The sequence below is a fragment of the Helcobacillus massiliensis genome (assembly GCF_014191425.1).
Taxonomy (GTDB): domain Bacteria; phylum Actinomycetota; class Actinomycetes; order Actinomycetales; family Dermabacteraceae; genus Helcobacillus; species Helcobacillus massiliensis.
The window spans coordinates 1-45,449 of the sequence record NZ_JACHWP010000011.1; the positions used below are offsets into that span (position 1 = coordinate 1).

The following is a 45,449-nucleotide window of genomic DNA, read 5'->3' on the forward strand; positions in this document are numbered from 1 at the left end:
AGCATGGACACAATCATGGTGACACCGAACACCGCGCCGCCGGATTCGGAGCTGGAGGCGCCGGCCGACACGGCGCCCGCGAGGCCCATCCCGAAGAGCAGGATGACGCCGCCGATGACCGGAATGATCGAATACACCAGGGACGGCACGATGAACGCCACCCAGTTGCGGCCGAAGGCATCCGCCATCCAGGAGAACGTGCGGCTGATCTTCGCACCGAGGTCATCGGAACTGCTCATCGGGGCGGTGCCGTAGCCCGAGGGGCCGGTTGAGGGGCCGGCGGCCGGCTGCGGCGCCGACTGCGGGGCGCTGAACGGAGCGGACGGGGCGGAGGAGCCGCCGCCGGCCGCCCAGGAGGGCGCAGCGCCCTGCTGCTGCGGGGCCGACGGGTACTGGCCCCACTCGGGGGCGCCGTTGGCGGAGGAGGTGGAGCGGGAGTCGTCGGTCGGCGACGTCATGCGTGTCCTTCTGTTCTGGGATGTGATGAGGGGCCGCGCGCACCCGCGTGGGCGCGCGCTCCACATGAGAAGTGTGGCACGGACCGGGCCGAAAGCCGCACCGACGGGTCCGGGTACCCTTCGGCCCCAGGGACCGAAGCGGCGGTCTTCTAGACTGGACGGCGCAGCGCGTCGACGCGCCTCCCCACCCCCTATGAAGGAGAAGTCGTCCATGGCCACTTTCGACCCGGCACCCGCGAACTCCGCCGATATCGGCGTCACCGGGATGGCGGTGATGGGCTCGAACCTCGCCCGCAACCTCGCCCGCAACGGCTTCAAGGTCGCCATCCACAACCGGTCCGTGGGGCGCACCGAGAAGGTCATCGAGAACCACAGCGAGGACGGCCAGTTCCTCCCCTCGGAGTCGATGGACGACTTCGTGGCCTCCCTGCAGAAGCCGCGCGTGGCGATCATCATGGTGCAGGCCGGCGCAGCCACCGACGCCGTCATCGAGGAGCTCGCCTCCCGCATGGACGAGGGCGACATCATCGTGGACTGCGGCAACGCCCTGTTCACCGACACCCGCCGCCGCGAAGCCGACCTCCGCGAGCGCGGCCTCCACTTCGTCGGCGCCGGCGTCTCCGGCGGTGAAGAGGGCGCCCTCAACGGCCCCTCGATCATGCCCGGCGGCCCCGTCGAGTCGTACAAGCGGGTGGGGCCGATGTTCGAGAAGATCGCCGCGCAGGTCGACGGCGACCCCTGCTGCACCCACGTGGGGGCCGACGGTGCCGGCCACTTCGTGAAGATGGTGCACAATGGCATCGAATACGCCGATATGCAGGTCATCTCCGAGGCGTACGACATGATGAACAAGGCCCTCGGCATGAGCGCCCCCGAGATCGGTGAGGTCTTCGAGGAGTGGAACAAGGGCGAACTGGAGTCCTTCCTCATCGAGATCACCGCTGAGGTGCTGAAGCACAAGGACAACGTCACCGGCAAGCCGTTCGTGGACATCGTGCAGGACCGCGCCGCCCAGAAGGGCACCGGCGCCTGGACTGTGCAGACCGCCCTGGACTTCGGCGTTCCGGTCACCGGCATTGCGGAGGCGACCTTCGCCCGCTCCACCTCCGGCTCCGTGAAGCAGCGCGAAGCCGCGATCGGTGTGCTGCCCGCCGAAACCCAGGACCAGACCGTGGAGGACCGCGACCGTCAGCAGTTCATCGAGGACCTGCAGAAGGCGCTGTACGCCGCGAAGCTCGTGTCCTACTCGCAGGGCTTCGATGAGATCGCGGCCGGTGCCGAGCACTACGAGTGGGACATCAACCTCGGCGACATGGCGAAGATCTGGCGCGGCGGCTGCATCATCCGCGCCCGCTTCCTCAATCACATCACCGAGGCGTACAAGCGCAACCCCGACCTCCACCTGCTGCTGGCGGACGAGTACTTCCGCGGTGAGATCGCCTCCTGCATCCCGGCGTGGCGCCGCGTCGTCGCGTACGCCGCAGCGAACGGCTTCTCGGTGCCGGTGTTCACCTCGACCCTGTCGTACTACGACGCGGTCCGCTCCGAACGCCTCCCGGCAGCGCTCGTGCAGGCGCAGCGCGACTTCTTCGGCGCGCACACCTACCGCCGCGTGGATGCCGACGGGTCCTTCCACGTGGAGTGGACCGGGGACCGCACGGAGACGAAGATCAGCGACTGACCCCGCCCGGTCAGCCGAGTGTGACGCGGTGGACGAGGACGGTGAACTCCGTTCCGTCCGCCGCGTCGCGTGCTGTCAGGCGGCCCGCGTTCAGGGACAGCGGACGGGCCCGCTTCTCGACGATGCCGCCGCGGCCGTCGACGATGCCGAGCCGCAGCTCGCCCCCGTCGGCGATCGCCGCCCGGATGCGGTCGGACACCCCGTGGCGGGAGGCCGACGGGTTCTCCTCCGCGGCCCGGATCCGCCGCACCGCCTCCGCGGGCTCCAGCCGCAGGGAGGGATCCGTCGGCCCCTGAGTCCCCTCCCCGGCGCTGATCAGCATGGCCGCGGGGACAGCGGGACGGCCCGCCGCCGGTGCTGAGGCGCGGCGCGCACTGCGCGGGTGCGGAGCGGACGCGTCCGTGTCACCGGTGGCGACCATGCCGGCGCGGCGCGCCAGATCCGCCGCGAGAGCGGGGCGAACGGTCGCGAGGGCAACAGTCGGCGCGAGGCGCACGAGCCCCAGCATGGATGCCTCATCGGAGGCGAACAGACGGTCCAGGTGCACCTCCTCACCGGTGAGGACGGACTGGGCGGAGCGCACCTCGATGCGGCCCACTTTTCGGGCTTCGTCGGTGATGAGGAACTCCAGGGCCTGCGGCACCGGGGTGATCGCACGGTCGCGCAGCGCGTGGAGCATGTGGTCGGCACTGGTGCCGGTGCGCAGAGCGGCGGCGATGGACGACGGCGTGAAGCGGCCCGTGGCGGCGGGCCCGCGACCGTCGCTCTCCGCCCACTCCAGCAGGCGCTGGACCGCGGCCGTGGGACGGCCCGGCACGGTGATCGTCAGATCGGAGTCGAGGATCACCTGATCCACCTGCGGCGGCAGCAGGGCCCGCAGCGCCTCCGCGGCCCGCTCTCCCGAGAGGACCGACTCGAGCAGCGCCGTCGGCACACCGTCGGCGAGCAGACCCCACGCCTCGGCTTCCGCGAGGGCGAACCGCGCTTCCTGCTGCACGCCCGGCGCCGGCACGAGCGGGAACAGCCAGGCGGCGAGGTGCATGACCGCGTCCGTCGATGCGCGCACGTCCCGCTCGCGCGCCTGGGCCGCAATGTGCTGCAGAAGCAGGCGCCTGCGCTCGCGGGCACCGGCGCGGCGCGTCTCATCCGACAGCGCCGCCTGCGGCCCGCCCGCCCGGGAACCGGACCCGGTGGGGGAGGGGTCCACCGGTTCGCCCGCGAGGGACGGGATGTGTGAACTCGAGAGCCACGCGTCCACCAGGAGCGCCCACTGGTCGGCGTCGTCCGCCTCGAGGTGCGCGGCGAGCTCCGCGGTTGCCTGCCAGTCCTCGCCGTCGTGCGCGAGGAGTCCCAGCGACCATGCCGCATGCATGGCGGTGGACCACACCTCGGGCGCTGCGCCGGCGTCAGCGGCGAACCGTCGGTGGTCCCGCTGCGCGACGCCACCGCGGCGCAGCACGCCCGGCAGGCCGTCCCATCGGGCGATTCCTGCCACCAGCGAGGTCATCTCCAGGGCGTGCTGCGCCGCCTGCGCCGCGCGGCCTCCGGGGAAGCGCTCAGCGGTCGCGTCCGGCAGGGGAGGCGGCTGCGGACAGAAGTCCGCCACGATCCGCTGCCCCCGCTGGGCTGCCTGCACCACGCCGGGTGCCAGACCGGACTTCTCCGGCAGGAGTTCCAGGACCGTGCGGATGGGGCGGAACCCGTTGGCCCCCTTGATGACGAGCGCACGCACCCGCAGTCCCTCCATCACCGGCCCCACCTCGCCGGCCGTACAGCCCAGCGCCCGCGCCGCGGCCTCCAGTGTGACCGGTGGCGGAAGAACAGCGAGGGTCTGCAGCAGCTGCAGGGCCGGGCGGTGCAGGCCGTCCAGGGCGCGCCGCACGCTCACCTTCGTGGAGGAGCGCGCCGCCAACTGGGACAGGGACTGCGGCAGCTGCGCCGTCAGGTCACCGCGGGAGGTGAACAGTTCGAGCAGGTCATCGTCGGTGAAGGACCGCAGGGCATCGGCGAGAGTGGGCAGCATGCGGCCAGGATACGGAACAGGGCACTCCTCCACCCCAGCGGCCATTCCCTTCCGTGCCGCAGTGTGGTCTGCTGAGGCCATGAACCCGAGCCCCACCCACACCGACCAACCCGGCGCCGCCGCCGGTCCGCTGCCGCGCGCCGCCGCCCGCGCTATCGATACCGCGATCCTCGCCGTGATCGGTGTCGGTGCGGCACTGCTGCTGGGGCTGGTGCTGATCGCACCTGGGCCGGCGATGGACGACCCGAGTTCCGGGCCCCGCACCTGGGTGGATCTTGTCCTGGCTGGGGTGGTCCTCGGTGCGCCCCTGACCGCCCTGTTCGCAGTGGTCATCCTGCCGATCCTCACCGCGCTGACCGGCACCACCGCTGGCAAGCGCATCGCCCGCCTCGAGGTCCGTGCAGCCGACGGTTCCCGCTGCCCCTGGTGGCGCTCAGTGCTGCGCGAAGCGCCGATGGTTCTGTTCGCCGTGGTGAGTTGGGCGATGATCCTCGCCGCCCTGATCCTCTACTACGCTGTGCGGCCCTCACCGTTCCTGCTGTTCGTGGCGCCGGCGCTGCTGCTGGGGCCCGCGCTCGCGGCCGCTCTGGCCGGCCTCGGTGTCGCTGCCCGGTCCCGCCGGCAGCTCGGGGACATCCTCGCCGGCACCGTGGTGGTACCGCGCGGGACCCCGGTGGCTGAGGCGCCTCCCGCCGTGGGACTGCCGACTCGGTGGGCGGCGACCACCCGCCCTGAATCCCGCGCGCTGCTGGGCCGCCGATTCCTCGCCCGCGTCATCGACATCGCGCTTCGACTCGTGCCGACCGCAGTCGCCGTGGTGATCATGGTCGGGGCCCTGTGGGTGCAGGCGGAGAATTCGCCCCCGCCGGACCCGAACGATCCGTGGGCGGGGTGGGACTCGCTCGTCGCCTTCCTCGTTATGTCCGCCGGGGTCCTGCTGCTCACCGCCGTCGTGTGGGCGCTGTACGACATCGTTCTGCACGCCGGGACCGGCCGCACTCCCGGCAAGCGCATCATGAAGCTGCAGGTGGTGAAGCGGGCCGACGGGGACGCGATCGGCCTCGTGCTGTCCTTCGCCCGCGCGATCCTGCCGGTGGCGGCGGCGACGCTGCTGATCCTCGCCGGGCTCGTCCTGTCGCTGGGGTTCCTGCTGCCGATCGTGATGCCGCCGCTGCTGCTGATCATCCCCATCACCGCGCTGTTCGACCCGGAGGGTCTGCAGCGCTCCGTCATCGACCGGGTGCTCGGCATCCGCGTGGTCCGTACCGACTGAGGGGGATGGCCGGCGTATCGCCGACATGCTCGCCGGCGCTCTGCTGCGCCGCCGGGTGGTCCGCGCAGTGACGAATGCGTCTCCGCGCGGCCGCTCCCACCTCCACAACAGCACGGGGCGCCCATAGGATGGCGGGGCCGCCGGCCCCCATAGCCCAACTGGCAGAGGCAGGAGACTTAAAATCTTCACAGTCTGGGTTCGAACCCCAGTGGGGGTACTCGTCACACGTGAAGGAGAGCCCCGTCATGAGCGAACTCGCCGACTCCATCGATCAGGTCCTCGACCGCATCGCCCAGGCCGCGCAGCGCGCCGGCCGCAGCGCCGAGGACATCGCCATCGTCCTGGCCACGAAGACCCGCACCGCTGATGAGATCCGCGCGGCTGTCGAGATCTTCTCCGAGCGCGGCGTGCGAGTGGGTGTGGGGGAGAACCGCGCCCAGGAGATCGCCAAGCACGTCGACCTCGAGGACCTCGGCCTCACCCGCCACTTCATCGGCCGCCTCCAGACCAACAAGGCGCGCGACGTCGTCCGCTTCGCCGACCTCATCCACTCCGTTGATCGCCCCGGCCTCATCGACGCACTCGAGCGCCGCGCCAACAACGACGGCGTCACCCAGCGCATCCTGCTGCAGGTCAACACTTCCGGTGAGGACACCAAGGCCGGCTTCGCGCCCGATGCCGCCGTGCTGAAGGACGCGATCGACCGCTGCCGCGATGGCGGCACCCTCACCGTGGAGGGCCTGATGACCATCGGCTCCCACACCGGTGACGAGGACGAAGTCCGCCGTTCCCTGCGGGACCTGCGGATCCTGCGCGAGGACCTCGCCGACGGCGCCGTGCGCGAGCTCTCCATGGGCATGACCCATGATCTCGAGCAGGCCGTCGAAGAGGGCGCCACCATCATCCGCGTGGGCTCCGCCGTGTTCGGCGAGCGCGACTACACGAAGTGACGGCGATGCCGCCGCGCTCCTACGCGACCCTCACCCCCGCCGGACGCCGCTTCGCGCTGTTCGCCATCGCCATCGGCGGGTTCGGCATCGGCACCAGTGAGTTCATCTCCATGGGCCTGCTGCCGGACATCGCCCGCAGCCTCCTGGCCCCCTTCTACGCCCAGAACCCCGACGCCGCCACCGCGAAGGCCGGCATCGCGGTCAGCGCCTACGCCGCCGGTGTGGTGATCGGCGCTCCGGTGCTGTCCCTGCTCAGCGTGACGATGTCCCGGCCGAAGCTCATCATCGGCCTCGGCATCGGCCTGCTCTTCGGCACCCTGCTGTCCGCGAGCATGCCCACGTTCGAACTGACCGTCATCGCGCGCTTCCTCGCCGGCCTGCCGCACGGCGCATTCTTCGGCGTCGCGGCCCTGCTCGCCGCCGATGTGATGGGACCCGGCAACCAGGGCAAGGGCATCGCGCTCGCCCTGTCCGGCCTGACGGTGGCGAACCTCGCTGGTGTTCCCCTGCTGACCGCGTTCGGTCAGTCCCTCGGCTGGCGTACCGCCTACCAGCTGGTCGCGGGCATCTTCGCCCTCACCGTGGTGCTGCTGCTGATCGCGCTGCCGCCGCAGCCCCCGCCGCGCGGCCGCAGCATCCGCGATGAGCTCTCCGCCTTCCGCTCCAAGCGTCTGTGGATGGTGCTGGTGATCGACTCCGTCGGCTTCCTGTCGATGTTCGCCGTGTTCGGCTACATCGCGGACATCTCCACCTCGGTCGCGGGCATGCAGCCGGCCCACGTCCCGCTCATCCTCGCCTGCGCGGGCCTCGGCATGACGATCGGCAACATCGTGGGCGGTCACCTCGCCGACTGGTCGTTCCGCCGCTCCCCGCTGCTGGTGTTCCCCTTCTTCGTGGCGTCCCTGTTCCTGCTGATCCCGCTGGCGTCCTTCCCGGTCGGGCTCGCAGTCGGCATCGTGGTACTGATGGGGCTGAACGCCTGCATCCACCCGAGCCTGCAGGCGTGGCTGATGGATTCCGCGGGGGAGTCGGTGACGCTGGGGGCGGCTCTGCACCACGGTGCGTTCAACATTGCGAACTCACTCGGAGTCGCCGCGGGCGGCATCGTGGTGGCGGCCGGGTTCGGCTTCCGCGCCCCGATCATCCTGGCGGCGGGGCTCGGCGTGTTCGGCTGGGCGATCACCGCGCTCGGCCTCACCCTCGACCGCCGACGGAGGCCGCATGGGGACGTGTCCCCCTCGCGGCCCATCAAACCGGCCGCAGCACCGACCGTAGTCTGACGCTCGAGTCGTCCCCCCTTCGATACACTCAGTCCATCATCCGTCCCACGTCAGATTGGATTCCCTCACCATGGCAGGTAAGAACATCCTGTTCGGCAAGGATCCCGCCTTCCGCGAAGGCGGCGGGCAGTACGCCCCCGCGCCCCAGTACAACCAGGCCTTCGGCCAGCCCCAGCAGGGCTCGCCGGAGCAGCTCAACCAGATGTTCATGCAGCCCGCCGCGACCGGACACGACACCGGCCGCGTCAGCTACCGCGACATCATGAACGCCCTGACCGCCACCCTCGGCACCATCATGCTGATCGCCGCCGTCGTGATGGCGATCCCGGCGGTCGTCGGCGCCGTCGCCGGGGAAGATGCCGAGATGGCTGTGCGCGGCCTGCTGTTCATCGCCACCATCATCGGCCTCATCGGCTCCCTGATCTTCGGCATCTGGGGCTCCTTCAAGCGCCGCGGCAGCGCCCCGCTCACCATGGCGTACGCCGTGTTCGAAGGCCTGCTGCTCGGCGGCATCAGCTCCACCTTCGAGATGATCTACCCCGGCATCGTCTTCCAGGCGGTCCTGGCCACCCTCGCCGTGGTCGCCTCCATCCTCGTGCTGTTCCGCATGGGCAAGCTGCGCTCCAGCCCGAAGCTCACGAAGATCTTCTTCGTGGCGTTGGGCGCGTACATGATCTTCAGCCTGGTGAACCTGGCTCTGATCATCTTCACCCAGACCAACCTGCGCTACGGTGACTTCTCGTGGCTCGGGCTCGCGGTCGGCGCGTTCGCCGTGCTGCTCGCCTCCTACAGCCTGGTGCTGGACCTGGAGGCCGCCCAGATCGCCGTCAACAACGGTGCAGAGCGCTCCATCGCGTGGCGCGTGGCCCTCGGCCTCGCCCTCACCGTGGTGTGGATGTACATGGAGATCCTCCGCCTTCTGTCGATCCTCAGGGACTGACCATCCCCCATTGGAGGCCGGCCGACGGGGTCCGATGCGCGCCAGTGCGTCGGGCCCCGTTCCCTGTCCTCATGAGCTGAGAGGCCCCGCGCCGTGAACGAACTGATCGCCGCCGTGAAGCCGGCCGTCACCTGGCTGATCGATGCGCTCCCGGTCATCCTGCTGATCATCGACGCCGCCCTGCGCGTCACCGCGCTGATCGTGGTTCCGCGCAACCGACGCCCCGGCTCCGCCATGGCCTGGCTGATGACCATCATGGTGTTCCCCATGCTGGGCTTCCCCCTCTTCCTGCTGCTGGGCCGCGCCCAGCTGCCGCGCAAGCGCCGCGCGAAGCAGAAGATCCTCAATCGCCTCGCCCGCGCACGCGCCGAGGACATCCCCGACGCCCACATCGACCCGGAGCAGCCGTCCTGGCTGCAGTCCGCCGTGGACCTCAACCGCGAACTCGGCGCGTTCCCCCTCACCAGCGGCAACGACGCCGACCTCGAGATCGACTACGAGGAGTCGATCCGCCGCATGACCGCGGACATCGACAGGGCCGAGGACACCGTGCACGTGCTCTTCTACATCATGGTGCTCGATCACGTCACCGAGGACTTCATCGCCGCCCTCGCCCGTGCCCGTGCCCGCGGCGTCCGCGTGCGCGCCCTCTACGACTTCTGGGGAACCGTCACTCACTTCACCCATTACCGGAGGATGAAGCGCTTCTTCCGGGACCACGACATCGAGAACTACTCGATGATGCCGATCCGTCCGTTCCGCGACGGCGCCCTGCAGCGCCCCGACCTGCGCAACCACCGCAAACTCGTGGTGGTGGACGGCCGCATCGGCTGGATGGGGTCGCAGAACATGATCGCCCGCCACTACAACAAGCGCGGCAACATCCGGCGCGGCCTCAAATGGCAGGAGACCATGGTGCGCTTCCGCGGACCGATCGTGGCGGAGATCAACATCCTGTTCGCCACCGACTGGTTCTACGAAGCCAGTGAGCAGATCACAGAGGCGGAGCTGATGCCCCCCGGCGGGATCGACGACGAATGCGGCACCTACGAATGCCAGGTGGTGCCGTCCGGTCCCGGCTATGTCGCCGAGAACAACCTGATGCTGTTCAACCACCTCTTCTACAACGCGGAGCGGAAGATCGTCGCTGTCTCCCCGTACTTCGTGCCGGACGAGACGATGCTGCAGGCCCTCATCGTGGCGGCGCGCCGCGGTGTCGAGATCGAACTGTTCGTCTCCGAGATCGGGGACCAGTTCCTCGTGTTCCACGCCCAGCGCTCCTACTATTCGGCGCTGCTGGAGGCGGGAGTGACGATCTGGATGTACCGCAAGCCGTACATCCTGCACGCCAAGCACGTGTCCGTGGACGAATCGGTCGCCGTGATCGGCTCCTCCAACATGGACATCCGCTCGTTCTCGCTGCAGATGGAGTCCTCCATGATGGTGGGGGACAACGGCTTCCTCACGAAGCTGCGCGCAGTGGAGGACGAGTACCGGCAGAACTCCCGTCAGCTCACCGTCGAGGAATGGGAGTCCCGCTCCTGGGCGGTCAAGGTCATCGACAACATCTGCCGCCTCGCATCCGCCGTGGTGTGAGCGTCACTTCGCCGTGAAGGTCTTCTGCGCCTGCTCCATGGCCGCCACCGAGTCCTTGTCCGCCGTGTTCGCCACGGTCAGCAGCGTGTAGCTCTTCTTCGATCCCTTCAGCACCGTGGACACCACCGTCAGCGTCACCGGATCGCCCGTGTCGGAGTCGGTGAGCTCAATGGTGGCGGTGGAGCGGAACCCGTCGGCCCCGTTGAGGCTGACCGGCTCCGTGGCGCGGTCCGTGACCGAGTGCCCGCGCGCATAGTCGTCCAGCGGCAGGGAGGAGGCGATCATGCAGTCCACCATGCGTTCCGCGGCCTGCTCATCACCGGGGTAGTCGATGCCGGGCTGCCAGGCGGTCTGCCCGAGCTGCACGAACGACGGCCACTGCTTGTGCTTGCCGTACCCGGCGCGGTAGCTGATGCTCCCCATGAACGGGCCGCGCGGGCGCATCAGACTCCTATCGAACGCGCCGCCCCAGTCGCTCGGCACGGTTGCGGTGCTGTCCTGGCTGGACAGCGTGCCGGACTGCGATACCTTCGGGTTCGAATCGTTGCGCAGGTAGCAGTACAGGGCGGTCACCTCGCCCGTCGTCGGCGGGGGAGCGCTCGAAGACGGCGATGCCGACGGGGAGGTGGGCGACGCCGTCGGCGACGGGTCGGGCCGGCCGGAGAAGCCGAGGATGAGGCCGCCGATGGTCAGGACGAGGACCGCGGCGATGGCGAAGGCGATACCGCCGACCAGCAGCGGTTGCGGGCGGGCGGTTGAGCTCATGGTGTCCCCTCATCGACGATCGGTTCGTCCTGATTCTGCCATGACAGCGGGGCCGGCGGGGCGGGCAGACCCACCCGTCGGAACACCCAGTCAACGGGCACCGCCCCGGGTAGTGTGGACGGAGCGCGGGCGAGCCGCGCCCGAGACCGCGTCCGCACCCCGTGAAAGGCACCGCAGCCCACCGCCATGCCCACCAGCCAGCACCTCGCCGCCCAGGACCTGTCAGCCCGCCTCGACCCGATGCGTCAGGCGGCCCCGCTCGTCCACTGCCTCACCAACACGGTCGTGCAGACCGTCACCGCGAACGCGCTGCTCGCTGCCGGAGCCGCTCCCGCCATGGTGGACCACCCGGAGGAGGCGGGAGTGTTCGCCGGCGTCGCTGGGGGCGTCCTCATCAACACCGGCACCATCGCCCCGCACCAGGTGCAGTCCATGCCGATCGCCGCCCGCGCCGCGAACGACGCCGGCGTGCCCTGGGTGCTCGACCCGGTCGCCGTCGGCTTCCTCCCCGTCCGCACCGGCCTCGCCGCCGACCTCCTGGAGCTCGGCCCCACCGCCATCCGCGGCAACGCCTCCGAGATCGCCGCGCTCGCCGGCATGGGAGAAGGCGGCCGCGGTGTCGACTCCGTGGACTCCAGTGAGGATGCGATCCCCGCCGCCGCTGAACTCGCCCGCCGCACGGGCGCCGTGGTCGCCGTCTCCGGCGCCCGCGACATCATCGTGTGGGTCGAGGAGGCCGACGGGGCCAGCAGCGGCGAGGTCCGCACCCTCGCCATCGACTCCGGCAGCGACCTGATGCCCCGCGTCATCGGCACCGGCTGCGCGCTCGGCGCCCTCGTCGCCGCCTACCTCGCCTCCGTCGCCGGCGAGGGGCCCAGCGCCCGCCTGCGGGCAGCGGCCGTCGGCGCCGCCCACGCCCACAGCTCCGCCGCCGGCCGCATCGCCGGCCGCACCCACCAGCAGCCCGGCTCCTTCGCCGTCGGCTGGATGGACGCCCTCTCCTCCCTGGACGCCGCCGCCCTCATCGACGAGGTGAGCGTCAGTGAGCTCTGAGCAGCGCCGCCCCTCCCGCGAGCGGGCCGCCAGTGCCGACTGGGCGCTCTACTTCATCACCGACACCGCCCTCGCCGGCGGCCCCGACCAGGTCGTGCAGCAGGTGCGCGACGCCATCGACGGCGGCGCGCACGTCATCCAGGTGCGCGACAAGCACCTCGACGACGCCGCCTTCCGCGACCTCGCCGCAGCTGTCGCCGCGGCCGCCCGTGAGAAGGGCGAGGAGGTGGGCCGCCGCATCGACGTGTTCGTCAACGACCGCGTCGGCATCGCCGCGGAGCTCGGCCTGCACGTGCACGTCGGCCAGGGCGATGAGGACCCCGCCGCGGTCCGTGAGGCCGTCGGCCCCGCCGCCATGATCGGCGTGTCCTGCTCCCGCCGCGAGCACCTGGAGGCGGCGATCGCCGCCGGCCACTGCGACGTGGTGGGCCTCGGCCCCGTCTGGGCGACCCCCACCAAGACCGACGCCGACGTTCCGCTCGGCACCGACGGCCTCGCCGCGCTCGCGGCCCGCGCCCACGAGGCCGGGCTGAAGGCCGTCGCGATCGGCGGGGTCACCGCCCGCACCGCCGCCGACGTCGCCGCCACCGGGGTGGACGGCGCCTGCGTGGTCTCCGCCATCGCCGGGTCCGACGACCCCGCCCTCGTCGCCACCTTCGTCCGCCGTGAATTCGTGATGAACCAACCCCTGGAGTGACACCTATGCGCCCGCCCATCGCCCTCACCATCGCCGGCAGCGACCCCTCCGGCGGTGCCGGCATCCAAGCCGACCTCAAGACCTTCTCCGCCCTCGGCGTGTACGGCACCGCGGTGATCACCGCGCTCACCGCCCAGAACACCGACGGCGTCACCGGCGTCCACGTCTCGCCCGCCGACTTCGTCAAGGAGCAGCTCACCACCCTCCTCGACGACGTCATCATCGACTCCACCAAGATCGGCATGCTCGCCAACGCCGATGTCGCCAGCGCCGTCGCCGACGTCATCGAAGCGCGCCGCGAGGACTTCGGCACGATCGTGCTGGACCCCGTCATGGTCGCCACCTCCGGCGACTTGCTGCTCGACGAGGAGGCCGCTCGCGTCCTCGCCACCCGCCTGCTGCCGCTCGCCGACGTGGTCACCCCCAACATCCCCGAAGCGGCGTTCCTGCTGGAGCAGAACCCGGCGACCTCCGCGGAGGAGATGCACACCCAGGGCGAGGCCCTGCGCGGCCTCGGAGCCCGCACCGCCCTCGTCAAGGGCGGCCACCTGCGCGGCTCCGAAGTGGTCGACGTGTTCGTCCACGAGCACGGCACCGAGCTGCTGCGCGGCGTCATGTTCGACACCCGCAACACCCACGGCACCGGCTGCACCCTCTCCAGTGCCATTGCCGCCCAGTTCGCTCGACTCGCCGCCACCGAGCACGGCGACGACCTGACCGTCATGGCCTCCGCCCGCGAATTCCTCGCCTCCGCCATCGAGCACGCCATCGACTGGGAGATCTCGAAGAAGCCCGAGACCGGGCACGGTCCCACCAACCACCTCATCACCGTCGGGAGCGATCGCCTGTGACCACCGAGACGACCGAGCATCTGCAGCCCGCCGGGGAGCACACGGCCCGCATGTGGGAGCAGACCGCGGACATCCGCGCCCGCATCGAACAGCTGCCGTTCCTCACCCAGCTGGCCGACGGGACCCTCGACCCCGAGAAGTTCGCGTACTACATCGGCCAGGACACCCACTACCTCGACGACTACCAGCGCGCCATGCTGCTGATCGCCGCCCGTGCTCCCATCGCCGAGGAGATGCGGTTCTGGGCGAAGTCCGCGGTCGGCGCCATCGCCGAGGAGAAGGAGATGCACAAGGCGCTCTCCACCGATCGGACGCTGCAGCAGTTCGACCTCACGAACGTCCAGAAGGCCCTGCCCACGTTCGCGTACGGCTCGTACCTGGTCGCCTCCGCCGCGACCGATCCATATCCGGTGGCGGCCACCTCGGTGCTTCCCTGCTACTGGATCTTCGCCGACGCCGGCCGCCGCCTCGCCGCCGCCGCCGTGGTGAAGGAATCCGGCGCCGACCACCCCTACGCAACCTGGGCGCACGCCTACGGCGACGAAGGGTTCCAGTCCATCACCGGGCAGGCCATCGCGATCGTGGAGCGCGCCCTCACCGACGCCACCGCCGCTGAACGCGACGACGCGATGGAGGCGTTCCGCCGCGCCACCCGCCTGGAGGAGCTGTTCTGGGAGGCGCCGATGGGCGGCGAGGACATCCGCCGTGTCGTCTGAGACCGTGCCGACGGGGACGCACTCCGTGGAGGCGACCGACGCCGGCCGCGACATCACCCGATTCGCCGATCACCGCACCGGCACCACCAAGGAGCAGCCATGACAGCCCCGAACCGCCCCGCCCTGCCCTCCGCCGACGGCACCGAGGATCCGCACCTGTGGCTCGAAGACGTCACCGGTGAGGACGCCCTCGCCTGGGTCACCGACCGCAGCCGCGCCACCGAAGCCGGGCTCGACCAGAACCCCCTCACCGCGCAGCTGCACGGCGAGATCCGCGACATCCTCGACGCCGCCGACCGCATCCCCGCCGTGGTGAAGCGCGGCGAGCACCTCTACAACTTCTGGACCGACGCCGACCACGAGCGCGGCCTGTGGCGGCGCACCACCCTCGAGCAGTTCCGCAGCGACGACCCCGAGTGGGAGGTCCTCCTCGATCTCGACGCCCTCAGCGCCGAGGAGGACCGCACCTGGGTGTTCCACGGCGCCCAGCTGCTGCGCCCCGCCGACGGTGAGCCGTGGCGCCGCGCCCTCATCTCCCTCTCCGACGGCGGCAGCGACGCCGACGAGACCCGCGAGTTCGACCTCGTCACCCGCGACTTCGTGCCTGCGGACCAGCAGCCGTTCCACCGTCCCGCAGCGAAGGGCTCCATGTCCTGGATCGACGAGGACACCGTCTGGGTCTCCACCGACTTCGGTGAGGACACCATGACCACCTCCGGCTACCCCCGCCAGGTGCGGCTCCTGCAGCGCGGCCAGGCGCTCGAGGACGCCGCGCTCGTGCACGAAGCCGACCCCACGGACATGGTCGTCGCCGCCGTCCACGACTCCACACCCGGCTACGAACGGGACTGGGCGGTCACCATGCACGCCTTCTACTCCAACACCACCTACGCGGTGGACCGCACCGAAGCGCCGCCACGCCTCAGCGCCATCGACAAACCGGACGATGCCACCTTCTCCGCCTGGCGCGACATCGCCGTGTTCGACCTCCGCTCCGACTGGGAAGTGGGCGATGAGGTGCACCCGTCGGGCTCCCTCCTGGTGGCTCCCGCCGATGACGTCCTGCGCGGCGACTTCACCCCCACCGCGCTGTTCACCCCGACCGCCACCTCCTCCCTGCAGGGCCTGACCATGACCCGCAGCTGCCTCATCCTCACCATCCTCGAAGACGTGCAGCACCGCCTCGAAGTGCTCCACCGCGACGAGGACGGCGCCTGGGTCCGCGAAGACCTCTTCAACGAGCTCAGCGGCACCATCAGCGTCGCCGCCGTCGACTCCGACGTCTCCGATGACATCTGGGTCACGGTCGAGGACTTCATCACCCCCACCACCCTCATGCTCGCCGACCTCGCCGGCGTGCCCACAGGGGAGGGGCCCGGCGACCTTGAAGTCATCAAGTCCACGCCTGCTCGCTTCGAGGCCGACGGGCTCCAGGTGACCCAGCACTTCGCCACCTCCGAGGACGGCACCCGCATCCCCTACTTCGAGGTCTCCGCCGCGGACGATGCGGACCCCGAGGACGGCGAGGCACCCGTCGGCCCCGCCCCGACGCCCACCCTGCTGTACGGCTACGGCGGCTTCGAGATCTCCATGACCCCCGGCTACGCCGCCGCCGTCGGCTGCGCCTGGCTGCAGCGCGGCGGCACGTACGTGGTCGCGAACATCCGCGGCGGCGGCGAATACGGGCCCGCCTGGCACCGCGCCGCCCTGCAGGAGAACCGCCACCGCGCCTACGAGGACTTCGCCGCGGTGGCCCGCGACCTCATCGACCGCGGCGTCACCACCAGTGACCAGCTCGCCGTCCGCGGCGGCTCCAACGGCGGCCTCCTCACCGGCAACATGCTCACCCAGTACCCCGAGCTCTTCGGCGCCGTCGTCATCCAGGTGCCGCTGCTGGACATGAAGCGCTACAGCCACCTGCTGGCCGGCGCATCCTGGATGGCCGAATACGGCGATCCCGACACCGACGACTGGGAGTTCATCCGCACCTTCTCCCCGTACCACCTGCTCTCCGAGGACGTGGACTACCCGGAGACGTTCGTGCTGACCTCCACCCGTGACGACCGCGTCCACCCGGGGCACGCCCGCAAGTTCACCGCCGCCCTCGAATCCCTCGGCGCCCCCGTGCGCTACTGGGAGAACGTGGAGGGCGGGCACGGCGGCGCCTCCACCTCCGACCAGACCGCCCGCATGAACGCCCTCATGTACACGTTCCTGTGGGAGACCATCGGGACCAGCAGGAAGAGCTGATGCCATGGACGCTCAGGACCGCGCCAGTGCCGACGAATGGCTCTCCAGCCGCAACCACGTGATGACGGTGTACCGCGACGCCGTCGACGACGACCGCGACCATCTGTTCCCCCTGCGGTACGTCCGCGCCGGCTACGAATCCGACTACCCGCCGATCATGATCCTGCCCGGCGGCCCGGGCGTCGCCTCCGTGTTCCCCTACGAACTGGTGCGCCGCCTCGGCGCCTCCAAGGGCATGGACATCCTCATGATGGAGCACCGCGGAGTCGGCATGTCCCGCTCCGACGCCCGCGGCACCGACCTCCCCCTGGACGCGATGCGGGTGAACGCCGTCCTCGAGGACATGCTCGCCGTGCTCGACCACGCCCGCATCGAGAAGGCCGTCCTGTACGGCACCAGCTACGGCGGCTACCTCGCGCAGCGCTTCGCCCTTGCCCACCCCGACCGGGTGCACTCCCTCGTGCTGGACTCCCCGTTCACCTCCGTGGCCGACGAAGCCGCCCAGCAGCACGCCCTGCGCTCCCTGTTCTGGTATGGCGAGAACGACCGCACCGAATCCGTCGCCCGCGTGATCCGCCGCCTCGTCGAGGACGGCACCATCCCGGTCGAGGAGTCCGGGCCCGTCATCGCCGCCGTCCACCAGTACGGCGGCCTCAGCTCCGTGCGCGACATCGTGGACCTCCTCGTGCTCGGCCGCGGCCGCCTCACCTGGACGTCCGTGTACCAGGCGCTCGCGGCGACCGAAGCGCTGCCGTCCACCCCGTTCGTGCTGGAGCGCGACCTCGTGGACCGCATCGCCTCCACCGAACTCGGCTTCGGCCACCTCGCCGACGGGCAGCCCCTGGACCCGCTGGCCCTCACCGCGCTGCGCGCGAAGGAGTACGAGCCGTTCGCGGGGGAGGCGTTCGACCTCGAACGGGAGCGCACCGCGATCACCGCCCCCACGCTCGTCATCACCGGGGAGCGGGACCTGATGATCCCCGCCTCCCGGTCCCGCCTCGCCGCCGAACAGATCCCCGGTGCCCGGTTCCTGTCCGTTCCGGGCCTCGGGCACAGCCTGCTGGACTCCCACGCCCAGCTCGCGCTGATGGCGGCGATGTGGACCGCCGCCGGCGCCATCGACCCGTTCCTCGAGAAGGACACCAGCAGCCTCAAGCGCATCCCCGTCAACGAGCTGATCGCCCGCGGCATCACCGCTGCGCTGCTGGCGGAGCGGCACTCACCGGTCAGACTGTGGGCGGGACGCAGGCGCGGGCCGCTCCCACCCCTGAGGAGCTGACTGCTGGCACCACACTGAGTAGCGGTCATTGCTGAACCGCTGCTCGAAGACGGTGTTCCAGCGGTCCTCCAGCCACACCTGCTGCTGGGCGGGGGACTGGTTCAGCACCCACTGGTCCACCAGGGCGCAGTACGGGGCGCGCTGGTTCGGGCCGTGCAGCCACTGCACCTGGTGGTCCACGGTCAGCGGCGCGAGCGTGGAGATGTCCGAGGCGACCTGTGTGCCCGGCGGCAGAGCCGCCATCGCTTCGCGCGCCTGCTGCGCCTGCTCACTGACGGACCACCGGTCGGGCTCCGCGAGCTGCAGCACCGGCATGGTGGGACCGGCTGCGCCCGTGATGACCGTGGCGAGGGCCGCGAGCCCCAGGGGGAACGCCGCCGCCCTGGGCTGCAGGACCCACCGGGGGATGCGATGCGCCCACGCGGGGGAGGAGGAGCGCAGGCGGTCCGCGAACCGCGCGATTTTCGGCAGCGCGTCCAGCAGGGCGGCGAACGCGATCGGCATCAGCACGGCGCTGTAGTGCCACGTCCAGCCCCAGTAGTGCTCCACGTTCCCGGTCATCCGCCACGCCAGGGTGGGCAGCGCCAGCAGCACCAGCGGGGAGCGCAGCCCCACCACCCCGGTGGCGAGGATCAGCAGGCCGACGGTGGCCCACTTGATCGGGGGCCCGAACACGTCCAGGGCGCTGCCGATGTTGTCGGTGTAGTCGAACTGCCCCTGCGGGTTCAGCGCCGGCAGGATCAGCAGCGTGGACAGCAGGAACCAGAAGACGCCCCACAGGGTCAGGCCGGCGCCGATGGTGAAGTCGCGGCGGGCGGCGATGTCCGCGTCCGAGCCGAAGCTGAGGGCGAGCTGCTTGACGGTGGTGGCGCGCCGGCCCGCTTCAGCGGACCGCTCCTGCAGCTCGCGTGCGTCCATGAGGGCTCGCACCGCGATGATGAGCCCGAGAACCGTGACGGTGAGGCCGAGGTCCTCCTTCACGAACACCAGCAGGCCCGCCCAGATCGCGGCGGTCATCATCCGGTGGCGGAGGTATGCGGTGAGGGAGAGGGCGAGCAGCGGCACCGCGAACGCGATCTCGTGGAACTGCACGATGTGCGCGGACTGCAGCCCGAAGGAGAACACGTACACGAAACCCGCCATCAGGCCGATCGTGCGGCCGAGCCGGTCGATCGCGAGGCGGGTGAGGGGGACGGCGCTGGCGGCCAGCAGCAGGGCCTGCAGAACCATCAGCGTGAGTGGTGAAGGGAACAGCGCCCACACCGGCCCGAGCAGCACGAGGATCGGGTGGAAGTGGTCGCCGAGGAGGTTGAAGTCATCACCCTTGATCGGCACGATCGGGGCGGACCCGCGGGCGTAGGCGGACGCGAGGGAGGAGAAGATGCCGAGGTCCCAGCTGGGGAAGTCGAATCGTCTCCACTGCTGGACCGACAGGGCCGTGTAGGCCAGGGCGGCGAGCAGAGCGGGGAGCATCGCCAGGAGGCGGTCCCAGGCGGCGGCCGGACGCACAGAGGACCTGTGAGAGTGCGGAGAGTCAACCATTTCGTGACATTCTGGCACGGGCTTCTCCGGGTGGATAGGGGGGCCTGTGGGCGAATCGTCGTTTCGGGATCGCAGCGGGACTTCTCGGGCCTTCCGAACATGCGAATGGGCCGCACCCCAGAGGATGCGGCCCATTGAGGCGCAGGGTCGGCTGCGCGGTTCAGATGCGGGCGGTCAGCCCTCCTTGCCGACCTTCGACAGCGCCACCCAGGTGTCCACCACGGTGTCCGGGTTCAGCGACATCGTCTCGATGCCCTGCTCCATCAGCCACTCGGCGAGATCCGGGTGGTCCGACGGGCCCTGGCCGCAGATGCCCACGTACTTGCCGGCGTCGCGGCAGGCGCGGATGGCGCGCTCCAGCATGAACTTCACGGCCGCGTTGCGCTCGTCGAACGCGTCGGCCACGAGACCGGAGTCGCGGTCGAGGCCGAGGGTCAGCTGCGTCATGTCGTTGGAGCCGATCGAGTAGCCGTCGAAGTGCTCGAGGAACAGTTCCGGCACCACAGCGTTCGAGGGGACCTCGCACATCATGATGACCTCGAGGCCGTTGTCGCCGCGCTTCAGGCCGTTCTCGGCGAGCAGGTCGGTGACTGCCTTCGCCTCCTCGGGGGTGCGGACGAACGGGATCATGACCTTGACGTTGGTCAGGCCCATCTCGTCGCGCACGTACTTGATGGCGTCGCACTCCATCTTGAAGCACTCCGCGAAGTCCTCCGACAGGTAGCGGGAGGCGCCGCGGTAGCCCAGCATCGGGTTCTCCTCGTGCGGCTCGTAGCGCGGGCCGGCGATGAGGTTCGCGTACTCGTTGGACTTGAAGTCGCTCATGCGCACGATCACGGGGTTCGGCGCGAACGCCGCCGCGATCGTGGAGACGCCCTCAGCGACGCGCTGCACGAAGAAGTCGCGCGGGGTGTCGTACGCCTCGATGAGGCCGCCCACCTGCTTCTTCAGGTCCGCGGGCAGGGAGTCGAACTCCAGCAGGGCGCGCGGGTGGATGCCGATCTGGCGGTTGATGATGAACTCCAGGCGGGCCAGGCCCACACCGGCGTTGGGGATGCGGGAGAAGGAGAACGCCTGCTCCGGGGTGCCCACGTTCATCATGATCTTCGTGGGGATCTCCGGCATGGCGTCCAGGGACGTCTCGGTGACGTCGAAGTCGAGCATGCCCTTGTACACGTAGCCGGTGTCGCCCTCGGCGGCGCTGACGGTGACCTCGTCGCCGACCTTCAGGTCGCTGGTGGCGGAGCCGGTGCCGACCACGGCGGGGATGCCGAGCTCACGGGCGATGATGGCCGCGTGGCAGGTGCGGCCGCCGCGGTTGGTGACGATCGCGGAGGCGCGCTTCATAATCGGCTCCCAGTCGGGGTCGGTCATGTCCGCCACGAGCACCTGGCCGGGCTCGAAGTCGTGCATCTCGTCGATGGAGTTGAGGATCGCGACCTTGCCGGCGCCGATCTTCTGGCCGATGGCGCGGCCCTCGATGAGCACCTCTCCGGAGTCCTTCAGCTTGAAGCGCTGGATGGCGCCGCCCTTGGCGCGGGACTGCACGGTCTCCGGGCGGGCCTGCAGCACGTAGAGGCCGCCGTCGGCCCCGTCCTTGCCCCACTCGATGTCCATCGGGCGCTTGTAGTGCTTCTCAATGGTGACGGCGTGGCGGGCGAGCTGCTCCACCTCGGCGTCGGTGAGGGACAGCTTCGGGCGCTCCGCCTTGTCGACGTCGACGAACTCGGTGGTCTTCCCGACCGTGGCGTCGTCGGTGTAGATCATCTTGGTCGCCTTCGCGCCGACGGAGCGCTTCAGCACCGCGGGGCGGCCCGCTTCGAGCGCCGGCTTGTAGACGTAGAACTCGTCGGGGTTCACAGCGCCCTGCACCACGCCCTCACCGAGGCCGTACGCGGAGGTGATGAACACGGCGTCGTCGAAGCCGGACTCCGTGTCCATGGTGAACATGACGCCGGAGGCGCCGATGTCGGAGCGGACCATCTTCTGCACACCAGCGGACAGGAGCACGTCGGTGTGCTCGAAGCCGTGGTGGACGCGGTAGGCGATGGCGCGGTCGTTGTAGAGGGAGGCGAACACCTCGCGGATGGCGGTGAGGACCGCGTCGATGCCGCGGACGTTGAGGAAGGTCTCCTGCTGGCCGGCGAAGGAGGCGTCGGGCAGGTCCTCAGCGGTGGCGGAGGAGCGCACCGCGAAGGACGCCTCCTCGCCGGAACCCGCGGCGAGCTCGTCGTAGGCGGTGCGGATGTCCTCTTCGAGGTCCTTCGGGAAGTCCTGGGTGATGATCGCGTCGCGGATCTTGGCGCCGCGTTCGGTGAGCTGGCGGGTGTTCTCGGTGTCGAGGCCGTCGAGGAGCTCGTCGATCTGGCCGGCCAGGCCGGTCTCTTCGAGGAAGCGGCGGTAGGCGTCCGCGGTGGTGGCGAAGCCGTTGGGCACGTTCACGCCGAGGTCGGCGAGGTTCTTCACCATTTCGCCGAGGGAGGCGTTCTTGCCGCCCACCTGGTCGACGTCCGACATGCCGAGTTCGCTGAACCAGCGCACGTTGGTGTTCGTCATAGAAATGACTCCTTCGTCTTTCTTGGTGCTCTCAGTGGTGGGTCCTGTGCGCAAGCCGCTGCAGGATGATGGCGGACATCTCCTCCACGGATTTTGCCGAGGAATCTACCACGGGGATGTTGTTCTTCTGGAACAGTCGCCGCGCGGAGGACAGCTCGAAGTTGACCTGCTGCAGCGAAGCATATCGGGAGCCCTGGCGGCGCTCTTCGCGCACGGCGGCGAGGCGCTCGGGGGAGGAGATGAGACCGAACAGCTTCGGGCCGAGGTCCTTCAGCGGACGCGGCAGGTGATCGGTCTCGAAGTCCTCATCGACCAGCGGATAGTTCGCGACGAACAGCCCGTGCTGGAGGGCGAGGAACATGGAGGTCGGGGTCTTGCCGCAGCGCGACGGGGCCACCAGGATGACGTCGGCCTTCTCCAGGGCGCGCAGGGACTGGCCGTCGTCGTGCTCGATCGCGAACTCGATCGCCTGCATCCGTCGGTAGTAGGAGTCCATGTTGCCCACACCGTGCAGCTGGGACCGCAGGGAGGAGGAGCACACGCCGAGGGCGTTCTCCACCTTCTCCATGTGCGTCTCGAACAGGTCGATGATGGGGGCGCGGCACTCCACCAGCTGGCTGCGGATGTCGCGGTCCACGGCGGTGGAGAACACCAGTGGACCCTCCCCGGCCTCAACCAGGTCGTCGATCTCCTGGACGATCTGGTGCGCTTCCTCCGGGTTGGAGATGAAGGGGATGGTGGTGCGGTCGAACTTCAGGTCGGGGAACTGCACCAGCAGGGCGTTGCCCATCGCTTCGGCGGTGAGGCCGGTGGAGTCGGACAGGAAGAACACCGGGATGCGGCGCTTGTCGGCTTCGGGGCCGGCGCCTGGGGTGTCGGTGGACATGGTGCGGTGCTCCTCAGGGTGCGCGTCATTGCGGCGGGGGTGCCTTGAACATACCGCCTTTGGGTGCATGGACCCGGAGAACGGGCCGCTGGTTACGCGAGCATCACACCGGACACGGCCGACCCGCCCGTGCGTGACCGATTGAGTGCGCAATCGTCCAGCAGGGCGGGCCGGGTGCGGGCCGACGGGATCAGCGGCGCAGCAGCAGGGTGCAGCACTTGATGGAGCCGCCGCCCTTCAGCAGCTCCGGCAGGCCCACGGCGTGGGTGCGGTAGCCGGCGTCCTCCAGCTGACGGTCCAGGTCGGTGAGGCGGTCGGAGACCACGAGGTCGCCGCCGGTGCCGAACATGTTGAGGCCGAGCACCTCGGCGTCGGCGGCGCTGGCGTGGATCGCGTCCGGGAAGCGCTGATCGAGGAGCTTCAGGGACGGCTCATCGAACGCCTCCCGCAGGAACGCGACGTTCGGCCCGTCCTGCCCCTCGGCGCCCTCCAGCACGGTGAGGGCGGTGTCGAGGTGGTAGAAGCGCGGGTCCACCAGACGCAGCGACAGCACCTCGCGGTCGAAGATCCGGCGCAGTTCGTCATGGGATTCGATGGTGGAGCGCAGGCCCCAGCCGGCGAGGATCGTCTCGCCGGCCATCAGCATGTCGCCTTCGCCCTCGTTGACGTACTTCGGCTCGAAGACCTCGAAGCCGTGGGCGTCGAACCAGTCCATGTAGGCGGGGCCCTCGTCCACGCGCTCGGGGAAGGCGAACTTCGCTCCGTAGGCCTTGCCGTCGAGGGTGAACCCGCCGTTGGCGGCGTACACCATGTCCGGCAGACCCTCGACCTGGTCGATCAGCTCGATGTCGTAGCCGAGCTCGAGGTACTTCTCGTACAGCTTCTGCCATTCGGCGACGGCGATCTCCGCCTTCGCTCCCGCGCTCGGGTCCATCCAGGGGTTGATCTGGTAGCTGACGTCGAAGTGGGTGGGGCGGCACATGAGGATTGTTGTCATAGGACACATTGTGACAGCGGCCGCGCGCAATTGTTCCGTATCCGACGCACGTTCCGAGCGTCTTTTCGGACATCGGCGCTACGATCATGCGCATGGATCAGATCGATGCTCGTGTGATCGGTGAGCTCAAGGCCAACTCCCGCATCGGCTACGCCGACCTCGGTGACGCCGTCGGCCTCTCCGCCTCGGCCGCGAAGCGCCGCGTGGACCGCCTGGTGGAGCGCGGCATCATCACCGGCTTCACCATCACCCTCAGGTCCGAACGCACCGCCACCACCACCGAAGCAGTGGTGGAGCTGTTCTGCCGCGGCACCGTCCCGCCGCAGGCCCTTGCCCGCGCCCTCTCTCAGGTGCCGGAGGTGGTGGAGGCATCCACCGTCACCGGCGAGGCGGACGCCCTCGTCACACTCCGCGCTCGCAGCGTCAGCGACCTGGAGACGGCGCTGGAGAAGGTCCGCGACCTCCCGAGCGTGGACCACACCCGCAGCGCCGTCATCCTCTCGCGCGTCATCGAATCACGCTGAAGCGGAGAACTTCTCGTCCACGAAGTCGGCGACCTTGAGCGGCTCGCTGTAGGACACCTGCTTCGCCTCCATCCACACCGCCTGCATCGCCTCCAGCTGCTCCGGCTGCGGCGCCAGGTTCGGCAGGTAGGTGTACATCGGGGAGGCCTTCAACACCTCGATCTTCTGGCCGGTGGCGTCCGCGAGGATCTGGTACACCTCGTCGGTCTGGGGGCCGTCGGCCGAGAGCTGCTGCGCCCCCTCGGTCAGTGCGGTGAAGAACTTCTGCGCCGTGTCGCCGGCCGCGAAGTCCTCGGAGAACATCACGCCGGTGCCGGTGACGCCCTTCGCCGGAACAGCGATGGGGGAGGCGATGCCGGCCTCCTCCATCGCCGAGGAGAAGGGGGCCGACGGGGTTGCCGCATCGATCGAGCCGTTCTCCAGCGCCGGCTGCTGGTCCGGGGTGGCGAGGTTGACGGCCTCGACGTCGTTCAGGGTCAGGCCCGCCTCCTTCAGCATCGCCGCGAGCAGGTAGCCGCCGGTGGCGCCGGGCCCGCCGGCCACACCGATCTTGCGGCCCTTGAGGTCCTTGACGTCCTTCACCTCACCGGAGTCCAGCAGCTTCTGCGACACCTCCAGGGCGGTGGGGGAGTTCTCGATGTCGCCGGGGGAGATGCCCATGGATCCGGCCACGGTGAACTTCACGCCTGAGTGCAGGGCGTTGAACATGCCGGCGGAGAACCCGGCGCACATGACGTCCAGCTGGTTGTTCGCGAGCATCGGCACACCGTCCTGGCCGGACTTCAGCGGCACCAGCTCGAGGGTGAGGCCGGCGTCGGCGAACTTCTTCGTCGCATCCGCTACGTACAGGGGCGCGAACAGGGACGACGGCAGGTGCCCCACGCGGATCGTGGAGGACCCGTCGGCCCCCTTCCCCTTGCCGGTGACGGCGGGGCCGCAGGCGGCGAGGGCGGCGGCAGCGGTGCCGGCGGCGGTGGCGGTGAGCAGAGAGCGGCGGGACAGAGCAGTCATGGCAGGTGGGGCCTTTCAGAGCGGGTCAGCAGGTGGATGCGGGGCGGGTCAGCGGCGGCGCCAGGGCAGCAGCAGTGTTTCGGAGCGGGTGATGACGAAGGTGAGGGCGGCGCCGATCACGCCGATCACCACCAGCCCCACGTACAGCTTCTCCGGGATGAACAGCTGCCAGGAGTTCCAGATCAGATAGCCGAGACCGGTGGTGGACGCACCGGTGAACTCCACCGCGGTGATCACCACCACGGCGGTGCCGGTCGCGGTGCGCAGACCGGAGAACACGAACGGCAGCGCGCCCGGCAGGATCACGTGGCGGAATCGGTTGAACCCGCGGGCGCCGTAGGCGCGCCCCGCTTCGTGCAGCTTCGGGTCGATCGCCCACACACCAGAGACCGTGTTGATCTGAAGGATGAAGAACGTCGTGATGAACACGGCCAGCAGCTTCGGCACCTCCGTGGGGCCGAAGATCATCAGCAGGATCGGAAAGATCGCAATCTTCGGCAGCGGGTACAGCGCCGCGAACAGGGGACCGAGGGCGGCGTTCAGTGCGCGTGAGGACCCCATCAGCAGGCCGACCACCACACCGGCGACCGCGCCGAGACCGCCGCCGACCAGCAGACGCGCGAGCGTCGGCCCGGCGTGCGACCACAGCTCGCCGCTGGCGGCCATCTCGATGCCGGTCTGCAGGATCCGGGTCGGGGCGGGGAAGAACCGCGGGTCGATGATGAGGGCGCGGGCGCACACCTCCCACAGGACGAGCAGGAGGACGGGGCTCGCGATCGCGAGGGCCAGGTCCCGTCGGCGCAGGCGCGCCTCCTTCGTCCGCTGGGCCCGGACGGCCGCCTCGGTGCGGTCACGGCGTGTGGTGCTCATCGGTCGGCTCCTTCCGCGGCGAGGGCGTCGTCACGCAGCGACTCCCAGATGTGCGAACGCATCTCGGCGTACTGAGGGGAGCGTTCGATGTCATGGCGGCGGGGCCGCTCGAACGGCACCGCGAGGTCCTCCTTCACCCGCCCCGGGCGGGCCGACATCACGAGGATCCGGTCGCTGAGCAGGATCGCTTCGTCGATGTCGTGCGTGACCATCAGGACGGTGGTGCGCTCCGCCTCCCACAGGGCCAGCAGCTCCTCCTGCATCAGCATGCGGGTCTGGGCGTCGAGCGCGCCGAGCGGCTCATCCATCAGCAGCAGCGGGGACCCGGTCGCGAACGCGCGCGCGATGGCGACGCGCTGCCGCATCCCGCCGGACAGCTGGTGCGGGTAGGCGGTGGCGAACTGCTCGAGCCGCACCCGCTGGATCCAGTCGTCGGCGATGCGGCGCCGCTCCGCCTTCGGCATCCCGGCCATCTTCAGGCCGAACGCGACGTTGTCCCGCACCGTCATCCACGGGAACACTCCGTGCTCCTGGAACACGAAGGCCGACGGCATCGTCTCCACCGTCCCGGTGGTCGCCTCCTCCAGGCCGCCGACGAGGCGCAGCAGCGTCGACTTTCCGCCACCGGAGGGACCGACGATGCAGGTGAACGACCCGGGCTCCAGGTCGATGGAGACGTCCTCCACCGCCCACGTGGTGGTCGGTCCGGACACGAACGCCTTGGACAACTCGGTGGTGCGGACAGCTGGGGCTTCGGGCATCGATCGATCTCGCAGAGGGTGCAGTGGGGCGGTCAGGGACGTCGGGGATTGCTGACATCGTAGACGTCCGCCCGCTCAGGCGCGCATCGGTACCATAACCGCATGTCCCAGCGCCGCTCCGTCACCGTCGAAGCCGTCGAGATCCCCACCGATATCGAGGCCCTGCCCGGTCGCCTCTTCCGCCCCGACGGGACCGGTGACGCCCCCGGCATCGTGCTGCTGCAGGAGATCTTCGGCCTGTCCGAGTACGTCCTCGACCGCGCCTCGGACCTCGCCGCCGCCGGGTACGCCGTGCTCGTGCCGCAGCTGTTCGCCCGGCTCGACCCGCCGATCACCGCGATCGATGAGAGCATCGGCATGGAGGCCGCTCTGCCGGAGGCGATGGAGCGCACCGGTGAGCTCGACTGGGGACGCGCCGTCGCCGACGGCGTCCACACCTTCCACGCGCTGCGCGGCACCGACGGAGTCCGCCATGACGAGGTCGCCGTGATGGGCTTCTGCTACGGGGGCGGACTCGCGTTCAACGTCGCCGCCCAGTCCGCGCGCGACGGCGCCGCCCCCGCCGCCCTGATCGCGTTCTACGGCTCCGCGCTGCCGGACCTGCTGGACCTCGCCGCCGAGGTCGACATCCCCAGCCTGCACGTGTTCGGCACGGCCGACACCTTCATCCCGATGGACCAGGTGGAGCGCATCCGGGAGGCCGTCACCGCCGACGGGATCCGCGACCAGGTCGAATTCCACCTGCATGAGGGCGCCGGGCATGCCTTCGACAACCCGCACCCGATGTTCCACCACGAGCAGGCGTCCCGGGACGCGTGGTGGCAGATGCTGGAGTTCCTCACCCGTCGGCTGCCCCTCTGACCTACAGCCCCAGCACGACCTTCGCGATCACGAAGTAGATGACGAGGCCGGAGGCGTCCACGAAGGTGGAGATGAACGGGTTGGAGAACACCGCCGGGTCCACCTTCAGCGCCCGCGCAATGATCGGCATGACACCGCCGACGGACGCCGCCACCGAGCACAGCGCCACTAGGGTCAGGCCGATCACCAGGCCGATCATCGTGCTGTAGAACAGGCCCGCGATGACGAACCCGAGGGCGCCGAGCAGCACGCCCAACAGCAGGCCGGTGCGCAGCTCACGGGAGAACACCCGCAGAACGTCACGCGGCTCCACATCGTCCAGGGCGAGGGCGCGCGTCACCGTGGTGGCGGCCTGATTGCCCATGTTGCCGCCGATGCCGATCAGCAGCGGTACGAACAGCGCCAGCACCGTCACCTGCTCGATCGTGGACTCGAACACCTCCAGCACCTGCACCGTCAGCGTCGCGCCGACCGCCAGCACCAGCAGCCACACGATGCGGGTGCGCACCAGGGCCCGGATCGGGGTGGACAGGTACGGTCGGTCCAGCGGCTCCGTGCCGCCCTGACGGGCCGTGTCCTCATCCTCCGCGCGCTCCACAATGCGGGCCGCATCATCGAGCGTCATGATGCCGACCACGCGGTTCTCCAGGTCCACCACGGGCGCCGCGAGGATGCCCTGCGTGGCGATGCGCCGCGCTGCCGACTCCTCATCGAGGCCCGCCGGCACCGTGATCGCCTCCCGCATCAGCTCACCGATCAGGGTGTCCGACGGCGCACCCAGCAGGGCCCGCATCGAGACGACGCCCTGCACCCGTCGGCCGTCATCGAGCACGGGCAGCAGATACACCGTCTCCGCGTCCTGGAGCCGCGCGGTGATCCGCAGCATGGTCTGCGCAACCGTCAGCTCCGGGTGCGTGGACACGAACTCCGGGCTCATGCGGCGCCCCGCGGTGCCCGGCGCATACCCGAGGATCGCGTCGGTGACGCGGCGCTCTTCGGGGGAGAGGCCGTGCAGCAGCTTGGTCGCGACCGAGGCCGGCATCTCCTCCAGCAGCCACACGCGGTCGTCCGGGTCGAGTTCCTCGAACAGCTGCGTGACATCGGTGCTGCGCATCCCGGTCACGATCTCCGCGCGCAGCGCCGGGTCCAGCGAATCGAACACGATCGACGCGCGGTCCTTCCGCAGCAGCCGGAACGTCACCGCCCGCGTCTTCGGCGGGAGGCGCTCGAGGACCCGCGTCACCTCCGCCGGCGACAGCGGATCGGTGAGGGCGGAGACTTCAGCGAGGTCGTCGGCTGCGACAGCGCGGCTGATGCGATCGGTGCAGGTGAGGATGTCCGTGGCCACGGCCCGATCCTAATGGCCCTAGTGGTCGCGCCAGTACGGGTCCGAGCCGTCCTCCACGATCGCTGCGGTCACATCGTCCACCACCACGGCCTTCTGCTCGGCGGTCATGGTGCGCTGGTCCGGCTGGTTCTCCAGCTCCAGGGCGCGCTCGGCGGGGGAGCCGGCCGCCACAGCGGAGCCGACGGAGCCCGGGACATCGTCACCGCGCAGCGACGCGCCCGCCGTCTCCGGCATGAAGAACACCGCCACCAGGCCCACCACGCAGGCGAGCACCATGTAGAACGCCGGCACCAGCAGGTTGCCGGTCTCCGCGATGGCGAAGTCGTTGACGTACGCCGCGGTGCCGCCGAACAGGGACGTGGCGACGTTGTAGGTGATGGCGAACCCGGCGAACCGCGCCTTCGTGGGGAACATGGCGGGGAAGGTCGCGGTGATGGTCGCGAGCTGCGGGATGTACAGCAGGCCCAGCACGGCGAAGCCCACCATGGCGAGGATGAAGCTCTGCCCCATCAGGTAGAACATCGGCACCGCCAGCAGCGCGAGCCCGCCCATGGAGAAGTACCAGGAGCGTTTGCGGCCGAACCGGTCCGAGGCGGCGCCCGCGAACGGAATGCACGCCATCATTATCACCTCACCGACCAGCACGATCAGCAGGCCCTCCTGCGCCGGCAGGTTGATCTGCTGCTCCAGGTAGGTCGGCATGTACGCCAGCAGGGTGTAGTTGACGATGTTCAGCGCGGTGACCAGGCCCGTCATCACGAGCATCGCGCGCCAGTGGCGGCCGATGAGGGCGAAGAGGCCGGGGGCGTCCTGCGCGGGGCCGTCCGCGGCAGGGACCTCCTGCGCCTCCTCGAACACGGGCGATTCGTCCAGCTTGGTCCGCAGATACAGGCCGATGAAGCCCAGCGGCGCCGCTACCAGGAACGGCAGGCGCCAGCCCCAGGAGGACATGAACTCCGGGGTGGTGAACGTTTCGAGTCCGAGCATGATGGCGGTGCCGAGGGCGAAGCCGCCGAGTGTGCCGAACTCGAGGAACGAGCCGAAGAAGCCGCGGCGGTTGTCCGGCGCGTACTCCGACATGAAGGTGGCTGCGCCGCCGTACTCACCGCCGGTGGAGAATCCCTGGATGAGCCGCAGCAGCACCAGCCCGATCGGGGCCCAGATGCCGATGGTGTCGTACGCGGGCATCAGGCCGATCGCGACGGTCGCCAGCGACATCATGATGATCGTCAGCGCCAGCACCTTCTTGCGGCCGAGCCGGTCGCCGAGCGGTCCCCAGACCAGGCCGCCGATGGGGCGGGCGAGGAAGGAGATCGCGAATGTGGCGAGGGTGAGCAGGCGGGCGTTCTCGAACGGTTCGAAGAAGTGGGCGGCGATGTAGCTGGTGGCCACGGCGTAGACGCCGTAGTCGTACCATTCGGTGGCGTTGCCGAGTGCGGAGGCGGCGGTGGCCCTCCTGACTGCGGCGGGGTCCGTGTGATGGTCGGGAGCGAGGCGGGAGTATCGGCGACGCTTCATCCCGGGTCGGTGGTCTCTGCTGGGAACGGCTGACATAGCTGGTCCTTCCGCGGCCCGCCGCGGCGGGACTCTCCCGGCGGCGTGCGCGTCTACGCTAGGGAGACCCTGGTGTGATCTCCACCTCGTTCATGATGTGGACCACCCATCCCACGGTTCGGCACCCGTCGGCCCCTACGCTGGAGGCATGACCACCACTGCCCCGCGCCATTCCTCGCGCACTCTGCCGTACCGCCCCCTCGTCGTCGTCACCGGTGCCTCCGCCGGCATCGGGGAGGCGATCGCCCGACGCTTCGCCGCCGAGGGCGCTCGCGTGGTCCTCCTGGCCCGCCGCGCCGACCGCCTCGACACCCTCGTCGCCGAGATCGGCCGCGACACCGGCCGCTCCGGCGACGTCGACTCCTACGCGGTGGACCTCGCCGACGCCGGCGCCACCGCCGACGTGTGCCGCGCCATCCTCCACGACCACGGCACCCCCGATGTCCTCATCAACAACGCCGGCGCCGGCCGCTTCCTCTCCATTGAGGAGACCAGCGTGGAGGAGGCGCACGCCCAGATGGACCTGCCGTACTTCGCGGCGTTCCACATGACCCGCGGACTCATCGAACCGATGATCGCGCGCGGCCGCGGCGTGGTTTTCCAGATCAACTCACCGGTCGCGATCACGGCGTGGCCGGGCGCCGTCGGCTACGCCGCAGCCCGCTGGGCGATCCGCGGCTTCACCGCGGCGCTGCGGCAGGACCTGCACGGCACGGGCGTGCGGGTGGGGTCGCTGACGCCCACGCGCGTCCACTCCGACTACTTCGACGCCAACCCCGACTCCGTGGACCGGGTGCCGAAGGTGGAGGCGCTGGTCGGCACCATGACGCCGGAGGAGGTGGCGGAGACGACGCTGCGGGCCGTCCGCACTCGGCCCGGCCGCGACTCGTTCGCGCCATGGCGCTGGTCACTGTTCGCGCCCGTCGCGGCAGCGGTGCCGGCGCCGTTCGAGTGGCTGTTCCGCGTCACGGGGCACAAGCGGGTGCGCTGAGGCGCGCTCAGGCGAGCGTGCAGGCGACCCCGTTGAACCCGTGGTTGCAGTAGCCGAGCGGGTTCTTCGCCAGGTACTGCTGGTGGACCGGTTCAGCGTAGAAGAACTCGCCGGCGCCGGTGTCCGTGAGCGCTGACAGCTCCGTGGTGATCCTCCCCGCGCCCGCAGCGGTGAGCGCCTGCTGGTAGATGGTGAGGGAGGCGCGCACGGTCTGCTCCTGGGCAGGGCTCGTCCAGTAGATCGCGGACCGGTATTCGGTGCCGACGTCGTTGCCCTGCCGATTCTCAGTGGTGGGATCGTGCTGCTGCCAGAACTGTTCGAGGATGCGCTTCAGCGTGGCGTCGCCGCCGGTGTAGCGGACGATCACCGCTTCGGTGTGACCGGTGCGGGCGCTGCACACCTCCTCGTAGGTGGGGTGCGGGGTGTGCCCGCCGGCGTACCCGGCGGCGGTGGAGTGCACGCCGTCGATCTGCCAGGCGACGCGTTCGATTCCCCAGAAGCATCCGCCGGCGAGGATGATCTCCTCGGCATCGCCCGGGGCGTCGGCGCCGAGCATGTCGGTGGACAGCACGACGTGCTCGCGCGCGAGCTCGTACGGGTAGGAGTCGCGACCGGGCAGGGCGTCCTCGGCGGACACCATGACCTTCTTGTGCGCGTTGATGAGATCCATGATCTGCCACATGCGCCCCAACCTACCGACCATGCCCCGTGGGTGCGTCAAGGGTCCACCGCTGAGGGCGAACAGCCGGGGTTGTCAGCGTCATCGGGGTGGCTGCGCCGCCACGCGGCCAGCCAGACGCGGGCGTCGTGGGCGCTGAGCAGGTCGACGTCATCGGTGGCGGTGACGGCGGTCCGGTCGGTGCCGATGGCCCATTCTGTTGCACCGGGTGAGCGTCCGGGCCGCGGCGGACGCGTCCGCTTCGGGTCGATCAGCTTCGCCGTCTTCACCTGGTGGTGCCGGCGGCACAGCAGGTGCAGGTTCTCCAGGTCGGTGCGGCCCCCGTCGGCCGGGGAGTGGTGGTCGAACTCCTCGATGTGGTCGGCTTCGGAGCGCTGCGCAGTCCTCCGGGTGCATCCCGGGGCGGCGCAGAGGACGTGCCGCATCCGCAGGTGGCGCAGCATCTCGGTGGACGGCTTGTAGCGGTCCGCCTTCAACGGCAGGATCGCGCCTGATGCGGGATCGGTGAGGATCCGCATCCAGGTCGCCGAACGCCCTGCGAGATCGCGGGCCATCGCCACGGGGATGGGGTGGATCCCGTCGATCATTCCGCCCACGTGGGACTGGCCGAGCAGACTCAGCGCCGGGACCTGCACGAACAGCTGGAAGCGCGGGGTCGTGGCCTCGGCGCCGTCGAGACTGAACTCGGCGCGGGACATCAGCAGGGACCGGATCATCGCGCGCGGCATCGGGATGCCGGATTCGGCGACCTCGCCGTCGATGTCGAGCGGGATCCGGTCACCGGACTCGAGTGCGGCGGCCTGTGCGCGCTGGACATCCTCGGCAGCGCGGTCGAGGCGCTTGATCATGGACACCATCTCGGGGACTGAGCCGTCCACCTGCACGGTCATGGTGCCGGGCTTGTCCGGCGACGGCGGCAGCAGCCGGACGTCCTGCACCGGCGCCGGCGGGGTGTCCTCATCGAGTTCGCGGAGGTAGGCCGCGAGCTCGCGGATCGCCTTGTCCACCTTCTCGGGCTCGCCATCGAACTCCCACTCGGCGATGAGCGGGTCGGCGAGGGCGAGGGTCTTCTCGGAGACAGCGCGGGTGGAGAACAGCAGGTAGTCGAACTGTGCGGCGGTGAGCTCGCCGCGCTCCAGGCGGGCCAGCGCGCCCGGGAGGCAGGTGGCGGCGCGGTGCGCACCCTCGAGGGCGCGACCGGCGCGGATGATGGAGCAGTTCAGGGCAATGCCCACGCGGATCTCGGCGAGTTCGGCGGCGAGGCGGGCCTCGTCACCGCTGTCCTGCTCCACGTACAGGCGGGCGAGAAGGCGATAGTCCGCGGCTGCTTCGCGAGCGCGTGCGACGGTCCGCTCCCGCACAGCGCTCAGAGCCGCGAAGTCGGTCTCCGTGAGCGGGGTCGTCGAGGCGGACGCTGCAGCGGGGGAGAGGACGCGCTCGCGATCGAGCTGCTGCGCCATCGGCATGGTGCGGCGCGGGCCCCGGGGCTGGCGGCGCGGGCGCTTCGGCTTCTCGGGCTCATCAGCGATGCGTTCGGCGGACATTCCTCCCCCTCTCCACGGCGTGCGCACGGGCGCGGCTCGGGCGTCACACGAGTCGGGGCCCCATGAGGGACGGGTGCGCCGGCCGTGACGCCGATCGGTGCGGATGCCGAGGGAGAGAGAGGGGCATCCATGTGTTCTATCTGCTACTGTATCGAACAGTCGTTCGAGAAGTCAAGGAGGTCGATCGCATGTGTTCGAACAGGGAGGCGTCGGTGACCCGTGCCGTTCAGTCCTCGAGCGGCATCAGCAGCACCGCCGCGGTGAGAACAGCCAGCGCAGCGAGCGCGATCAGACCGTCGCCGAGCAGCGCAGCCGGCAGCGCAAGAGTTCCCAGCGCGCCGCTGACCACTGCGACCACGAGACCCAGCGCGAGCGAGATCCCCACCACCGCCGCGCCCGCGAGCAGCAGCGGCCTGCGGGCCGAGCGCGCCAGCACACCGTGCGCCGGGGTCAGCCCCGCCCATGCCCAGGACAGGTGCGCCACCGCGATCAGCACCGCCAGCACGCACGCGTGCAGCAGACTGACAGGCGGGTTCGCCCCCAGCGCCCCGATCGCGATCAGTAGGATCACCAGCCCCATATCGGAATCGGGGAAGAGAGTCTGGATGATCAGCAGCGCCAGCCCGGTGCCGACAACGCCGAGGGTGACCACTCCGGTGCCGAACTGGCCCTCCTCCGGGGCCACACCGATCAGGGAGAACAGCAGTCCCGCACCGGCGAGGAACCCGGCGAGGCGCAGCAGCGCCTGCGAGCGGCTCATCGCCACAATGGAATCGGTGAGGCGGCTCAACCGGCCCTTCATCGGCCGTCACCTCCCTGCCACGGCGCCACCGGGACGCCCTGCGAGATCAGCTGTGCGATCAGGACCTTGCGTTCGGCCACGCGCATGCCCCACGCGGTCGCCCAGGAGCGATGGCTGGCGGGGACGTCGTCGCGGGCCGCCCGGGAGGCGAGGCCGGTGATGGCCGCCGGCATCGTGTCGATCACGTGCACGTCCGCGCCGGCGGCTCGGAGCCGGCCGATCTCGGCGGCGACCTCGTCGGTCAGCAGCGGCGACATCACGAAGGTGAGGGTGCCGCTGCGGACATGGCCGAGCGGGGTGAGCCGACGGATCGGGTCGCTCATCCGGTCCGCGCGAGCGAGCTGGTCCACGATGCGGCGCAGATGCCCCGGCCCGGTGCCGGCGGGGATCGAAGCGATGCGGCTGCCGAAGTCGTGGACGCGGACACGGTCGCCGAGCCCGATGTAGCGGGAGGCGAGCGCGGCGACCGCACGGACCGTCAGGTCGAGGCTGGAGCCGGTGCGGTCGGCGAACGCGGAGGCGAGGGCGTGGACGTCGCGGTCGGTGTCGGTGATGAGCAGGACATCGGTGTCGCGCTCGGTGAACATCTCGTTGACGTGGATCTCGCCGGTGCGGGAGGTCACGCGCCAGTTGACGCGGTTGACGCGGTCGCCGGTGCGGAACGCGCGGACGGACGCAAGATCGATGCCGTCGCCCTTCGTCGCCGACAGGTGGGGCCCGGAGATGCCGAGCACGCGGTTCAGTCGGCGCTGCCCGGCACCGGCGGCGTCACCGGGGGAGACGCTGATCGTCGGCGGGGACACCGCTTCGGCGACGCGGCGCGCGCCGAGGATGTCCGCGTGCTGCACCACGAGCGGACCCATGTCGTACCGGCCCCAGCTCAGTGGCAGCAGCTGCAGGCGGGTGGCGCCGGCGCCGGTGATGAGGCCGTTGCGCGGAGTCATGCGCAGCGCGGCCTGCGCCGGCATGCCGACGCTCAGCAGCGTGTGGGGCGCAGTCGTGGACACTTCCACCGTCACGGGGTCGTCCTCCAGGACGCGCTGAGCGGACACGTGGGCGACTGCTGGCGGGGTTTCGTGGGCGGCGTCAGCGGTGCGGGGGCGCAGAGCGGCGGCGAGCGCGATGTACGCGATGAGCGGCAGCGCCACGATCAGCGCGTCGAGGCGGCCGTACGCAACCGCCAGCAGGCACAGCAGGAGAGCACCGCCGAGCGCGCGCGTGTGGGCGGGGGTGGCGGTGAGCTTCACGCCTGGTCCCGGGGCTCCACCGAGGTGCGGCCAACCGGGGTGCGGCCCACTGGAGTGCGGCCGACGGGGTCTGCGCCCTCAACAGAGCGGGCGCCGTCGGCGGGGCGGAGGTCGGTGGTGGGCTGCGCGGGCTCATCGGCCGGGAGGGCTCCGTCGGCCGACGGAGCGGGCACTGACGCGAGCACATCATCGACGACCGAATCGGTCGAGATGTTCTGCAGCCACAGCTCCGGACGGATCAGGATGCGGTGGCCCAGCACCGGGTGCGCCAGATCCTTGATGTCCTCCGGGATCACATAGTCGCGGCCCCGGATGAGCGCCCACGCCCGCGCCGTCGTGATGAACGCGAGCGACCCGCGCGGCGAGGCGCCCATCGCCACTGACGAATGCGACCGGGTCGCCTGTACGATCTCCACCGCGTATCGGCCGATCGCCTCCGACACGTGCACCGTCTCCACCGCGGCCTGCATGCCCAGCAGCTCGCCGTCCGCGAGCACCCGGTCCACGCTCTGCCCCTCCTGGCGTCGGCCCAGACGGCGCTCCAGGATCCCCCACTCGTCATCCACACTGGGGTAGCCGAACGCGAGCCGCAGCAGGAACCGGTCCAGCTGCGCCTCCGGAAGCGGGTACGTGCCCTCCGTCTCCACCGGGTTCGCGGTGGCGAGCACATGGAACGGCTCCGGCAGCTGATGCGTGGTGCCCTCCACCGTCACCTGGTGCTCCTGCATCGCCTCCAGCAGCGCCGCCTGCGTCTTCGGCGGGGTGCGGTTGATCTCGTCCGCGAGCAGCAGTCCGGTGAAGATCGGGCCCGGCCGGAACTCGAACGTGCCCGTGGCCTGCGAGAACACCTCCGAGCCCGTCAGGTCCGAGGGCAGCAGGTCTGGGGTGAACTGCGCCCGGCTGAACGGCAGGCCCAGCGCCTGCGCGAACGACCGTGCCGTCAGAGTCTTCCCCAGGCCGGGCAGGTCCTCGATGAGGACGTGGCCGCCGGCGAGGATCCCGGTGAGGACCTGCTCGAGGGCGCGGCGCTTGCCGACGACGGCGCGCTCCAGTTCATCGAGGATTCGGGTCGCGAGGCGGGACGCGTCGGCGACCGGCAGGGGCTGGACGGGGGAGTGCTGGGTCATCGGTGGCTCCTGGCGGGGCTGGTCGGGTCCGCTGGCCGCGGCGGTGCGGCCAGCAGCTGGTCGGTGAGGGCGTTCGCGTCGTCTACGAGCGCCTCGAGGTCGGGCGCGCCGCGGGACGCGGCGGAGGCGAGTGCGGGTGGGATCTCCAGGCGGCTGCCGACGGATTCCGCCTGCGCCTCGGCGCCGGCCACGAGCGAGGACGCCATGTCGTGCAGGGCCCGCGTGTTGTAGGACGACCCGGTGAGGCCGCCGGAGAACAGTTCGTTGATGCGGCGCACGCGCGGGTCGTACCCGTCGGGGCGCAGCTCGTCCACCTCCGGGTGGCGGATGGGGAACAGGGTGAGGTGGGCGCGGCGGATGCCCTGCCGCAGCCAGAGAGCGAGGACCGCGCACGCCACCGCCGCCACCACCAGGAACAGTACGTTGATGCGCAGGTTCGCCGCTGCAGCGAGCGCAGCGGTGCCGAGCGCCGCGAGGACGGCGATGATCAGGGCGATGAGGAGCCAGCGGGCGGCGGTGCGGGTCATCGGGCACCGCCTCGGCTGCTGGGGGAGACGGCGGGGGCGGAGTCGAGGTCCGCGAGCAGGGAGTCGAGCAGCTGCACCGCCCGGGCACGGTGCACCTCCCCGAGGGGGTGCGGGGAGAACATCGCCTGGCGGAACAGGTCGGCGAATTCGTCCACGTCCGACGCGTTCAGCGGCAGATGCCGCAGGGCCCGCCGCATGTGGTCGGAGGGTGTGTCGGAGGCGAGACGGCGGTGCCCGTGGTCCTCCGCGGCGCGCTCCAGCTCCCGCCACGCCGCGATGATCGCCTCAGCGGCCGTGCCCTCCGCCACCAGGCGGGAGCGGGCGCGGGACAGGGTGGCGGCCGCGTCGTCCTGGCTGATCAGGCTGGTGGTGTCGATCGCGCCGGCGTCCGGCCGGACCGCGCGGGCGCTGCGGACCGCCCGGCGCACCAGGGCCACGACCAGCCACAGCAGAGCGAGCGCCGCCGCGACGATCACAGCCCACAGCAGCACCGTGAGCACCTGGTCGAGAACGGAACGCAGCGGTTCGATCTCATCCTGGTACCACTCCGGCTCCCCCTCCTGCAGCGGTGGGGGCGGCGGCGGGGTGTCGGCGAAGACGGGGCGCTGCGCCACCATGCCGTCCGGCAGCACCGCGATCGGCGACATGCGGGCGTGCAGGGACGCCGCGATCAGTGCCACGAGGCCGGCCGCCCACAGCAGCGGGGCGATGCGGATGCGGCGCCCGCCCATCACGGCACATCCCGGTGCGGCTGGGCGATGATGACGGACTGCTTCCCGGCGACCCGCGTGAGGATCACGGTCGCGGACTCGTCGCCGAAGCGCGCCGGCTTCAGACGGCGGCGCAGCTCCTCCGGCTCCACGGCCGTTCCGCGCTTCTTGAACTCCACCGTGCCGATCCTATGAGAGCGCAGGTGGGCCTGCAGGGCTTTCATCGAAAAATCGAAGACGTCCTCGACCGCGTACCCCTGCGCGAACGGCGAATCCACCCGCGCATCCGCCGTCAGGTAGGCGATGGACTCATCGATCAGGTCCGCATCGAGCCGGCGGGCGAGGGTGCCGATCAGGCCGGCGCGGATCACGGCTCCGTCCGGCTCGTACAGGTGGTCGCGGACCCCGTCGGCGGAGAGGTCGGGGTCGTCCGCGGCGTGGGGGCTGTCGGGGGAGGGGCCGACGGAGTCCGGATCGAGCCGGTGCACCTGGGACCCGTCGGCCCCCGTGAACAGCAGGGCGGAGCGGGCCACGCCCTCACGGGCGAGCGGCCCCAGATGCAGCACCGCCTCCAGCACCTGGCCCCGCCAGGAGATCCACTGTGTTTCGGAGCCCGTCGGCAGGTGGGCGTGGTCGATCGCGGGCGCCAGCTTCGCCGCGGTCGCGGGGGTGCGGCGAGCGAAGTCGAGGATGGTGGACAGCGGCGGAAGCGCCTGCTCCGGATCGTGGAGGCGGGCGCGGCCGGCCCGGCGCGCCGGGTCGAACCAGAGGCCCTGCACCCGCGCGGGGTCGAACGCCGTCAGGTCGCCCAGTTCGATGCGGGCGGTGGGGAACAGGCGCAGGTTCGCGGTAGCGACCGCGGCTGTCTCCTCGTCCTTCTCCACGCCGATCACCTCGAGCCCGAGGCCGGCCTTCGCGAGGGTGTCCCCGCCGATGCCGCAGCCGAGGTCCGCGACGCTGTCGATGCCGGCGTCGCGGAACCTCTGCGCGTGGTGGGCTGCGATCGGCAGGCGGGTGGCCTGCTCCAGGCCGTCCGGGGTGAACAGCATCTGGTCCGCGAACTCGCCGAACTTCTCGTGCGCCTTCGCCCGCAGACGCGACTGCGTCATCACCGCGGCCACCGTCTCCGCGCTGTGTCCGTCCCGCCGCAGCGCCTCGCCGAGCTGCAGGACGCGGGACTCGTCGTAGGCGGGCAGGGAGTTCAGCAGGGCGAACCCCTCGGGCGTGAGGACGGGGGCGAGAGCGGACATACCCGCAGTCTAGCGGCGCCTCACTTCAGCGAACCGGCGCTCAGACCGCCCACGATGCGGCGCTGGAACACCAGCACCATCACGATCAGCGGCACCGTCACGATCAGACCCGCCGCCATCTTCGTGCCGTACGGGGTGTCGAACTGCGAGGAGCCGGTGAACTTCGAGATCGCCACGTTCGCGGTGGTCATCTCCGGGGAGTTCACCATCGTCAGGGCGATGAGGAACTCGTTCCACGCCGCGATGAACGTGATGATCGCGGTGGTGAACACGCCGGGGGCGCTCAGCGGCAGGATGACGCGGAAGAACGCTCCCATGCGGGTGGTGCCGTCCACCATCGCGGCCTGTTCCAGCTCCACCGGCAGTTGGCGGAAGAACGCGTTGAGGTTCCACACCGCCAGCGGCAGCGCGAAGCTCATCGTGGGCACGATCATCGCCTGGTACGTGTTGATCCAGTTGAACGGGAACCAGTCGAAACCGCCGGAGAACATCTTCAGCAGCGGCACCACGAGCGTGATCACGGGGAACATCGACGTGGCGACGATCGCGAACATCACCAGCACCTTGCCCCAGAACTCCAGCCGCGCCAGTGCGTACGCACCGGCGATGCCGAGGATCAGCACGAGGATGGTGGTGCCGCCGGCGACCACCAGGGAGTTCAGCAGCGCCCGAATGAAGTTGTTCGACGGGTCGAACACGGCGCGGAAGTTCTCGAAGGAGACGGGGTTGGGGATGAGGTCGGTGGAGCGGCCCTGCGTGGGCAGGCGCAGCGCCGAGACGGTCATCCAGTAGAACGGCGCGAGGCAGTAGATGAGGATGAACGCGATTCCGAGGCCCACGATGATCTTCGCGCCGCGCTCGCCCTTGCGCTTCTCGGGTCGGGCGGGGGCGGCGGGGCGGCCGGAGGAGGCCGACGGGTTCTGCGCGGACGCGGTCGAAGCGGCGGTGCTCATGCCATGCTCCCTTCACTGGTGGTGACCAGGCGCTTCGGCTTCGAGCCCTTCGCGCGCTTCTTCTTCGTGCGGGTGGACGACTCGCCGAGGACATCGGCGCCGAGCAGCCTGATGAACAGGAACGCCACCAGGCAGATGTAGCAGAACAGCACCATCGAATACGCCGATGCCATGCCGTAGTCGGTCTTCGTGGCGGCGTCCTGCGCGAGCATCGACAGGGTCTGGCCGCTGCGGAGCTTGCCGAGCAGCACGTAGGGCAGGTCGAACATGCGCATCGCGTCCAGCAGGCGGAACAGGACCGCGACCACGAGGACGGGACGGATCAGCGGCAGGGTGATCGACCAGAAGGTGCGCCAGCGTCCGGCGCCGTCCACCTTCGCGGCCTCGTACACCTGCTCGTCGATGGTCTGCAGGCCCGCGAGGGTCAGCAGGCCGATGTAGGGCGCGGTCTTCCAGATGTCCGCGATGAGCACCGCGGCCTTCGCCTGCCAGCCCTCCGTGGTCCACAGGACCTGGTAGTTCAGCAGGCGGTTCGCGATGCCGTTCGCATCGAAGATCAGCTGCCACATGAGGGCGGACACCACGGTGGGGATGGCCCACGGGATGAGGATGGAGGCGCGGATCAGGCCGGTGGCGCGCAGGGCGCGGGCCATGATCAGGGCCATCGCCACACCGAGCACCGTCTCGATGCTGACGCCGACCACGGTGAACAGGGTTGTGTTCCAGAACGCGTTCCAGAACCCGGCTCCGGCGCCGGAGGAGGTGAACGCGTCGGCGTAGTTCTGCAGGCCCACGAAGGTGTCGCCCTGCTGCAGCAGGCCGGTCTCGGGGTCCACGCCGTCGTCGGCGCGGAAGAACGACTGCCAGATCGACAGCACCAGCGGGAAGCCCACCACAACGGCGAGCAGGATCAGGGTGGGCAGGAGCAGCAGGTACGCCATTCTGCTCTCCGCCCCGAACAGACGGGACTTCACAGCCACATCGGGCCTTCTTTCATCGGGGGAGGGGAGAGGAGGGCGGGGTGCCGGCCGCTCTGCCGGCGTCCCCGCCCTCCGTCACGGTCAGGACTCGAGGGATTCGAGCTGCTTCTGCAGCTCGTCCATCGCGGCCTTCGCTTCCTTCTCACCGGAGAACACGGCGTAGCCGGCCTCCTGGATCGCCTGGGTGACATCCCCGTACTTCACGACCTGCGGGCGCGGCGTGCCGCCGTCGATCGCTTCCTTCAGGGTCGGGAAGAACGGGAACTTCTTCAGCACTTCCTCGTCCTCGTAGACCGCGGCCGACGCCGGGGCCTGAGCGGTCGCGATCGCCCACTCCTTCTGCTGCTCTTCGGCGGCCATGAAGGCGATGAAGTCCACCGCCGTGCCCTGGTTCTTGCCGAACGCGGAGATGGCGTAGTTGAGGCCGCCGAGGGTGGAGGATCCGGGCTTGTCGCCGACGCCGGGGATCGGGGCGACGTCGATCTTGCCGTTCACCGAGGAGGAGCCGTCCTCGTTCTGGGCGAGCTCCCACACGTACGGCCAGTTCTGCAGGAACGCGAGCTTGCCGTCCTGGAACGCCTGGCGGGACTCCTCCTCCTTGTAGGTGAGGGCCTCCTTCGGAATGTGCTTGGAGTCGAAGCCGTCGCGGACTGCCTGCACACCGGCGATCACGTCGGGGGTGTTGACGGTGGGCTTGCCCTGGTCGTCGAACAGGGCGCCGCCGGCGGACTTCGCCAGGCCGGTCAGCTGCACGGTCAGGCCCTCGTACTTGGAGTACTGGGAGCCGAAGCCGAGGGTGTCCTTGCCGTCGGGGGACTTCCTGATCTCGTCGATCAGCTGGTACATCTCCTCGAAGGACTTCGGCGCCTCTTCGGTGCCGGCGGCGGACAGGAGGTCCTTGCGGTAGAAGAGGAGCTCGGCGTTGGTGGTGAACGGGACGGCGTACAGCTTCTTGAAGTACCTGCCGGTCTCCACGGTGGCGGGGATGAGCTCCTTCAGCGGGAACTTGTCCTCCGGCAGCTCCACCACCCACTGCTGGGCGGCGAACTCGGCGGTCCACACCACGTCGAGGCCGAGCACGGTGAAGGCATCGGACTTCGCCTGCGCGTTGTTGATGAACTGGGCGCGCTGCTCATCGGCGGACTCCGGCAGCTCCGAGAGGGTGACCTTCTCGTCGGGGTGCTGGGAGTTCCACTTCTCGAGGAACTCCTTCAGCTTGCCGGAGGTGTCCTTGCCGGTCGCGAAGGTGATGGGGCCGCGCTCGTCGAAATTGCCCTGGGCGGGCTCGGCGCCGCCGGAGGAGGACTTGTCGCCTCCGCAGGCAGCGAGACCGAGAGCTGCTGCGCCGGCAGTGCCAGCGGCGAGCACACCGCGGCGGGAAGGGGTGAAGCCAGATGACATTGGGGTTCCTCCTTGAATCCAGGCGCCGAACAGCGCCTCTGTGACCATACTGTAATACGTGTGATCTGCTGCATCCGGAGCCTTTCGCCCGCTGGATCAGGGCGCGAGCTTCACCAGCGCCTTCTGCAGTGCCTTCATCTCCGGCTCCACCTCGGCCTCGCCCGAGATGATGCGGTACGCCGACTCCTGGATCGCCTGCGTCACCTCTGCGTAGCGCACGGTCGGCGGACGCGAGACGCCTGCGTCGATGCCCTCCTTCAGTGCCGTCCAGAACGCGTACCTGTTGATCAGATCCTTGTCCTCGTACAGGGAGGTGAGGGTCGGTGCCTGCGCGGTCGCCATTGCGAACTCCTTCTGCGACTCCTCCTTCACCAGGTAGGAGATGAAGTCCGCGGCTGTGCCGTGATTGCCGGCGAACGCGGAGATCGACCAGTTGAGACCGCCGAGAGTGGAGGCGCCCTTCTTCCCGCCGATGCCCGGCAGCGGCACGAGGCCCACCTTTCCGGTGACCTTCGAGGATCCGTCCGTCTTGTTCACCAGTTCCCAGATGTACGGCCAGTTCTGCATGAACACCAGCCGGCCGTCCTGAAACGCCTGGCGGGACTCCTCCTCCTTGTAGGTGAGCGCCTCCTTCGGGATGACTCCGGAATCGAACGCCGACCGCAGCTCGGTCATGGCGCGGATCGCTTCGGGGGAGTCGGCGTGGGGTGGTTCCCTCGTCGTCGAAGAGCACACCGCCGGCGGAGGCGATCAGGCCGGTGATCTGCACTGTCAGCCCCTCGTACTTCGCGAACTGGGAGCCGAACCCGAAGACTGACTCCTCCTTGCCGGTGATGGCCTCGGCGATCTCGAACATCTCCTCCACCGAGGTGGGGGCGCTGTCAGCACCTGCCTTCTCCAGCAGGTCCTTGCGGTAGAACAGCAGCTCCGCGTTCGATGCCCACGGCACGCCGTAGAGGCGGTCGAAGTAGGTGGCGGTGGTGACGGTGGACGGGACCATGTCGTCGAAGGGGAAGCGGTCCTTCGGCAGCTCCACCACCCACTTGTTGGCGGCGAACTCCGCCATCCACACCACGTCCATGCCGAGGACCGTGTACGCGTCGGACTTCGAGCGAGCGTTGTTGACGAGCTGCACACGCTGCTCGTCGGCGCTTTCGGACAGTTCCAGGAATGTCACCTCTTCGTCCGGTGCTCCTTGTTCCACGCCTCCACCTGGCTGCGCAGGATGCCCGGTGGTGTCCTTTCCCTTCGCGAGGGTGATGGGGCCCCGCTCGCTGAAGTCCGCCTTCGCGGGCTCGCCCGGATCGGAGCCGCTGCCCGGCTTCGCGGAGCCGCAGGCGGTGACGGCACCGGCGGCGAGGGCGGCAGCGGTCCTCGCCATCACGGTGCGGCGACTGGGGGAGGTCCAGGTGCTCATCGGAGGGTCCTCTCATCGGAGCCGGATGTGGTGCGCATCACTGTAGCCCACCCGGATACAGTGGCCCCATGCCCATCCACTCGTCCATCGGCCCTGTGCAGTGGCGCGCCGTCGTCCAGCAGATCGCCCAGCTGCCCGATGCGCGCACCCGCACCCTGCCCACCGTCCAGGCCGAGGGGTTCATCCTCGCCGAGCCGCTGCTCGCCGCCCGCCCGGCGCCCCAGTTCCCGCAGAGCGCGATGGACGGCTTCGCGATCCGCAGCATCGACGCCCCGCACCGCACCTACCGCGTCATCGGCGACATCCCCGCCGGAGTCACCGGCGGAATCCTGACGGCCGACGGGGATCGACTCGACCTGGACCACTCCACGCTCGATGAGCACCCGTCGGCCCTGAGGATCATGACCGGCGCGCGCGTCCCCGACGGCTTCGACATCGTCGTCCCCGTGGAGCACACCGACGCGGAGCAGACCGGCCCCTTGCCCGCGTCCATCACCATCCATCCCGACGCCGCCGCCGAACCGACCACGTTCACGCCGGGCCGCCACATCCGCGACATCGGAGAGGAGATCCCGCGCGGCGCCGAACTCGCCGAGGCCGGCCGCCGCCTCACCCCCACCCTGATCGCGGTTGCTCTTGCCGCCGGCACCAGCGAGGTGACGGTGCAGGAGCCGCGCCGCGTCGCGATCATCATGACCGGAGACGAGCTGGTCTCCGCGCACTCCGCGGACGCGGGTGACAGCGGTGAGGTCCTGGAGTCGAACGGGCCGGCGCTCGCGGCATCGCTGCGGCACTTCGGTGTCCGTTCGAGCGTGGAGCACATCAGCGATGAGCCGGCCGCCCTGATCGCCGCCGTGGCCCGCCGCGCCGCGGACAGCGACCTCATCATCACCACCGGCGGCGTCGGCTCCGGCGCGTACGACGTCGTCAAGGCCGCGTTCGCCGCCGGCACGGACTCCCCAGCGGCGGGCGCCTCCCGATTCGAGCACCTGGCGATGCGCCCCGGCGGACCGCAGGGCGTCGGCACGTACAGCGGGGTGCCGATGGTGCACCTGCCGGGCACACCCGTCGGCGCGATCGTCGGGTTCCACTGTTCATC

The 45,449-nt window shown here is 70.0% G+C and carries 39 protein-coding genes, 1 tRNA gene and 2 pseudogenes; 17 read left to right on the forward strand and 25 right to left on the reverse strand.

Annotation, left to right across the window (positions count from 1 at the left end):
• Positions 1-458 (reverse strand): annotated as a pseudogene (locus FHX50_RS10110) (hypothetical protein); the annotation flags it as partial.
• 211 nt (positions 459-669) lie between these two features.
• On the opposite strand from FHX50_RS10110, the gene gndA reads away from it, so the two are divergent.
• Positions 670-2,139 (forward strand): NADP-dependent phosphogluconate dehydrogenase, encoded by a 1,470-nt coding sequence (gndA, locus tag FHX50_RS10115; RefSeq protein ID WP_183377087.1) that lies wholly within the window; start codon positions 670-672, stop codon positions 2,137-2,139.
• A 10-nt stretch (positions 2,140-2,149) separates the two neighbouring features.
• Here the strand turns inward: gndA and FHX50_RS10120 are convergent, their stop codons facing one another.
• Positions 2,150-4,162 carry a helicase-associated domain-containing protein gene (locus tag FHX50_RS10120; protein ID WP_183377088.1) on the reverse strand — a complete coding sequence of 671 codons (2,013 nt, stop codon included), beginning with the start codon at positions 4,160-4,162 and terminating at the stop codon, positions 2,150-2,152.
• Positions 4,163-4,241: 79 nt separating this feature from the next.
• Here FHX50_RS10120 and FHX50_RS10125 point away from each other — a divergent pair, with 79 nt between their 5' ends.
• The 6 genes from FHX50_RS10125 (at position 4,242) to cls (ending at position 10,201) form a co-directional block, all read left to right on the forward strand.
• A complete protein-coding gene (locus tag FHX50_RS10125) occupies positions 4,242-5,435 on the forward strand; it encodes an RDD family protein (protein ID WP_183377089.1) in 1,194 nt (397 codons plus the stop codon).
• A gap of 143 nt (positions 5,436-5,578) precedes the next feature.
• Positions 5,579-5,652, forward strand: a tRNA-Leu gene (locus FHX50_RS10130).
• A 28-nt stretch (positions 5,653-5,680) separates the two neighbouring features.
• The gene (locus FHX50_RS10135) at positions 5,681-6,385 is read left to right on the forward strand and encodes a YggS family pyridoxal phosphate-dependent enzyme (RefSeq protein ID WP_183377090.1); all 705 of its coding nucleotides are present in this window, start codon (positions 5,681-5,683) and stop codon (positions 6,383-6,385) included.
• Between the two features lie 5 nt (positions 6,386-6,390).
• Positions 6,391-7,665 carry an MFS transporter gene (locus tag FHX50_RS10140; RefSeq protein WP_183377091.1) on the forward strand — a complete coding sequence of 425 codons (1,275 nt, stop codon included), beginning with the start codon at positions 6,391-6,393 and terminating at the stop codon, positions 7,663-7,665.
• Between the two features lie 70 nt (positions 7,666-7,735).
• Positions 7,736-8,605 carry a Bax inhibitor-1/YccA family protein gene (locus FHX50_RS10145; protein WP_183377092.1) on the forward strand — a complete coding sequence of 290 codons (870 nt, stop codon included), beginning with the start codon at positions 7,736-7,738 and terminating at the stop codon, positions 8,603-8,605.
• A gap of 93 nt (positions 8,606-8,698) precedes the next feature.
• Positions 8,699-10,201, forward strand: a complete 1,503-nt coding sequence (gene cls, locus FHX50_RS10150; RefSeq protein ID WP_239373824.1) for a cardiolipin synthase — start codon at positions 8,699-8,701, stop codon at positions 10,199-10,201.
• Positions 10,202-10,204: 3 nt separating this feature from the next.
• Here the strand turns inward: cls and FHX50_RS10155 are convergent, their stop codons facing one another.
• A complete protein-coding gene (locus FHX50_RS10155; RefSeq protein ID WP_183377093.1) occupies positions 10,205-10,966 on the reverse strand; it encodes a hypothetical protein in 762 nt (253 codons plus the stop codon).
• Between the two features lie 186 nt (positions 10,967-11,152).
• On the opposite strand from FHX50_RS10155, the gene thiM reads away from it, so the two are divergent.
• The 6 genes from thiM (at position 11,153) to FHX50_RS10185 (ending at position 17,812) form a co-directional block, all read left to right on the forward strand.
• Positions 11,153-12,019, forward strand: coding sequence for a hydroxyethylthiazole kinase (gene thiM, locus FHX50_RS10160; RefSeq protein WP_183377094.1), 867 nt, complete (start codon positions 11,153-11,155; stop codon positions 12,017-12,019).
• The gene (gene thiE, locus FHX50_RS10165) at positions 12,009-12,716 is read left to right on the forward strand and encodes a thiamine phosphate synthase (protein ID WP_183377095.1); all 708 of its coding nucleotides are present in this window, start codon (positions 12,009-12,011) and stop codon (positions 12,714-12,716) included. The genes thiM and thiE overlap by 11 nt, the downstream gene beginning before the upstream one ends.
• A 5-nt stretch (positions 12,717-12,721) precedes the next feature.
• Positions 12,722-13,567, forward strand: coding sequence for a bifunctional hydroxymethylpyrimidine kinase/phosphomethylpyrimidine kinase (gene thiD, locus FHX50_RS10170; RefSeq protein ID WP_183377096.1), 846 nt, complete (start codon positions 12,722-12,724; stop codon positions 13,565-13,567).
• Positions 13,564-14,283, forward strand: a complete 720-nt coding sequence (locus tag FHX50_RS10175; RefSeq protein ID WP_221187335.1) for a thiaminase II/PqqC family protein — start codon at positions 13,564-13,566, stop codon at positions 14,281-14,283. Before thiD ends, FHX50_RS10175 begins: the two co-directional genes overlap by 4 nt.
• A 99-nt stretch (positions 14,284-14,382) precedes the next feature.
• Positions 14,383-16,533: a prolyl oligopeptidase family serine peptidase gene (locus FHX50_RS10180; RefSeq protein WP_183377097.1), complete on the forward strand. Its 2,151-nt coding sequence runs from the start codon at positions 14,383-14,385 to the stop codon at positions 16,531-16,533.
• A gap of 4 nt (positions 16,534-16,537) precedes the next feature.
• Positions 16,538-17,812, forward strand: a complete 1,275-nt coding sequence (locus FHX50_RS10185; RefSeq protein ID WP_183377098.1) for an alpha/beta fold hydrolase — start codon at positions 16,538-16,540, stop codon at positions 17,810-17,812.
• Here FHX50_RS10185 and FHX50_RS10190 read toward each other — a convergent pair.
• From FHX50_RS10190 to ddaH, 4 genes are all read right to left on the reverse strand, one after another.
• Positions 17,753-19,321 (reverse strand): DUF2079 domain-containing protein, encoded by a 1,569-nt coding sequence (locus FHX50_RS10190; protein ID WP_183377099.1) that lies wholly within the window; start codon positions 19,319-19,321, stop codon positions 17,753-17,755. The two genes, FHX50_RS10185 and FHX50_RS10190, sit on opposite strands and share 60 nt — an antisense overlap.
• 207 nt (positions 19,322-19,528) lie before the next feature.
• On the reverse strand, positions 19,529-21,910 hold the full coding sequence (gene ppsA, locus FHX50_RS10195; RefSeq protein ID WP_183377100.1) for a phosphoenolpyruvate synthase: 2,382 nt from the start codon (positions 21,908-21,910) through the stop codon (positions 19,529-19,531).
• A 31-nt stretch (positions 21,911-21,941) separates the two neighbouring features.
• On the reverse strand, positions 21,942-22,796 hold the full coding sequence (locus FHX50_RS10200) for a pyruvate, water dikinase regulatory protein (protein ID WP_183377101.1): 855 nt from the start codon (positions 22,794-22,796) through the stop codon (positions 21,942-21,944).
• A gap of 190 nt (positions 22,797-22,986) precedes the next feature.
• Positions 22,987-23,802: a dimethylargininase gene (gene ddaH / locus FHX50_RS10205; RefSeq protein ID WP_183377102.1), complete on the reverse strand. Its 816-nt coding sequence runs from the start codon at positions 23,800-23,802 to the stop codon at positions 22,987-22,989.
• Between the two features lie 83 nt (positions 23,803-23,885).
• On the opposite strand from ddaH, the gene FHX50_RS10210 reads away from it, so the two are divergent.
• The gene (locus FHX50_RS10210) at positions 23,886-24,317 is read left to right on the forward strand and encodes an Lrp/AsnC family transcriptional regulator (RefSeq protein ID WP_183377103.1); all 432 of its coding nucleotides are present in this window, start codon (positions 23,886-23,888) and stop codon (positions 24,315-24,317) included.
• Here FHX50_RS10210 and FHX50_RS10215 read toward each other — a convergent pair.
• The 3 genes from FHX50_RS10215 to FHX50_RS10225 are packed head-to-tail and all read right to left on the reverse strand — an operon-like array spanning position 24,309 to position 26,959.
• A complete protein-coding gene (locus tag FHX50_RS10215) occupies positions 24,309-25,328 on the reverse strand; it encodes an ABC transporter substrate-binding protein (protein ID WP_239373801.1) in 1,020 nt (339 codons plus the stop codon). The genes FHX50_RS10210 and FHX50_RS10215 overlap by 9 nt on opposite strands.
• A gap of 48 nt (positions 25,329-25,376) precedes the next feature.
• Positions 25,377-26,198 (reverse strand): ABC transporter permease, encoded by an 822-nt coding sequence (locus tag FHX50_RS10220; protein WP_183377104.1) that lies wholly within the window; start codon positions 26,196-26,198, stop codon positions 25,377-25,379.
• Entirely contained in the window at positions 26,195-26,959 is a 765-nt protein-coding gene (locus tag FHX50_RS10225) for an ABC transporter ATP-binding protein (RefSeq protein WP_183377105.1), read from the reverse strand. Before FHX50_RS10225 ends, FHX50_RS10220 begins: the two co-directional genes overlap by 4 nt.
• 102 nt (positions 26,960-27,061) lie before the next feature.
• Here FHX50_RS10225 and FHX50_RS10230 point away from each other — a divergent pair, with 102 nt between their 5' ends.
• Positions 27,062-27,820 (forward strand): dienelactone hydrolase family protein, encoded by a 759-nt coding sequence (locus FHX50_RS10230; protein WP_183377106.1) that lies wholly within the window; start codon positions 27,062-27,064, stop codon positions 27,818-27,820.
• A gap of 1 nt (position 27,821) precedes the next feature.
• On the opposite strand, the gene mgtE is transcribed toward FHX50_RS10230, so the two are convergent.
• On the reverse strand, positions 27,822-29,168 hold the full coding sequence (gene mgtE, locus FHX50_RS10235) for a magnesium transporter (protein WP_183377107.1): 1,347 nt from the start codon (positions 29,166-29,168) through the stop codon (positions 27,822-27,824).
• Between the two features lie 18 nt (positions 29,169-29,186).
• On the reverse strand, positions 29,187-30,686 hold the full coding sequence (locus FHX50_RS10240; protein WP_183377108.1) for an MFS transporter: 1,500 nt from the start codon (positions 30,684-30,686) through the stop codon (positions 29,187-29,189).
• A 184-nt stretch (positions 30,687-30,870) separates the two neighbouring features.
• On the opposite strand from FHX50_RS10240, the gene FHX50_RS10245 reads away from it, so the two are divergent.
• The gene (locus FHX50_RS10245; protein ID WP_183377109.1) at positions 30,871-31,713 is read left to right on the forward strand and encodes an SDR family NAD(P)-dependent oxidoreductase; all 843 of its coding nucleotides are present in this window, start codon (positions 30,871-30,873) and stop codon (positions 31,711-31,713) included.
• Positions 31,714-31,720: 7 nt separating this feature from the next.
• Here FHX50_RS10245 and msrA read toward each other — a convergent pair whose 3' ends face one another.
• The 13 genes and pseudogenes from msrA to FHX50_RS12300 form a co-directional block, all read right to left on the reverse strand.
• Positions 31,721-32,395, reverse strand: a complete 675-nt coding sequence (gene msrA / locus FHX50_RS10250; RefSeq protein ID WP_183377110.1) for a peptide-methionine (S)-S-oxide reductase MsrA — start codon at positions 32,393-32,395, stop codon at positions 31,721-31,723.
• 35 nt (positions 32,396-32,430) lie between these two features.
• Positions 32,431-33,936, reverse strand: a complete 1,506-nt coding sequence (locus FHX50_RS10255; protein ID WP_183377111.1) for an HNH endonuclease signature motif containing protein — start codon at positions 33,934-33,936, stop codon at positions 32,431-32,433.
• A gap of 226 nt (positions 33,937-34,162) precedes the next feature.
• Positions 34,163-34,738, reverse strand: coding sequence for a hypothetical protein (locus FHX50_RS10260; protein WP_183375911.1), 576 nt, complete (start codon positions 34,736-34,738; stop codon positions 34,163-34,165).
• Positions 34,735-35,985, reverse strand: coding sequence for a DUF58 domain-containing protein (locus FHX50_RS10265; protein WP_183377112.1), 1,251 nt, complete (start codon positions 35,983-35,985; stop codon positions 34,735-34,737). The genes FHX50_RS10260 and FHX50_RS10265 overlap by 4 nt, the downstream gene beginning before the upstream one ends.
• Positions 35,982-37,112, reverse strand: a complete 1,131-nt coding sequence (locus FHX50_RS10270; RefSeq protein ID WP_183375906.1) for an AAA family ATPase — start codon at positions 37,110-37,112, stop codon at positions 35,982-35,984. Before FHX50_RS10270 ends, FHX50_RS10265 begins: the two co-directional genes overlap by 4 nt.
• The gene (locus FHX50_RS10275; protein ID WP_183375904.1) at positions 37,109-37,639 is read right to left on the reverse strand and encodes a hypothetical protein; all 531 of its coding nucleotides are present in this window, start codon (positions 37,637-37,639) and stop codon (positions 37,109-37,111) included. The genes FHX50_RS10270 and FHX50_RS10275 overlap by 4 nt, the downstream gene beginning before the upstream one ends.
• Positions 37,636-38,370: a DUF4129 domain-containing protein gene (locus tag FHX50_RS10280; RefSeq protein ID WP_183375902.1), complete on the reverse strand. Its 735-nt coding sequence runs from the start codon at positions 38,368-38,370 to the stop codon at positions 37,636-37,638. Before FHX50_RS10280 ends, FHX50_RS10275 begins: the two co-directional genes overlap by 4 nt.
• A complete protein-coding gene (locus FHX50_RS10285; RefSeq protein ID WP_183375900.1) occupies positions 38,370-39,599 on the reverse strand; it encodes a THUMP-like domain-containing protein in 1,230 nt (409 codons plus the stop codon). The genes FHX50_RS10280 and FHX50_RS10285 overlap by 1 nt, the downstream gene beginning before the upstream one ends.
• A gap of 20 nt (positions 39,600-39,619) precedes the next feature.
• Complete coding sequence (locus FHX50_RS10290; RefSeq protein ID WP_183375898.1) at positions 39,620-40,552, reverse strand: carbohydrate ABC transporter permease; 933 nt, start codon at positions 40,550-40,552, stop codon at positions 39,620-39,622.
• Complete coding sequence (locus tag FHX50_RS10295; RefSeq protein WP_343064055.1) at positions 40,549-41,532, reverse strand: carbohydrate ABC transporter permease; 984 nt, start codon at positions 41,530-41,532, stop codon at positions 40,549-40,551. The genes FHX50_RS10290 and FHX50_RS10295 overlap by 4 nt, the downstream gene beginning before the upstream one ends.
• An 81-nt stretch (positions 41,533-41,613) precedes the next feature.
• Positions 41,614-42,933, reverse strand: coding sequence for an ABC transporter substrate-binding protein (locus FHX50_RS10300; RefSeq protein ID WP_183375896.1), 1,320 nt, complete (start codon positions 42,931-42,933; stop codon positions 41,614-41,616).
• A 96-nt stretch (positions 42,934-43,029) separates the two neighbouring features.
• A complete protein-coding gene (locus FHX50_RS12295) occupies positions 43,030-43,608 on the reverse strand; it encodes an extracellular solute-binding protein (RefSeq protein ID WP_281368099.1) in 579 nt (192 codons plus the stop codon).
• A 94-nt stretch (positions 43,609-43,702) separates the two neighbouring features.
• Positions 43,703-44,350, reverse strand: a pseudogene (locus FHX50_RS12300) (extracellular solute-binding protein); the annotation flags it as partial.
• Between the two features lie 68 nt (positions 44,351-44,418).
• Here FHX50_RS12300 and FHX50_RS10310 point away from each other — a divergent pair.
• Positions 44,419-45,449 (forward strand): molybdopterin molybdotransferase MoeA (locus FHX50_RS10310; protein ID WP_183377113.1); only part of this gene is annotated, 1,031 nt, incomplete at its 3' end.

Bases quoted from the DNA above. Each gene is read 5' to 3' on its own strand.
- FHX50_RS10275 (WP_183375904.1), bottom strand. From the start codon at position 37,639: ATGACCCGCACCGCCGCCCGCTGGCTCCTCATCGCCCTGATCATCGCC.
- gndA (WP_183377087.1), top strand. From the start codon at position 670: ATGGCCACTTTCGACCCGGCACCCGCGAACTCCGCCGATATCGGCGTC.
- FHX50_RS10270 (WP_183375906.1), bottom strand. From the start codon at position 37,112: ATGACCCAGCACTCCCCCGTCCAGCCCCTGCCGGTCGCCGACGCGTCC.
- FHX50_RS10145 (WP_183377092.1), top strand. From the start codon at position 7,736: ATGGCAGGTAAGAACATCCTGTTCGGCAAGGATCCCGCCTTCCGCGAA.
- FHX50_RS10260 (WP_183375911.1), bottom strand. From the start codon at position 34,738: ATGAAGGGCCGGTTGAGCCGCCTCACCGATTCCATTGTGGCGATGAGC.
- FHX50_RS10245 (WP_183377109.1), top strand. From the start codon at position 30,871: ATGACCACCACTGCCCCGCGCCATTCCTCGCGCACTCTGCCGTACCGC.
- msrA (WP_183377110.1), bottom strand. From the start codon at position 32,395: ATGTGGCAGATCATGGATCTCATCAACGCGCACAAGAAGGTCATGGTG.
- FHX50_RS10180 (WP_183377097.1), top strand. From the start codon at position 14,383: ATGACAGCCCCGAACCGCCCCGCCCTGCCCTCCGCCGACGGCACCGAG.
- FHX50_RS10135 (WP_183377090.1), top strand. From the start codon at position 5,681: ATGAGCGAACTCGCCGACTCCATCGATCAGGTCCTCGACCGCATCGCC.
- FHX50_RS10280 (WP_183375902.1), bottom strand. From the start codon at position 38,370: ATGGGCGGGCGCCGCATCCGCATCGCCCCGCTGCTGTGGGCGGCCGGC.
- FHX50_RS10200 (WP_183377101.1), bottom strand. From the start codon at position 22,796: ATGTCCACCGACACCCCAGGCGCCGGCCCCGAAGCCGACAAGCGCCGC.
- thiD (WP_183377096.1), top strand. From the start codon at position 12,722: ATGCGCCCGCCCATCGCCCTCACCATCGCCGGCAGCGACCCCTCCGGC.
- FHX50_RS10140 (WP_183377091.1), top strand. From the start codon at position 6,391: ATGCCGCCGCGCTCCTACGCGACCCTCACCCCCGCCGGACGCCGCTTC.
- FHX50_RS10255 (WP_183377111.1), bottom strand. From the start codon at position 33,936: ATGTCCGCCGAACGCATCGCTGATGAGCCCGAGAAGCCGAAGCGCCCG.
- FHX50_RS10290 (WP_183375898.1), bottom strand. From the start codon at position 40,552: ATGAGCACCGCCGCTTCGACCGCGTCCGCGCAGAACCCGTCGGCCTCC.
- ddaH (WP_183377102.1), bottom strand. From the start codon at position 23,802: ATGTGTCCTATGACAACAATCCTCATGTGCCGCCCCACCCACTTCGAC.
- FHX50_RS10230 (WP_183377106.1), top strand. From the start codon at position 27,062: ATGTCCCAGCGCCGCTCCGTCACCGTCGAAGCCGTCGAGATCCCCACC.
- FHX50_RS10155 (WP_183377093.1), bottom strand. From the start codon at position 10,966: ATGAGCTCAACCGCCCGCCCGCAACCGCTGCTGGTCGGCGGTATCGCC.
- FHX50_RS10210 (WP_183377103.1), top strand. From the start codon at position 23,886: ATGGATCAGATCGATGCTCGTGTGATCGGTGAGCTCAAGGCCAACTCC.
- FHX50_RS10300 (WP_183375896.1), bottom strand. From the start codon at position 42,933: ATGTCATCTGGCTTCACCCCTTCCCGCCGCGGTGTGCTCGCCGCTGGC.
- FHX50_RS12295 (WP_281368099.1), bottom strand. From the start codon at position 43,608: ATGACCGAGCTGCGGTCGGCGTTCGATTCCGGAGTCATCCCGAAGGAG.
- thiM (WP_183377094.1), top strand. From the start codon at position 11,153: ATGCCCACCAGCCAGCACCTCGCCGCCCAGGACCTGTCAGCCCGCCTC.
- FHX50_RS10215 (WP_239373801.1), bottom strand. From the start codon at position 25,328: ATGACTGCTCTGTCCCGCCGCTCTCTGCTCACCGCCACCGCCGCCGGC.
- FHX50_RS10125 (WP_183377089.1), top strand. From the start codon at position 4,242: ATGAACCCGAGCCCCACCCACACCGACCAACCCGGCGCCGCCGCCGGT.
- FHX50_RS10240 (WP_183377108.1), bottom strand. From the start codon at position 30,686: ATGAAGCGTCGCCGATACTCCCGCCTCGCTCCCGACCATCACACGGAC.
- FHX50_RS10120 (WP_183377088.1), bottom strand. From the start codon at position 4,162: ATGCTGCCCACTCTCGCCGATGCCCTGCGGTCCTTCACCGACGATGAC.
- FHX50_RS10185 (WP_183377098.1), top strand. From the start codon at position 16,538: ATGGACGCTCAGGACCGCGCCAGTGCCGACGAATGGCTCTCCAGCCGC.
- FHX50_RS10225 (WP_183377105.1), bottom strand. From the start codon at position 26,959: ATGCCCGAAGCCCCAGCTGTCCGCACCACCGAGTTGTCCAAGGCGTTC.
- FHX50_RS10285 (WP_183375900.1), bottom strand. From the start codon at position 39,599: ATGTCCGCTCTCGCCCCCGTCCTCACGCCCGAGGGGTTCGCCCTGCTG.
- ppsA (WP_183377100.1), bottom strand. From the start codon at position 21,910: ATGACGAACACCAACGTGCGCTGGTTCAGCGAACTCGGCATGTCGGAC.
- FHX50_RS10220 (WP_183377104.1), bottom strand. From the start codon at position 26,198: ATGAGCACCACACGCCGTGACCGCACCGAGGCGGCCGTCCGGGCCCAG.